Origin of the sequence: Streptomyces sp. NBC_01217, from assembly GCF_035994185.1 — a bacterium.
In the GTDB taxonomy this organism is placed as follows: domain Bacteria; phylum Actinomycetota; class Actinomycetes; order Streptomycetales; family Streptomycetaceae; genus Streptomyces.
This window is the reverse complement of record NZ_CP108538.1, coordinates 2125263-2182933: the sequence shown is the minus strand read 5'-3', so window position 1 is coordinate 2182933 and position 57671 is coordinate 2125263. Positions and strand designations below refer to the sequence as shown.

The 57671-nt window shown below is 70.5% G+C and carries 46 protein-coding genes and 1 pseudogene (2 of these 47 cut by a window edge); 37 read left to right on the top strand and 10 right to left on the bottom strand.

The features are described from left to right. The 9 genes from OG507_RS09490 to OG507_RS09450 all read left to right on the top strand — a co-directional run. Positions 1-1823: the 3' portion of an alpha-galactosidase gene (locus OG507_RS09490; RefSeq protein WP_327366713.1), read on the top strand. The gene continues 292 nt to the left of window position 1, outside the view; the window shows 1823 of its 2115 coding nt (coding positions 293-2115); its start codon lies off the left edge, out of view; its stop codon occupies positions 1821-1823. Positions 1824-1897: 74 nt separating this feature from the next. After that, complete coding sequence (locus OG507_RS09485) at positions 1898-2656, top strand: SDR family NAD(P)-dependent oxidoreductase (RefSeq protein WP_327366712.1); 759 nt, start codon at positions 1898-1900, stop codon at positions 2654-2656. Positions 2657-2696: 40 nt separating this feature from the next. Further along, a complete protein-coding gene (locus OG507_RS09480; RefSeq protein WP_327366711.1) occupies positions 2697-3440 on the top strand; it encodes a FadR/GntR family transcriptional regulator in 744 nt (247 codons plus the stop codon). Beyond that, complete coding sequence (gene dgoD / locus OG507_RS09475) at positions 3437-4582, top strand: galactonate dehydratase (RefSeq protein ID WP_327366710.1); 1146 nt, start codon at positions 3437-3439, stop codon at positions 4580-4582. Before OG507_RS09480 ends, dgoD begins: the two co-directional genes overlap by 4 nt. A gap of 5 nt (positions 4583-4587) precedes the next feature. Next, entirely contained in the window at positions 4588-5436 is an 849-nt protein-coding gene (locus OG507_RS09470; RefSeq protein WP_327366709.1) for a hypothetical protein, read from the top strand. Further along, entirely contained in the window at positions 5424-6065 is a 642-nt protein-coding gene (locus OG507_RS09465; protein WP_327366708.1) for a bifunctional 4-hydroxy-2-oxoglutarate aldolase/2-dehydro-3-deoxy-phosphogluconate aldolase, read from the top strand. The genes OG507_RS09470 and OG507_RS09465 overlap by 13 nt, the downstream gene beginning before the upstream one ends. Continuing rightward, positions 6062-6931 (top strand): SMP-30/gluconolactonase/LRE family protein, encoded by an 870-nt coding sequence (locus OG507_RS09460; protein ID WP_327366707.1) that lies wholly within the window; start codon positions 6062-6064, stop codon positions 6929-6931. The genes OG507_RS09465 and OG507_RS09460 overlap by 4 nt, the downstream gene beginning before the upstream one ends. Beyond that, positions 6928-7923, top strand: a complete 996-nt coding sequence (locus tag OG507_RS09455; RefSeq protein ID WP_327366706.1) for a sugar kinase — start codon at positions 6928-6930, stop codon at positions 7921-7923. The genes OG507_RS09460 and OG507_RS09455 overlap by 4 nt, the downstream gene beginning before the upstream one ends. Before the next feature lie 356 nt (positions 7924-8279). Next, on the top strand, positions 8280-11960 hold the full coding sequence (locus tag OG507_RS09450) for a discoidin domain-containing protein (protein ID WP_442811094.1): 3681 nt from the start codon (positions 8280-8282) through the stop codon (positions 11958-11960). A 62-nt stretch (positions 11961-12022) separates the two neighbouring features. Here OG507_RS09450 and OG507_RS09445 read toward each other — a convergent pair whose 3' ends face one another. The 3 genes from OG507_RS09445 to OG507_RS09435 all read right to left on the bottom strand — a co-directional run bounded on the left by OG507_RS09445 (position 12023) and on the right by OG507_RS09435 (position 14803). Next, on the bottom strand, positions 12023-13036 hold the full coding sequence (locus tag OG507_RS09445) for a COX15/CtaA family protein (RefSeq protein ID WP_327366704.1): 1014 nt from the start codon (positions 13034-13036) through the stop codon (positions 12023-12025). 76 nt (positions 13037-13112) lie between these two features. Then, on the bottom strand, positions 13113-13880 hold the full coding sequence (locus OG507_RS09440; protein ID WP_327366703.1) for an ABC transporter permease: 768 nt from the start codon (positions 13878-13880) through the stop codon (positions 13113-13115). Continuing rightward, positions 13877-14803 (bottom strand): ABC transporter ATP-binding protein, encoded by a 927-nt coding sequence (locus tag OG507_RS09435; RefSeq protein ID WP_327366702.1) that lies wholly within the window; start codon positions 14801-14803, stop codon positions 13877-13879. The genes OG507_RS09440 and OG507_RS09435 overlap by 4 nt, the downstream gene beginning before the upstream one ends. 136 nt (positions 14804-14939) lie before the next feature. Here OG507_RS09435 and OG507_RS09430 point away from each other — a divergent pair, with 136 nt between their 5' ends. The 9 genes from OG507_RS09430 to OG507_RS09390 all read left to right on the top strand — a co-directional run bounded on the left by OG507_RS09430 (position 14940) and on the right by OG507_RS09390 (position 23117). Further along, positions 14940-15680: a helix-turn-helix transcriptional regulator gene (locus tag OG507_RS09430; RefSeq protein ID WP_327366701.1), complete on the top strand. Its 741-nt coding sequence runs from the start codon at positions 14940-14942 to the stop codon at positions 15678-15680. Then, entirely contained in the window at positions 15677-17098 is a 1422-nt protein-coding gene (gene sufB / locus OG507_RS09425; RefSeq protein WP_093899511.1) for a Fe-S cluster assembly protein SufB, read from the top strand. The genes OG507_RS09430 and sufB overlap by 4 nt, the downstream gene beginning before the upstream one ends. A gap of 68 nt (positions 17099-17166) precedes the next feature. Next, positions 17167-18384, top strand: coding sequence for a Fe-S cluster assembly protein SufD (gene sufD / locus OG507_RS09420; protein WP_327366700.1), 1218 nt, complete (start codon positions 17167-17169; stop codon positions 18382-18384). Then, the gene (locus OG507_RS09415; RefSeq protein ID WP_327366699.1) at positions 18384-18701 is read left to right on the top strand and encodes a bifunctional 3-phenylpropionate/cinnamic acid dioxygenase ferredoxin subunit; all 318 of its coding nucleotides are present in this window, start codon (positions 18384-18386) and stop codon (positions 18699-18701) included. Before sufD ends, OG507_RS09415 begins: the two co-directional genes overlap by 1 nt. 7 nt (positions 18702-18708) lie before the next feature. Then, positions 18709-19500: a Fe-S cluster assembly ATPase SufC gene (gene sufC / locus OG507_RS09410; RefSeq protein ID WP_327366698.1), complete on the top strand. Its 792-nt coding sequence runs from the start codon at positions 18709-18711 to the stop codon at positions 19498-19500. Next, positions 19497-20753: a cysteine desulfurase gene (locus OG507_RS09405; protein ID WP_327366697.1), complete on the top strand. Its 1257-nt coding sequence runs from the start codon at positions 19497-19499 to the stop codon at positions 20751-20753. Before sufC ends, OG507_RS09405 begins: the two co-directional genes overlap by 4 nt. Before the next feature lie 26 nt (positions 20754-20779). Continuing rightward, positions 20780-21235, top strand: coding sequence for a Fe-S cluster assembly sulfur transfer protein SufU (gene sufU, locus OG507_RS09400; RefSeq protein ID WP_327366696.1), 456 nt, complete (start codon positions 20780-20782; stop codon positions 21233-21235). Continuing rightward, positions 21232-21567: a metal-sulfur cluster assembly factor gene (locus tag OG507_RS09395; protein ID WP_327366695.1), complete on the top strand. Its 336-nt coding sequence runs from the start codon at positions 21232-21234 to the stop codon at positions 21565-21567. Before sufU ends, OG507_RS09395 begins: the two co-directional genes overlap by 4 nt. Positions 21568-21722: 155 nt before the next feature. After that, entirely contained in the window at positions 21723-23117 is a 1395-nt protein-coding gene (locus tag OG507_RS09390) for a DUF3616 domain-containing protein (RefSeq protein ID WP_327366694.1), read from the top strand. 141 nt (positions 23118-23258) lie between these two features. Here the strand turns inward: OG507_RS09390 and OG507_RS09385 are convergent, their stop codons facing one another. Further along, positions 23259-24371, bottom strand: coding sequence for a DUF7847 domain-containing protein (locus OG507_RS09385; protein ID WP_327366693.1), 1113 nt, complete (start codon positions 24369-24371; stop codon positions 23259-23261). Positions 24372-24484: 113 nt separating this feature from the next. Here OG507_RS09385 and OG507_RS09380 point away from each other — a divergent pair, with 113 nt between their 5' ends. Both OG507_RS09380 and OG507_RS09375 read left to right on the top strand, forming a co-directional pair. Beyond that, positions 24485-24805, top strand: coding sequence for a DMT family transporter (locus OG507_RS09380; RefSeq protein ID WP_327366692.1), 321 nt, complete (start codon positions 24485-24487; stop codon positions 24803-24805). Next, entirely contained in the window at positions 24805-25341 is a 537-nt protein-coding gene (locus OG507_RS09375; RefSeq protein ID WP_327366691.1) for a TetR/AcrR family transcriptional regulator, read from the top strand. The genes OG507_RS09380 and OG507_RS09375 overlap by 1 nt, the downstream gene beginning before the upstream one ends. Before the next feature lie 19 nt (positions 25342-25360). Here OG507_RS09375 and OG507_RS09370 read toward each other — a convergent pair whose 3' ends face one another. Continuing rightward, complete coding sequence (locus tag OG507_RS09370; RefSeq protein ID WP_327366690.1) at positions 25361-26248, bottom strand: winged helix-turn-helix transcriptional regulator; 888 nt, start codon at positions 26246-26248, stop codon at positions 25361-25363. Between the two features lie 118 nt (positions 26249-26366). On the opposite strand from OG507_RS09370, the gene OG507_RS09365 reads away from it, so the two are divergent. After that, positions 26367-27596, top strand: a complete 1230-nt coding sequence (locus OG507_RS09365) for an MFS transporter (protein ID WP_327371914.1) — start codon at positions 26367-26369, stop codon at positions 27594-27596. Between the two features lie 92 nt (positions 27597-27688). Beyond that, on the top strand, positions 27689-28678 hold the full coding sequence (gene dapD / locus OG507_RS09360) for a 2,3,4,5-tetrahydropyridine-2,6-dicarboxylate N-succinyltransferase (RefSeq protein ID WP_327366689.1): 990 nt from the start codon (positions 27689-27691) through the stop codon (positions 28676-28678). On the opposite strand, the pseudogene OG507_RS09355 reads toward dapD, so the two are convergent. Next, positions 28675-28995 (bottom strand): annotated as a pseudogene (locus OG507_RS09355) (dihydrodipicolinate synthase family protein); the annotation flags it as partial. The gene dapD and the pseudogene OG507_RS09355 overlap by 4 nt on opposite strands. 510 nt (positions 28996-29505) lie before the next feature. Here OG507_RS09355 and OG507_RS09350 point away from each other — a divergent pair. From OG507_RS09350 to OG507_RS09310, 9 genes are all read left to right on the top strand, one after another. Continuing rightward, complete coding sequence (locus OG507_RS09350; protein WP_327366688.1) at positions 29506-30516, top strand: LacI family DNA-binding transcriptional regulator; 1011 nt, start codon at positions 29506-29508, stop codon at positions 30514-30516. Between the two features lie 339 nt (positions 30517-30855). After that, a complete protein-coding gene (locus OG507_RS09345; RefSeq protein WP_327366687.1) occupies positions 30856-34230 on the top strand; it encodes a CARDB domain-containing protein in 3375 nt (1124 codons plus the stop codon). A gap of 110 nt (positions 34231-34340) precedes the next feature. Continuing rightward, positions 34341-38627 (top strand): discoidin domain-containing protein, encoded by a 4287-nt coding sequence (locus OG507_RS09340; protein ID WP_327366686.1) that lies wholly within the window; start codon positions 34341-34343, stop codon positions 38625-38627. Between the two features lie 260 nt (positions 38628-38887). After that, positions 38888-40303 carry an extracellular solute-binding protein gene (locus OG507_RS09335; protein WP_327366685.1) on the top strand — a complete coding sequence of 472 codons (1416 nt, stop codon included), beginning with the start codon at positions 38888-38890 and terminating at the stop codon, positions 40301-40303. Positions 40304-40408: 105 nt separating this feature from the next. Next, positions 40409-41368 (top strand): carbohydrate ABC transporter permease, encoded by a 960-nt coding sequence (locus OG507_RS09330; RefSeq protein ID WP_327366684.1) that lies wholly within the window; start codon positions 40409-40411, stop codon positions 41366-41368. Positions 41369-41384: 16 nt separating this feature from the next. Next, positions 41385-42260, top strand: a complete 876-nt coding sequence (locus OG507_RS09325) for a carbohydrate ABC transporter permease (protein WP_327366683.1) — start codon at positions 41385-41387, stop codon at positions 42258-42260. Between the two features lie 112 nt (positions 42261-42372). Beyond that, complete coding sequence (locus tag OG507_RS09320; protein WP_327366682.1) at positions 42373-43977, top strand: glycoside hydrolase family 13 protein; 1605 nt, start codon at positions 42373-42375, stop codon at positions 43975-43977. 200 nt (positions 43978-44177) lie between these two features. Then, entirely contained in the window at positions 44178-46217 is a 2040-nt protein-coding gene (locus OG507_RS09315; RefSeq protein WP_327366681.1) for a glycosyl hydrolase family 28-related protein, read from the top strand. Positions 46218-46492: 275 nt separating this feature from the next. Then, complete coding sequence (locus OG507_RS09310; RefSeq protein ID WP_327371913.1) at positions 46493-47122, top strand: DUF4232 domain-containing protein; 630 nt, start codon at positions 46493-46495, stop codon at positions 47120-47122. Between the two features lie 15 nt (positions 47123-47137). On the opposite strand, the gene OG507_RS09305 is transcribed toward OG507_RS09310, so the two are convergent. Then, a complete protein-coding gene (locus tag OG507_RS09305) occupies positions 47138-47581 on the bottom strand; it encodes a GNAT family N-acetyltransferase (protein WP_327366680.1) in 444 nt (147 codons plus the stop codon). 45 nt (positions 47582-47626) lie between these two features. Then, positions 47627-48763, bottom strand: coding sequence for a lipid II:glycine glycyltransferase FemX (locus OG507_RS09300; RefSeq protein ID WP_327366679.1), 1137 nt, complete (start codon positions 48761-48763; stop codon positions 47627-47629). A gap of 136 nt (positions 48764-48899) precedes the next feature. Between OG507_RS09300 and OG507_RS09295 the strand changes: the two genes are divergently transcribed. The 4 genes from OG507_RS09295 to OG507_RS09280 all read left to right on the top strand — a co-directional run bounded on the left by OG507_RS09295 (position 48900) and on the right by OG507_RS09280 (position 53526). Next, positions 48900-49613 (top strand): antibiotic biosynthesis monooxygenase, encoded by a 714-nt coding sequence (locus OG507_RS09295; protein WP_327366678.1) that lies wholly within the window; start codon positions 48900-48902, stop codon positions 49611-49613. A 225-nt stretch (positions 49614-49838) separates the two neighbouring features. Beyond that, positions 49839-51293: a hypothetical protein gene (locus OG507_RS09290; RefSeq protein WP_327366677.1), complete on the top strand. Its 1455-nt coding sequence runs from the start codon at positions 49839-49841 to the stop codon at positions 51291-51293. 235 nt (positions 51294-51528) lie between these two features. Then, positions 51529-53001, top strand: a complete 1473-nt coding sequence (locus OG507_RS09285) for an alkaline phosphatase PhoX (protein ID WP_327366676.1) — start codon at positions 51529-51531, stop codon at positions 52999-53001. 300 nt (positions 53002-53301) lie between these two features. Then, the gene (locus OG507_RS09280; RefSeq protein ID WP_327275883.1) at positions 53302-53526 is read left to right on the top strand and encodes a hypothetical protein; all 225 of its coding nucleotides are present in this window, start codon (positions 53302-53304) and stop codon (positions 53524-53526) included. Positions 53527-53635: 109 nt separating this feature from the next. On the opposite strand, the gene OG507_RS09275 is transcribed toward OG507_RS09280, so the two are convergent. Beyond that, a complete protein-coding gene (locus OG507_RS09275; RefSeq protein ID WP_327366675.1) occupies positions 53636-54856 on the bottom strand; it encodes a TerD family protein in 1221 nt (406 codons plus the stop codon). Positions 54857-54953: 97 nt separating this feature from the next. Continuing rightward, positions 54954-55763: an NAD-dependent epimerase/dehydratase family protein gene (locus OG507_RS09270; RefSeq protein WP_327366674.1), complete on the bottom strand. Its 810-nt coding sequence runs from the start codon at positions 55761-55763 to the stop codon at positions 54954-54956. Between the two features lie 330 nt (positions 55764-56093). On the opposite strand from OG507_RS09270, the gene OG507_RS09265 reads away from it, so the two are divergent. Beyond that, complete coding sequence (locus OG507_RS09265) at positions 56094-57053, top strand: 5-dehydro-4-deoxyglucarate dehydratase (RefSeq protein ID WP_327366673.1); 960 nt, start codon at positions 56094-56096, stop codon at positions 57051-57053. Next, on the top strand, positions 57050-57671 hold the 5' portion of the coding sequence (locus tag OG507_RS09260; protein WP_327366672.1) for a hypothetical protein. 557 nt of this gene lie beyond the right edge of the window; the window shows 622 of its 1179 coding nt (coding positions 1-622); the start codon lies at positions 57050-57052; the stop codon falls past the right edge of the window. The genes OG507_RS09265 and OG507_RS09260 overlap by 4 nt, the downstream gene beginning before the upstream one ends.

Below are 57671 nucleotides of genomic sequence, written 5' to 3'. Positions count from 1 at the left end.
GCGACCGGGCGCTCCGCCTCGGCTTCACCGACGAGTTGCAAGGGCTGCGCGCGGTCCTCTGCTACGAGACCGTGCCCGGCACCGACGTGATCCTGCGCTGGACGGAGCTGAGCTGCACCGGCGATGAGGAACTGCGGCTGGAACGCATCGACTCCGCGGCCGTCACCGTCCCCGTCACGGACGGAGCCCGGCTCACCTACCTCACCGGCCAGTGGTCCCAGGAGTTCACCCGCACCCAGCTCGAACTCGCCCGCGGCCGCTTCGAGATGGCCTCCACGCAGGGCGTCCCCGGCCACGCGTACGCGCCCTGGCTCGCCGTCCAGGACGCCGCAGCCCCGGACGGGGGCGACACCCCGACGTACGGCGTCGCACTGGAGTGGTCCGGCAACTGGCACCTGACAGCCGACGCCGAACCCGGCGGCGCGGTACGGGTCGCGGCCGGACGGGTGCCCCACGAGGGCGCCGTCCGGCTCGCCCCCGGCACCACCCTCACCACCCCCCGCCTGGCCTGCGCGTTCAGCCCGGAGGGCCTGGACGGCCTGGCCCGGGTCTGGCACCGGTACGAACGCCGGCTCAGCGGCGGTCGGATGGACCGGACCCGCAAGGTCCTCTACAACTCCTGGGAGGCGACCGGCTTCGACGTCGACGCCGAAGGCCAGCTCCAACTCGCCCGGATCGCCGCTGACATGGGCGCCGAACTCTTCGTCGTCGACGACGGCTGGTTCACCGGACGGCACGACGAGACCGGCGGCCTGGGCGACTGGCACCCCGACCCGGCGAACTTCCCCGACGGCTTCGACCACTTCATCGACGAAGTCCGCGCCACCGGCATGGACTTCGGCCTCTGGGTCGAACCCGAGGCGATCAGCCCGGCGTCCCGGCTGTACGCCGAACACCCGGAGTGGGTCTACCGGATCGACGGCCGCCCCGCCACGCTGGTGCGCGAGCAACTGCTCCTCGACCTCGGCCGCGCGGACGTCCAGGACTTCGTCATCGCCACCCTCGACCGGCTCCTCGGCGACCACGCCGTCAGCTACCTCAAGTGGGACATGAACCGCCCGCCCACCGAGCGCGGCCGGCCGGGCGGCGGCCCCGTCGATGAACAGGACCTGGACGCCGCCCACGTCGCCGGATACCTGCGCGTGCTCGACCATCTGCGCGAGCACCACCCGCACGTCACCGTCGAGGGCTGCGCCGGGGGCGGCGGCCGCATCGAGCACGCCACCCTCGCCCGTACCGACGTGGTGTGGCCCAGCGACAACACCGCCCCGCTGGACCGCCTCGCCATCCAGTACGGCTATCTGCACGCACACGCCCCGCACACCATGAGCTCCTGGGTCACCGACTCGCCCGGCGTCTTCGACCCGCGACCCCGCTCCCTGGGCTTCCGCTTCGTCACCGCCATGGCCGGGGTCCTGGGCATCGGCGCCGACATCCGCACCTGGTCCACCGGACAGCGCACCGAAGCGGCCGCATGGGTGAGCCGCTACAAGGAGATCCGCGACCTCCTCCACCACGGCGAGGTCCGGCTGCTCGGCACCCCGGCCGATGCCACCTGCGGCATCCAGTACGAGGAGGAGGGCGGCGCACGCATCGCCGTCACCGCCTGGAACACCGGACGCCTGGACGGGGCGCCGCTCGTCCCCGGCCGCGCCGCCCGGCTGCGGCTGCGCGGGCTGGACCCGGCCGCCCGCTACACCGATCAGCAGACCAAGGCCGTCCACAGCGGCGCCCATCTGCTGCACTACGGGCTGCCGTTCATCTGGACCGCGCAGTACGACGCGGAACTCGTCGTACTGATAAGGCAGCAGCCACCTGCCTGACGCGCCGTCACTAGAGTCACCGACGAGCCGACAGGCCCACAACACGTAGGAACCCCGAGGAGTCGACCCGCCCCATGAACCAGCACCCCCGCTTCGCCGACAAGGTGGCCGTGGTCACCGGAGCCGCCTCGGGCATCGGCGCGGCCACCGCCGAACGGCTCGCCGCGGAGGGCGCCGCGGTGATCCTCGCGGACATCGCGGAAGGCCCCGGCGAGAGCGTCGCCGAGGGCATCCGCGCCCGGGGCGGCCGGGCCCTCTTCGTCCGTACGGACGTCTCCGACGAGGCCGACTGGCAGCGGGCCGTGGCCGCGGCGCACACCTTCGGACCCGTCGGCGTCCTGGTGAGCAACGCCTATACGGTCGACGTCACCCCCGCCCACGAGATGACCGTCGCCTCCTGGGAGCGCCAGCTCGCGGTGAACCTCACCGGAAGCTTCCTCGGCTTCCGGGCGGTCCTGCCCGACCTGCGCGAACACCGCGGCGCCGCGGTGCTGACCTCCTCGGTCCACGCCCACAAGGGCATCCCCGGACACCCCGCCTACGCGGCGTCCAAGGGCGCGCTGCTCTCCCTGTGCGGACAGCTCGCGGTGGAGTACGGACCCGAGGTGCGGGTCAACGCCGTACTGCCAGGACCCATCCTCACCGCGGCCTGGGACCGGGTCGCGGAGGAGGACCGCCGAAAGAGCGTCACCGAGACCGCCGCGGGCCGGTTCGGCACCCCGCAGGAAGCGGCGGCGGCCATCGCGTTCCTCGCCGCCGACGAAGCGTCCTACATCACCGGAACGAGCCTGGTCGTGGACGGCGGCTGGTCCGTCGTCAAGGCTTCGGCCTGAGCGCCGCCGTACCCATCGCACAGCAGAAAGGCACACAGACATGACGCCATACGCGCGCCGCGGAGTGCACGGCCAGACCGTGGAGACTCTTGCGCGCCGGGTCCTGAGCGGCGAGATCCCCGAAGGGGCGACACTCGACCTCGTGGCGCTCCAGGGCGAACTTGACGTCAGCCTGACCGCCCTGCGGGAGTCCCTGAAGGTCCTCGCGGCCAAGGGGATGGTCGACGCGCGCCAGAAGCGCGGCACCTTCGTAAGAGCCCGCTCCGACTGGAATCTGCTCGATGCGGACGTGCTGCGCTGGCAGTTCGCGGGCGGCCCCGGATCCGGCGCCGACCTGGCGCTGCTGCGCAACCTCGGCGAGGTCCGCGGCATCATCGAACCGGCCGCCGTCCGGCTGGCCGCCGAACGCCGCACCGACACCGACCTCGACGCACTCGAAGCGGCCCTCACCGCGATGGGCGAGCAGGAGGGCGGCGCGGCCCACGCGGTCGAGGCGGACCTCGCCTTCCACCGCGCGCTCCTCGCCGCCACCCACAACGAACTGCTGGAACGCATGGAGATGGTCATCGAGTCCGGCCTCGCGCACCGCGACGAGATCGTGCACAGCTCGCTGCACGGCGAGGACCCCGTGCCCAGCCACCGTGCCGTCCTGGACGCCGTGCGCGCACAGGACCCGGCCGCCGCCGAACGCGCCATGCGCGCCCTGCTCGACCAGGCCGTACGCGACCTCGACCGGGTCCACGGCACCGCGGCGGCCACCGACGAGGGGACCGGGAGCCGGTGAAGATCACTCGCATCGAGACCTTTCTCGTCCCGCCCCGCTGGCTGTTCTGCCGGATCGAGACCGACGAAGGAGTCGTCGGCTGGGGCGAACCCGTGGTCGAGGGCCGGGCCGAGGTGGTCCGGGCCGCCGTCGACGTCCTCGCCGAATATCTGATCGGACAGGACCCGCTGCGCATCCAGGACCACTGGCAGGTGCTCACCAAGGGAGGCTTCTACCGGGGCGGCCCGATACTCTCCAGCGCCGTCGCCGGAATCGACCAGGCCCTGTGGGACATCGCGGGAAAGACCTACGGCGCCCCCGTGCACGCACTGCTCGGCGGTCCCGTGCGCGACCTGGTCCGGGTCTACGCCTGGGTGGGCGGCGACGAACCCGCCAGTCTCGCCGAGGAGATCACCGCCCAGGTCGAGGCCGGCTTCACCGCTGTCAAGATGAACGCGGCGGGCCGCACCTCACCGCTGGCCACCCCCGCCGAGACCGCCGCCGTCGTCGAACGGGTGGCCGCCGCCCGCGAGGTGCTCGGTCCCGGCCGCGATGTCGCCATCGACATGCACGGAAGATTCGGTCCCGCCGGGGCCCGCCGGGTGCTGCACGCCATCGAGCCGCTGCACCCGCTGTTCGTGGAGGAACCCCTCCTGCCCGAGCAGGGGCATCTGCTGCCCGCCCTCGTCGGAGCCACCTCCGTCCCCATAGCCACTGGCGAACGGCTCTACGGACGCGCCGGGTTCCTGCCCGCCCTGACGGCCGGGATCGCGGTCGCCCAGCCGGACCTCTCGCACGCCGGGGGCATCTCCGAGGTCCACCGCATCGGCTCGCTCGCCGAGACCTACGGGGTGCAGCTCGCCCCGCACTGTCCGCTCGGCCCCATCGCCCTCGCGGCCAGCCTCCAGATCGCCTTCGCCACCCCGAACTTCCTCATCCAGGAGCAGAGCCGGGGCATTCACTACAACAAGGACGCCGATCTGCTCTCGTACGTCGTCGACACCGAACCGTTCCGCTTCGACGACGGACAGGCCCGGCGGACGGACCTGCCGGGGCTCGGCGTCACCGTCGACGAGAACGCCGTCCGAGCGGCCGACCGCGCCGGACACGCCTGGCGCAATCCGGTGTGGCGGCACGACGACGGCGCCTTCGCCGAGTGGTGAGCGCCGTGACCCCGCCGCGGATCGGGACCGACCCGGCGCACGGCGGACGGTGGACGTCCCTGCGGGCGGCCGGACGCGAATGGCTCTGGCACCGCGAGGAGCCGCGCCGCCCCGGCGTCCGTCCGGGCGACGCCTTCGCCGACGCCGGTGGACTGGAGGAGTGCGTACCGACGGTGCGCGGCACTCCCGACCACGGCGACGCCTGGGCCCGGCCCTGGCAACGGGCCGCCGACGGCACCGAGTCCGTCGACTGCCCCGACTTCGGACTCAGCCGTCTGATCCACGCCGACGGGGACGGGGTGGTGGTCGACTACCGGCTCACGGCGGACCCCGGCTACCGCTTCCTGTGGGCCGCCCACGCCCTGCTCGATCTCTCGGAGGAGGCCCGCATCGGGATCGGGGACGGCGCACCGACCCGCCTCTACCCGGACGGCGGCGCGCGGTGGACCCCCTGCTCCTGGCCCTCGCAGCCCGGCCGGGACGGCGGCCTCGACCGGCTCGGTCCGGACGACGGGACGGCCGTCGGCGCGATCGTCGACACCCCGCACGTGCACGTCCACGACGGTTCGGCCACCCTGCGCCTGGCCGTCGAGGCCGAGGGCCAGCCGGTGTCCGTCGCACTGTGGCGCAACCTCGGGGGCTTCCCCGAGCAGGAACCGTACCGCTCCGTCGGGGTCGAGCCGATGCTCGGCCGGGTCTTCGACCTGGCGGCCGCCGGGGACGGGGACGCCGCCCGCGTGCCGGACAGCGGCGAGGTCCGCTGGCGCCTCACCGTGACGGCACAGGCGGCGACGCGGACAGAGAGAGCAACAGCAGTACAGAAAGGAAAGGGAACCCGCACATGGATCTGCTGACCGCGCTGCGCACCCACCGGATCGTCGCCATCGTGCGCGGCGCCGACGCGGATGCCGCACTCAGGACCGTACTCACCCTCGCCGATGAGGGCCTTGCCCTCATCGAGGTCTCCCTCAGCGGAAAGGGCACGCTCGACGTCATCCGCCGGGCCCGCGCCGCCCTCGGCCCGGCCGCACCGCTCGGCGCGGGCACCGTCCTGACCGCCGAGGACGCGCGGGCGGTACGCGACGCGGGAGCCGACTTCGTCGTCACCCCGGCCGTCTGCGAGGGCGTCACCGAGGCGAAGCGCCTCGGGCTGCCCGTGCTGGCCGGAGTGATGACCCCGGCCGACGTCGTCGCGGCGCAGCGCCTCGGCGCCGACGCGTACAAGATCTTCCCCGCCGAACAGGCCGGAGGCCCCGGCTATCTGAAGGCGCTGCGCGGGCCGTTCCCGGACGCGCCGTTCGTGCCGGTCGGGGGAGTGGACGCCGAACTGGCCCGTAGCTATCTCGCCCGGGGCGCGGTCGCCGTGGGCGTCGGCTCCCCGCTGGTCGGCGACGCGGCCGACGGAGGCAGCCCCGACGCGCTGCGCGAACGCACCCGCGCCTTCCTCGATGCCGTACGCCTTCCCGCGGACGCCGGGCGATGAGCGCCGGCGCACCGGCCGTCCAGTGGCAGGACCGGCTCGGGCTCGGCGAGGGGATCCGCGCGGTCGGCGGCCGCGTCGTCCTCGTCGACATCCTCACCGGACGGCTGCTGAGCGGCCCCGCCGACCGCACGGCCCCGCTGACCGAACTGGCCCGGCTCACCGAGCCGTTGGGCGCGGTCGCCCCCGTCCACGGGCGCCCCGGCCACTGGATCGCGGCCGCCGGGACCGGTATCTGCCTGATCGGCCCGGACGGACGTCCCGAGTGGCTCGACCGCCCCGAGGACGGGGCTGCCACGCCGATGCGGATGAACGACGCCACCGCCGATCCACTCGGCCGGTTCTGGGCGGGCAGCATGGCGTACGACGCAGAGGAGGGCGCGGGCTCCCTCTACCGGGTCGGCCACGACGGCACGGTGATCCGGGTGCTGGACGGCCTCACCGTGCCCAACGGCCCGGCGTTCGGGGCGGACGGCACCGTGATGTACCTCGCCGACAGCGCGAAGGGCGTCATCCGCCGCTACCCGGTCGACCCGGACAGCGGGCTGCCGGGCGCGCCGGACACCTTCGCCGTGCTCGACCGGGGCAGCCCGGACGGCATGACGGTCGACGCCGAGGGCGCCCTGTGGACCGCGGTCTGGGGCACCGGCACCGTCCGCCGCTACCGCGCCGACGGCACCCTGGACCGGCAGATCCGGCTCCCCGCGGTGCAGCCCGCCGGGCTGTGCCTCGACGGGGACACCCTGTACGTCACCAGCGCCCGGCACGGCCTCGCCGCACCCGGACCGCTGGACGGCGCGGTCTTCGCCGTGCGGGTCGGGGTTCCGGGCCTGCCCACCGCCCCCTACCGGCCGGAGAGTTCCGCATGACCGCGGCATCCCGTCCGGGGACGCGATGGCCCGCCCGGCCCCCGGTGACCTGCATCGGGGAGACCATGGCCGCGCTGGTCCCGGAACCCGCGGCCCCGCTGGACGGCGCCGGTCTGCTCGGGGTACGGATCGCGGGCGCCGAATCCAATGTGGCGATGTACCTCGCCGACCACGCTGTGCCCGCCCGCTGGGTCTCCGCCCTCGGCGACGACCCGTTCGGCCGCCGGATCCGTACCGAAGTGGCCGCGTCCGGCGTCGACATCAGCGGTGTGCGCACCGATCCGCACCGCCCGACCGGACTCCTCGTCAAGGACCCCGGCACCGACGGCACCCGGGTGCACTACTACCGCCGCGGCTCCGCAGCCTCGGCCCTGACCCCGGAGCTGCTGGACGACGACGCCGTGCGCACCGCCGGGCTCATCCACCTCAGCGGCATCACCCCGGCGCTCTCCGATGGCTGCCGGGACCTGGTCACCGCGCTGCTGGAACCCCCGGCCGACGAACGCCCCTGCCCCGTCAGCTTCGACGTCAACCACCGGCCCGCCCTGTGGACGGACGGCACGGCGGCCGCCGTACTGTTCGACCTCGCCCGGCGGGCGGACATCGTCTTCGTCGGCCTCGACGAGGCGCAGACCCTGTGGGGGGACGGACTGGTTGACGCGGCCGCCGTGCGGGAGCTGCTGCCCCGGCCGCGCATCCTCGTCGTCAAGGACGGCGGGCGGGCCGCCACCGCCTTCGACGGCGCCGAGGTCCACACCGTGGCCGCGCCCGGGGTCGAGGTCGTCGAACCGGTGGGCGCCGGCGACGCGTTCGCGGCCGGGTTCCTGGCCGGACTGCTGCGCGGCGAGGACACCGTAAGGGCGCTGCGGCTCGGGCATATCACCGCGGGCGCCGCGCTGCGCGTCACCGGTGACCACGGGCCGCTGCCGGACCGTGCCCGGATCGCCGGACTGCTGGACGCGGCGCCGCAGGAATGGGCGCGAGGACGGTGACCCGGCCACGGGCGGGGAGCCGCCATGTTTCGGACTCTTTACAAGCGTCGGTGGAGCGATCTTTAATGGGGCGCACGGCGCGGCCGGTACCGGGCAGTCCGTCAGGATCCCGGTCCCCACCCGCAAATCGCCGTGGCACAGCTTCTTCGTCCGGCAGTCGGCGGTCCCTTCCCGGGGCCCGGCCGACGTCGGCCGGGCCGACGGGCCCACCTCCTCCATCCATTGACTTCAGGCCTCACTCCTGACGTCTGACAACGTTGTCATCTCCTCTCTAGTCGTCCCTTTTCCTCAGCCAGGAGGCCGGAGTGCCGGAACAACCCGCTGACACACCTCTGGACAGCGACGTCAGGACAGCAGTGGACACCGCCGGAGCGCAGGCAGCCGACACCGCGGGCCCGGCAGGCGTCCCCCCGGTCTCCAGGCGCCGGTTCCTGGCCGCCAACACCACGCTGCTGGCCGCCTTCGGCATCAGTGCCGCGCTGCCCGCCTCCATGGCCGCGGCCGAAAGCAGGGGCGGTCCGGGCGGGGCGGTGGTCGAACTCGCGGCCGCCCGCCCGGTCAAGGTCTCCTCCACCGCGTACGCGGCCACCGTGCCGGAGTTCGCCGTCGACGGGCTCGCCGTCCCGGGCGTCCGGGGGACCGGCTGGCGGGCCGGGCCCGGTGACCCGCAGTGGATCGCCGTGGACCTCCAGGCCCGGTGCACCGTGGAGTCGGTGGAGCTGGTCTTCGAGGCCGAGATCTCCGACCCGCCCTTCGTCCCCGGCACGGGCGGCAACCCCCGCGACGGCACGACCGGCAAGGAGATCCTGTCCAGCTGCGCGGTCGCGTTCACCCTGGAGGTGTCCGAGGACGAGCGGAACTGGACCACCGTGCACCGCGCCACCGACGGCCGCGGCGGCGCCATGACCATCGCGCTCGACAAGCCGGCCACCGGCCGGTGGGTGCGGCTGACCGTGGCCGAGCGCTCCAACGAGAACCCGCTCGGCCTCAACGGCCTGCGGATCCACGGCCGTGCCTCGGCCGGGCGCCCGGCCGCCGAGAGCTGGACCGACTGGTCCATGCCCCGCACCCCCGCGCCCGCCCTGGTGGTCGCGGCCGACGGCACCGTCCCGCTCGAATCCGGCTGGGCGCTGACCATGGACGACTTCGCACCGGCCGACGACGGCGCGGTGGTCTCCGGCTCCGGGGTGGACATCGCCGACTGGCTCCCGGCCACCGTCCCCGGCACGGTCCTGGCCTCCCTGGTCGAGCAGGGACATCTGCCCGACCCGGTGACCGGTCTCAACAACCTCAAGGTCCCCGAGGCGCTGTCCCGGCACTCCTGGTGGTACCGGCGGGAGTTCGGGCTGCCGCACGGCCTCGACACCGGCCGCGGCCGCCGGATCCGGCTGGAGTTCGACGGAATCAACCACGCGGCGGAGATCTGGCTCAACGGCACCCGGGTCGGCGCGATGAGCCACCCCTTCGCCCGGGAGTCCTTCGACATCACCGACGCGCTGCATGACGACGGCAGGAAGAACAACGTACTGGCCGTACGGATCAGCCCCATGCCCCTGCCGGGCAGCCCCGCGGACAAGGGCCCCGGCGGCGAGTCCTGGCTGGACGCGGGCGCCACCATGATGATGCGCAACGGGCCGACCTATCTCTCCGTCTCCGGCTGGGACTGGATGCCGCCGGTGCGCGACCGGGCCGCCGGTATCTGGAACCACGTACGGCTGCGCTCCACCGGCGGCGCCGTCCTGGAAGATCCGCAGATCACCACCACACTGCCGGACCTGCCCGCGCTTGACGTCGCCGAGGTCACCCTCACCGTCCCGGTCCGCAACACCGGCTCCGAGGCGCGGCGGATCACCGTGCGCGCCGCGTTCGGCGATGTGCGTGTCGCCAAGTCGGTGACCGTACCGGCCGGGGAGTTTGCCGATGTCGTCCTGGCGCCGAAGGAGTTCCCCGCCCTGCGCGTGCGGCGGCCGAAGCTCTGGTGGCCCAACGGCTACGGCAGCCCCGATCTGTACGACCTCACGCTGAAGGCCGAGACCGGCGGAGCGGCGACCGACCGACGCGAACTGCGCTTCGGCATCAGGGAGTTCGGCTACGTCTACGGCATGCCGGTCGACTTCGTCGCCGGGCACGGCAGCCAGAGCGTGGAGTTCGAGGCGCGGCAGGCCCGCTACGTGCGGCTCGTCGGGACGAAGCGGGCGACCGACTGGGGCATCTCCCTGTGGTCGCTCTCGGTGTACGGCGACGCCGCTCCGGACAAGGACCTGGCCCGGGGAGCGACCGCAGATGCCTCCTCGTCGGACGGCACCGGACCCGCCTCCAACGTGGTGGACGGGGACCGCACGACCCGCTGGTCCTCCGCGTTCGCCGACGGGGAGTGGATCCAGGTCGACCTCGGCTCGGCCGTCTCCGTGAACCGGCTGGTGCTCGACTGGGAGACCGCCTACGCGAAGAAATTCCTCGTACAGGTCTCGCCGGACGGACAGGAGTGGACCGAGGCCAAGAGCGTCGAACAGCCGCCGGTCCGGCAGCTGCAGATCTCGGTCAACGGCACCCGGGTGTTCTGCCGCGGCGGCAACTGGGGCTATGACGAGCTGCTGCGCCGCGCCCTGGACGGCCGGACCGAGGACACCGTACGGATGCACCGTGACATGAACTTCACGATGATCCGCAACTGGGTGGGCAGCAGCAACCGCGAGGAGTTCTTCGCGGCCTGCGACGAGAACGGCCTGCTGGTCTGGAACGACTTCTGGAACGGCTGGTCCATGAACCCGCCGGACCACGCGGAGTACCTGCGCAACGCGCTGGACACCGTCCGCGCCTACCGCCACCACCCCAGCATCGTGGTGTGGTGCGGTTCCAACGAGGGCACCCCGCCCGCCGACATCGACACCGGCGTACGGGAACTGGTGACCGCCGAAGCACCGGGCATCCTCTACATGGGCAGCTCCGCCGACGGCGTCGTCAAGGGACGCGGACCGTACAACTGGGTCGACCCCACCTCGTACTTCAACACCGGGGACTTCGGCTTCCACACCGAGATCGGGATGCCCGTCCTGCCCGTCGAGGAGTCGATGAAGAACCTCGTCGGCGACGAACCGGCCTGGCCCATCGGCGATGTGTGGGGCGCCCACGACTGGGCGCGCAAGGGCAATCAGCAGCCGCAGAGCTACCAGGCGGCGATCGAGGAGCGCCTGGGCGCGGCGACGGGCCTGGCGGACTTCACCCGCAAGGCACAGCTGATCAACTACGAGAACGGCCGGGCGATGTTCGAGGCGTGGAACACCCGCCTCTGGGACAACGCCTCCGGGCTGCTGCTGTGGATGTCGCACCCGGCCTGGCACAGCACCGTCTGGCAGACCTACGACTACGACCTGGACGTCAACGGCTTCTACCACGGCGTCCGCAAGGGCACCGAGCCCGTGCACGTACAGGTGAACCCGGTCGACTGGCGTACCGGCGCGGTCAACCACACCACCCGCGCCATCAAGGGGGCGACCGTCACCGCGACCCTGTACGACCTGCGGGGACAGCGCCTGGGCGAGCCGACGCGCAGCGCCGTGGACCTCGCCCCGTCGGCCGCCGCGACCGGTGACGTGGTGGGCTGGAGCGACTCGCTGCCCGCGCTGCACCTGCTGCGCCTGGAACTCGTGGACGCGCACGGCACCGTACTGTCGCGCAACACCTACTGGCGCTACCGTGCCCCGGCAGATCTGGGCGCGCTGAACAAGCTGGCCGACACCCGGGTCACGGTGCGTTCGGTGTCGGACGTCTCCGGTCACGGCAGGGGTCCGGGCGGAAAGGTGAAGGCGGTCGTGCGCAACGACGGCGCCACCGTCGCCGCCATGGTGCGGCTCTCGCTGCGCGACCGGCGCACCGCCCGGCGCGTGCTGCCGGCCTGCTTCAGCGACAACTATCTGTGGCTGCTGCCCGGCGAGCAGCGCGAGATAGAGGCCGACTGGAGCCACGACACCGAGGGCCGGGCCCGTCCCAGGCTCGTGGTGGAGGGATACAACGTGTCGCGCTCGGTCACCGGGTAGCGACCGCCCGCCGGTTCACGGGCAGGTCAGGCTGCCCGTGAACCGGCTCGAACGCAGAGGGCTCAGCCCGCCGCGGCGGGCTCGGGCTGCGCGGCGGCGGGGACGGGCACCGGGGCGCCGGCCACCGGGCGCTCGCGCAGCGACAGCAGCACCCGCACGACCGCGATCCACACCAGGCACGAGCCGAACATGTGCAGGCCGACGAGGACCTCCGGGGTGTCCGTGAAGTACTGGACATAACCGATCACGCCCTGCCCCAGCAGCACCAAAAAGAGATCACGGGCGCGGTGGAGCGGGCCCGCGGGCGCGTCCACGGCCCTGAGGACGAACCAGAGAGCCACGGTCAGCGCCACCACGGCCCAGGCCAGATCGGCGTGCAGCTGCGTGATCATCTTCCAGTCGATCGGGATGCGGTGGACGTCGCTGGAGTCACCCGCGTGCCGTCCGGCGCCCGTGACGACCGTGCCGACCGCGATCAGCAGCCCGGCCGCGACCACGAGCAGCCAGGTCAGCTGGGACACCGCCCTGCCCACCAGCGGGCGGGGCGCCCCGTCGCCCTCGCGGGTGCGCTGCCAGGTCAGCATCGCGACGGTGAGCAGCGCCGTGGAGAGCAGGAAGTGCGCGGCGACGGTGTACGGGTTGAGGCCGACCAGCACCACGATGCCGCCGAGCACCGCGTTGCCCATGACCACCCAGAACTGCGCCCAGCCGAGCCGGGTGAGGCTGCGCCGCCAGGGCTTCGCGGACCGGGCGGCGATGATCGCCCACCCGACGGCCGCGCACAGTACGTACGTCAGCATCCGGTTGCCGAACTCGATGGCGCCGTGGAAGCCCATCGCGCTGGTCGCCGTCAGGGACTCGTCGGTGCACTTGGGCCAGGTCGGGCAGCCGAGGCCGGAGCCGGTCAGCCGCACCGCGCCGCCGGTCACGACGATGAGCACGGCCATGACGACGGCCGACATGGCCGCACGGCGGACCGTGCGGGGGGAGGGATTCCATCGCCCGGCGATGAAGAGGAGCGGGTTCCGCGCGGCTTGAGCGACTTCGGCTCGGGTCAGCTTGGGCACGCGCACCATCGTAGGCGGCGGCTTGTGCAAGCTTTCACGAGGGGGACGAGTTACCCCGAACCGTCGGCGGAGCGCGCCCGACGGCTCACTCCCAGCGGAAGAACCTCGCCGCCGCGCCCAGCCCGAGCACCGCCCACACCGTGAGGATGCCGAGGTCGCCCCACGGCATCGACGCGCCGTGCTGGAGCACGTCCCGCAGCCCGTCCGACAGGGCCGCGATCGGCAGCAGCCCCAGCACCGACTGCACCGCGTCCGGGAACTTCTCCAGCGGCACGATGACCCCGCCGCCGACCAGCAGCAGCAGGAAGACCAGATTGGCAGCGGCGAGCGTCGCCTCCGCCTTCAGCGTCCCGGCCATCAGCAGCCCGAGCCCGGAGAAGGCCGCGGTGCCGAGCACGAGCAGGACCAGGACGGCGAACGGGTTGCCGTCCGGCGACCAGCCCAGCGCGAACGCGATCACAGTGAGGAGCACCACCTGCAGCACCTCGGTGACCAGCACGGCGAGCGTCTTGGCGGCCATCAGCGCCCAGCGGGGCAGCGGTGAGGCACCGAGCCGCTTGAGCACCCCGTACCGCCGCTCGAAGCCGGTGGAGATGGCCTGGCCGGTGAAGGCCGTCGACATCACGGCGAGCGCGAGAACGCCGGGCGTCAGGAAGTCGACGGATTCACCCGCGCCCGTGTCCACGATGTCGACCGCGCTGAACAGCACCAGCAGCAGCGTCGGGATGATCACGGTCAGCAGCAGCTGCTCGCCGTTGCGCAGCAGCATCCGCGTCTCCAGCGCGGCCTGCGCGGTGATCATGCGGGACAGCGGGGCGGCGCCCGCCTGCGGGGTGTACGTACCGGCGCTCATGCGCGCAGCTCCTTGCCGGTCAGTTCCAGGAAGACGTCCTCCAGGGTGTGGCGCTCCACGGAGATGCCGGACGGCATCACTCCGTGCTGCGCGCACCAGGAGGTGACGGTGGCCAGCAGCTGCGGGTCGACATCACCGGTGATGCGGTACGTGCCCGAGGTGAGTTCGGCCGCCTGAGTGCCGTCGGGCAGCGCCTTCAGGAGGGAGCCGAGGTCGAGGCCGGGGCGGCCGGTGAAGCGCAGGGTGTTCTCGGCCCCGCCGCGGCAGAGCGCCTCGGGGCTGCCCTGGGCGATGACCCGGCCCGCGTCGATGACGGCGACGTCGTCGGCGAGCTCCTCGGCCTCGTCCATGAAGTGTGTGGTGAGGACGACCGATACGCCGTCGGAGCGCAGCTCCCGCAGGAGATCCCAGGTGGAGCGGCGGGCCTGCGGGTCGAGGCCGGCGGTCGGTTCGTCCAGGAAGACCAGTTCGGGGCGGCCGACGACGGCCATCGCCAGGGCGAGCCGCTGCTGCTGGCCGCCGGAGAGCCGACGGTAGGTGGTGCGACCGCAGCCGCCCAGGCCCAGGCGTTCGATCAGGGCGTCGACGTCCAGAGGGTGGGCGTGGAGCTTCGCCATGTGGCGGAGCATCTCGTCGGCGCGTGCCCCGGAGTAGACGCCACCCGACTGGAGCATCACGCCGATCCGGGGGCGGAGCTTCGCGGCGTCGGTGACCGGGTCGAGGCCGAGGACGCGGACCGTCCCGTCATCCGGGCGGCGGTAGCCCTCGCAGGTTTCTATGGTGGTGGTCTTTCCGGCGCCGTTGGGGCCGAGGACGGCGGTGACCGCGCCGGTGCGGACGCACAGGTCGAGGCCGTCCACAGCGGTCTTGGTCCCGTACCGCTTCACCAGGTTTCTGACCTGTACGACGGACTCGCTCTTCATGGCCGGTAAGTCTAGGCAAGGGCGGAAAGAAGCCGTGTCCCGGGGCCGAATTAGGTAACCCTAAGTGATGAACGGCACCGTAGATCGTTCCGGACCGTGGTTGTCAGGGCCGGATGAATTACGCAACAATGGCGTTGTGAAAAACGTTGGCGAGGCTCCGCAGGAGGAACTCGCGACCGGGGAGCGCTCGACGCGCAACCGGGTCGTGCGCTCCATCCTGGACCACGGCCCGTCCACGGTCGCCGAGCTGGCGAAGCGCCTCGGCCTCACCCAGGCCGCGGTCCGCCGCCATCTCGACGCCCTCGTGTCCGACGGCGTCGTCGAGGCCCGTGAGCAGCGGGTGTACGGGGCGCGGACCCGTGGCCGCCCGGCCAAGGCGTTCGTCCTCACCGACTGCGGGCGCGACGCCTTCGACCAGTCCTACGACAAGCTCGCCGCGGACGCCCTGCGCTGGATCGCCGAGACCTCGGGCGACGAGGCGGTCGTCGCTTTCGCCCGGGCCAGGATCGCGGCCCAGTACGAGGCCTACCGCGCGGCGATCGAGGCCGCGGACCCCGAGGAGCGCGCCGAGGTGCTGGCCAAGGCCTTGTCCGCCGACGGGTACGCTGCTACGGCGCGTAGCGCGCCCGGCCCGCAGCAGGGCGAGCAGTTGTGCCAGCACCACTGCCCGGTCGCCCATGTCGCCGAGCAGTATCCGCAGCTGTGCGAGGCGGAGACGGAGTTCTTCTCCAGCCTCCTCGGGACGCACGTCCAGCGTCTGGCCACCATCGCCCACGGCGACGGCGTGTGCACGACGTACATCCCGCGCAGCGGCCACTCAGCACCACAGACCACCAATTCAGCATCTGCAAGCACGGCCGGGAGGAACCCCGCATGACGCTCCCCACGGAGACTGCCCACCCTGAGCTCGAGGGTCTGGGTACGTACGAATTCGGCTGGGCCGACTCCGACGCGGCAGGCGCGGCGGCCAAGCGCGGGCTCTCCGAGGATGTCGTCCGCGACATCTCGGCGAAGAAGAACGAGCCCGAGTGGATGCTGAAGCTACGTCTCAAGGGCCTCAGGCTCTTCGACAAGAAGCCCATGCCGAACTGGGGCTCCGATCTGTCGGGCATCGACTTCGACAACATCAAGTACTTCGTGCGGTCCACGGAGAAGCAGGCCGAGTCCTGGGAGGACCTGCCCGAGGACATCAAGAACACCTACGACAAGCTCGGTATCCCGGAGGCGGAGAAGCAGCGCCTGGTCGCCGGTGTCGCCGCGCAGTACGAGTCGGAGGTCGTCTACCACCAGATCCGTGAGGATCTGGAGGAGCAGGGCGTCATCTTCCTCGACACCGACACCGCGCTGAAGGAGCACCCGGAGCTCTTCAAGGAGTACTTCGGCACCGTCATCCCGGTCGGCGACAACAAGTTCGCCTCGCTGAACTCGGCCGTGTGGTCCGGCGGCTCGTTCATCTACGTGCCCAAGGGTGTCCGCGTCGACATCCCGCTGCAGGCCTACTTCCGTATCAACACGGAGAACATGGGCCAGTTCGAGCGGACGCTGATCATCGTCGACGAGGACGCCTACGTCCACTACGTCGAGGGCTGCACCGCGCCGATCTACTCCTCCGACTCGCTGCACTCCGCGGTGGTCGAGATCATCGTGAAGAAGGGCGGCCGCTGCCGCTACACGACGATCCAGAACTGGTCGAACAACGTCTACAACCTGGTCACCAAGCGCGCCGTGGCCTACGAGGGCGCGACCATGGAGTGGGTCGACGGCAACATCGGCTCCAAGGTCACCATGAAGTACCCGGCCGTCTACCTGATGGGCGAGCACGCCAAGGGCGAGACCCTGTCCATCGCCTTCGCGGGCGAGGGCCAGCACCAGGACGCCGGCGCGAAGATGGTCCACATGGCGCCGAACACCTCCTCCAACATCGTCTCCAAGTCGGTGGCCCGGGGCGGCGGCCGCACCTCCTACCGCGGTCTGATCGAGATCGGCGAGGGCGCGCCGGGCGCGAAGTCCAACGTGCTCTGTGACGCGCTGCTGGTCGACACGATCTCGCGCTCCGACACCTACCCCTACGTCGACGTCCGCGAGGACGACGTGTCGATGGGCCACGAGGCGACCGTCTCCAAGGTCTCCGAGGACCAGCTCTTCTACCTGATGAGCCGCGGTCTGACGGAGTTCGAGGCGATGGCGATGATCGTGCGCGGCTTTGTCGAGCCGATCGCGAAGGAGCTGCCGATGGAGTACGCCCTTGAGCTCAACCGGCTGATCGAGCTGCAGATGGAGGGCTCGGTCGGCTAACAGGGCTGGCACAGCCTGACGACCGAATCCCCCGACTTTTGACAGAGAAAGCGAGCACTACGACAGCCATGGCTGAGGCTCAGAACTCCCCCACTCTCGGCTCCGCTCGAGCGGGGGGGCCCCCTCCGGCGGGGTCCACCACCACCGGATCCATCGCGGTGGCCGCCGAGTCGACCGTCGCCACGCGCATGAGCGCGCCCCCGTCCTTCGACGTCGCGGACTTCCCGGTCCCGCGCGGTCGCGAGGAGGAATGGCGGTTCACCCCGCTGGAGCGGCTGCGCGGGCTGCACGACGGCACGGCCGTCGCCACCGGCGGCGCCGTGAAGGTCGCGATCGAGGCCCCCGAGGGCGTCACGGTCGAGACCGTCGGCCGCGACGACGCCCGGCTCGGCAAGGCCGGCACCCCGGTGGACCGCGTCGCCGCCCAGGCGTACTCCTCCTTCGAGCAGGCGTCCGTCGTCACGGTCGCCAAGGAGGCCGTGCTCACCGAGCCGATCCGCATCGCGGTGCACGGCGAGGGCGGCGTGGCCTACGGCCACCAGGTCGTCGAACTGGGTGCCTTCGCCGAGGCCGTCGTCGTCATCGACCACACCGGTGACGCGGTGCTCGCCGCCAACGTGGACTACGTCCTCGGCGACGGCGCGAAGCTCACCGTCGTCTCCGTGCAGGACTGGGACGAGTCCGCGGTCCACGTCGGCCAGCACAACGCGCTGGTCGGGCGGGACGCCTCGTTCAAGTCGATCGTCGTCACCTTCGGCGGTGACCTCGTCCGTCTCCACCCGCGCGTCAGCTACGCGGGCCCCGGCGGCGAGGCCGAGCTCTTCGGCCTGTACTTCACCGACAGGGGCCAGCACCAGGAGCACCGCCTCCTGGTCGACCACAACACCCCGCACTGCAAGTCCAACGCCGCATACAAGGGCGCGCTCCAGGGCGAGGGCGCACACGCGGTGTGGATCGGCGACGTCCTCATCCAGGCCAGGGCCGAGGGCACCGACACCTACGAGATGAACCGCAACCTCGTCCTCACGGACGGTGCGCGGGTCGACTCCGTGCCGAACCTGGAGATCGAGACCGGTGAGATCGTCGGCGCCGGCCACGCCTCCGCGACCGGCCGCTTCGACGACGAGCAGCTCTTCTACCTGATGTCCCGCGGCATCCCGGCCGAGGAGGCCCGCCGGCTCGTCGTGCGCGGCTTCTTCGCCGAGCTCGTCCAGCAGATCGGTCTGCCCGACGTCGAGGCACGGCTGCTCGACAAGATCGAGACCGAGCTGAAGGCTTCCGTCTGATGGCCTTCGTCAAAGTCTGTGCGCTGAGTGAGCTGGAGGACGACACCCCGAAGCGGGTGGAGCTCGACGGCATCCCGGTGTCCGTCGTCCGCACCGAGGGCGAGGTGTTCGCGATCAACGACATCTGCTCGCACGCGAACGTCTCACTGTCCGAGGGAGAGGTCGAGGACTGCATGATCGAGTGCTGGCTGCACGGCTCCAGCTTCGACCTGCGCACCGGCAAGCCGTCCGGCCTTCCCGCGACGCGCCCCGTCCCCGTATACCCCGTCAAGATCGAAGGGGACGATGTGCTCGTCTCCGTCACCCAGGAGTCCTGAGTCACCCATGGCAACGCTTGAAATCCGCGACCTGCACGTCTCCGTCGAGGCCGACAACGCCACTAAGGAGATCCTCAAGGGCGTCGACCTGATCGTGAAGCAGGGCGAGACCCACGCCATCATGGGCCCCAACGGGTCCGGCAAGTCCACCCTCGCGTACTCCCTCGCGGGTCACCCCAAGTACACGATCACCAGCGGCTCGGTGACCCTGGACGGCGAGGACGTCCTGGAGATGACCGTCGACGAGCGCGCCCGCGCCGGTCTGTTCCTCGCGATGCAGTACCCGGTCGAGATCCCCGGTGTCTCGGTCTCCAACTTCCTGCGTACCTCCGCCACCGCCGTGCGCGGCGAGGCGCCCAAGCTGCGTACCTGGGTGAAGGAGGTCAAGGAGACGATGGGCCGGCTCCAGATGGACCCGGCGTTCGCCGAGCGCAATGTCAACGAGGGCTTCTCCGGCGGTGAGAAGAAGCGTCACGAGATCCTTCAGCTGGAGCTCCTCAAGCCCAAGGTCGCGATCCTCGACGAGACGGACTCCGGTCTGGACGTCGACGCCCTGCGCATCGTCTCCGAGGGCGTCAACCGGGTCCGCGAGACCGGCGAGGTCGGCACCCTGCTGATCACGCACTACACGCGGATCCTCCGCTACATCAAGCCCGACTTCGTGCACGTCTTCGCCAACGGCCGCATTGCCGAGTCCGGCGGCGCCGAGCTCGCCGACAAGCTGGAGAACGAGGGCTACGAGGCATATGTGAAGGGTGGCCCCGTGAGCGGAGCGAACTCAAAGGAGGAAGTCGCGTGACACAGCTGCCGGGCCTCCTCGACACCGAGGCGATCCGCAAGGACTTCCCCCTGCTGGATCGTACGGTCCACGACGGAAAGAAGATCGTTTACCTGGACAGTGCGGCGACCTCGCAGAAGCCGCGCCAGGTGCTCGACGCACTCAACGAGTACTACGAGCGGCACAACGCCAATGTGCACCGCGGTGTGTACACGATTGCGGAGGAGGCCACGGCGCTGTACGAGGGCGCCCGTGACAAGATCGCCGCGTTCATCAACGCGCCCAGCCGCAACGAGGTGATCTTCACCAAGAACGCCTCCGAGTCGCTCAACCTCGTGGCCAACATGCTCGGCTGGGCCGATGAGCCCTACCGGGTCGACCACGACACCGAGATCGTCACCACGGAGATGGAGCACCACTCCAACATCGTGCCGTGGCAGCTGCTCTCGCAGCGCACCGGCGCGAAGCTGAAGTGGTTCGGCATCACCGACGACGGCCGCCTCGACCTGTCCAACATCGACGAGATCATCACGGAGAAGACGAAGATCGTCTCCTTCACCCTGGTCTCCAACATCATGGGCACGATCAACCCGGTCGAGAAGATCATCCGCCGTGCCCAGCAGGTCGGCGCGCTGGTCTGCATCGACGCCTCGCAGGCCGCCCCGCACATGGTGCTCGACGTGCAGGCGCTGCAGGCAGACTTCGTGGCCTTCACCGGCCACAAGATGGTCGGCCCGACCGGCATCGGCGTGCTCTGGGGCCGACAGGAGCTCCTGGAGGACCTGCCGCCGTTCCTCGGTGGCGGCGAGATGATCGAGACCGTGTCGATGCACTCGTCGACGTACGCCCCCGCGCCGCACAAGTTCGAGGCCGGTACGCCCCCGATCGCCCAGGCCGTCGGCCTCGGCGCGGCCGTGGACTACCTCTCGGCGATCGGCATGGAGAACATCTACCGGCACGAGCACGCGATCACCGAGTACGCGGTGAAGCGGCTCCTGGAGGTCCCGGACCTCAGGATCATCGGTCCTGCGACGGCCGAGGACCGCGGCGCCACGATCTCCTTCACGCTCGGCGACATCCACCCCCACGACGTGGGCCAGGTACTCGACGAGCAGGGCATAGCGGTCCGGGTCGGACACCACTGCGCACGGCCGGTCTGCCTGCGGTACGGAATTCCTGCGACGACGCGAGCGTCGTTCTATCTGTACTCCACGCCCGCCGAGGTCGACGCCCTGGTGGACGGTCTGGAACACGTACGGAACTTTTTCGGTTAATAGGCACAGCGGCTGAGGGTTGACTGGTGAAGCTTGATTCCATGTACCAGGAAGTGATCCTGGACCACTACAAGCACCCCCACGGGCGCGGCCTGCGGGACGGCGACGCCGAGGTGCACCACGTCAACCCGACGTGCGGCGACGAGATCACTCTCCGGGTCAGGTACGACGGCGAGACCATCGCCGATGTGTCGTACGAAGGTCAGGGCTGCTCCATCAGCCAGGCCAGCGCATCCGTGCTGAACGATCTGTTGGTCGGCAAGGAGCTGGGCGAGGCGCAGAAGATCCAGGAGACCTTCCTGGAGCTGATGCAGTCGAAGGGCCAGCTGGAGCCGGACGACGCGATGGAGGAGGTGCTGGAGGACGCGGTCGCGTTCGCCGGTGTCTCGAAGTACCCGGCCCGGGTCAAGTGCGCGCTGCTGAGCTGGATGGCGTGGAAGGACGCGACGGCGAAAGCGCTGTCCGAAGGGAAGACGGCATGAGCGAGAACGAGACCCTGAGCAAGCCGGCCTCCGAGGAGGAGGTCCGCGAGGCCCTGTACGACGTCGTCGACCCCGAGCTGGGCATCGACGTCGTCAATCTGGGGCTGATCTACGGCATCCACATCGATGACGCCAACATCGCCACCCTCGACATGACCCTGACGTCCGCGGCCTGCCCGCTGACCGATGTCATCGAGGACCAGGCGAAGTCCGCGACCGACGGCATCGTCAGCGAGCTGCGGATCAACTGGGTCTGGATGCCGCCGTGGGGCCCGGACAAGATCACGGACGACGGCCGCGAGCAGCTGCGCGCGCTGGGCTTCAACGTCTGAGACCGGCCGGCGGAATTCATCGCACCGTGTGACGGCCCCCGGTTCCTGCCGGGGGCCGTTCGGCGTTGTTCGTCTGCCGTACGCAAGATGTGTGTCCGCCGTTGGCGCGGGAACCGGAACCTACTCGTCGACATCACGTCGACGAGAGGCACGCTGTGCTGCATCAGCTTTCGCTCCAGAACCGCCGGGTGGCCGCCGCCACGACCGGCGTTCTTGTGCTGGCCGCCCTGGGGGCCAACACCCCCGCGCACGCCGCGAGTTACGGAACCCCGACGATCACCCTGTCGGCCGCCTACCTCTCCGGCGCCGTCGGAGCGAGCGGCGACCCCGTGGTCGGCGTCACCGTCGCGCAGAGCGGCGCCGATGTCACCGCGCTCGGCGTGGCCTCCTCCGCCAGCTCCAAGTCGTCCGTCGCGGGCACGGGCGATGTGACCGTGACGGGGACCGGGGCCACCCGGCAGCTCGCGGTCGCCGCGCACGGGCGCGGCTACACCGACCTCACGATCAAGGTCACCGGGCTCGGCGGCAAGACCGCCACCAAGACGCTGCACTACGCCGCTTCCGCCGCCGTGCAGAACGCCGCCGACACCCGTTACCTCACCGGTTCCTCGGACGCCTCGGCCGCCGTCGACGCCGGTGGCGGATACGTCGTAGTGGCCGATGACGAGTCCAACACGCTGCGCCTGTACGACCGTTCCGCCTCCGGCGCGCCGGTGAAGAGCTGGGACGTCGGCTCGAAGCTCGGGGCGGACAAGGAGATCGACATCGAGGGCGCGACCCGGGTCGGCAACACCATCTACTGGACCGGTTCGCTCGGCAACAACAAGGACGGCGAGTACAAGTCCGACCGCAACACCGTCTTCACCACGACGGTGAGCGGGTCGGGCGCCGCCACCCAGCTGACGGTCGGCGGCTCGTACAAGAAGCTCCGTGACGACCTCGTCGCCTGGGACAAGGCGAACGGCAACCGCTTCGGCTTCGCCGCGGGGACGGCGGACGGTGAAGTGCCCAAGCAGATCGACGGGTTCAACATCGAGGGCCTGGAGTTCGCGCCCGGCTCGACGACCACCGCGTACCTCGGCTTCCGGGCGCCGCTCGTGCCGCCGAAGGAGGGCGGCAAGGCCCTGATCGTGCCCGTCACCAACTTCGACAAGGTGGCCGGCAGCGGGGCGAAGGCGGTCATGGGTACGCCGATCGAGCTGGACCTCGGCGGGCTCAGCATCCGGGACATCCGCAAGAACGCCGCCGACCAGTATCTGATCGTGGCCGGTTCCTGGGCGGCCGACGACAACTCCGACCCGTACGCCCTCTACACCTGGGACGGTGTCGCCGCGCACGCCCCGGTCAAGCGGGCCGATCTGCCGACCGCCGACCCGGGCGGCTGGGAGGCCGTCGTCGACGTACCGGACCTGACGGTTCCGGGCGCGCGGGCACAGCTGATCACGGACGCCGGATCGGCCGACCTGTACGGGGACGGCACGGAGGCGAAGGACCTCGACCACGCCGAATGGAAGAAGTCCAGGGCCGTCTGGTTCACCGTCGGCGGCTGACGGCAACGGGAGCATTCGCCCCCACACAACGCGAAAGCCCCGCCGCATCCCGGGCCGGGATGCGGCGGGGCTTGTCGGTCACGCTGCCCGTCGGAAGGACTCGGGGCGCGCGAGAGGGCCTAGGCCGGGCACGGCGCGGGGCTAGGGGCCGTACTGCGGTGGTACGGGTACGGCCGCTGCCTCGGCGAGGGCCGGGCCCAGGTTCTCCGTGCGCATTCGCCGGTCGACGTAGAGCAGGCCGGTCACCAGCTGCGGGAACGTCGCCGAGACCAGCTGGCCGATCAGCTGCCCCAGCGCGAAGGTCACCAGATAGCCGCTCATCGCGAGGAGGACCGCGGCCGGGTTCGGGTCGTCGTCCAGGGTCGAGCCGCCGATGATGCCGGAGAACATGCCGAGGAACGAGAACGGGATCTGGATGATGTAGCTCGCCGTGGCCGCGATCACGAACGCCAGCAAGCTGATGCCGAAGACCCGCCACCAGTCGCCGCGCACCAGCTGCGACGAGCGGCGCAGGGCAGCCACCGGGCGCTGCCCCTCGAAGACCACGGAGGAGGGGGCCAGGCTGAACTTTACCCAGAGCCAGGTCGCCAGGGGTGCGGTGGCCAGGGCGCCCAGGAGGCCGAGCGAGGTCCACACCGCGGCCCCGGCGCCGTCCGACAGAGTGGTCGCGCCGATCATCAGGGCGATGAAGCCGACCATCGCGAGCACTATCGGAACCATCACGATCAGGGCGGTCAGGAACACCGTCCCGATCACCGCGGGCACCCGGGCCCAGGCCCGGCGCCAGACGGCGGAGAAGGTGGTCGGTCTGCCCAGTACCGCCTCCTGGAGGACCGTGGGAACGGTCGCGTACATCATGGCCGTACCGATCATGAACGCGACCACGGCGACCAGCCAGATGGAGCCCAGGGCGATCAGTATCGGCACGATGTCCTTCGAGGACGGGTCCTCGTCGGCGCTGAGCGAGATCACCCGGTCCAGATGGTCGCTGACCGCGGAGTACGCGATCACCGCGGCCGCCCCCACGACGACCAGCGCCCCGCCGTACACGGCCGCGCCGATGCCGAACAGCTGCTTCCAGTAGCGCCCCAGTGTGCTGAAGGCGCCGCCGAGTATGTCCCCGAGCTTCAGGGGCACCAGCGGTATCACTCCGGGCTTCGGCGGTGGCATCCAGCCGCCCCCGCCCCATCCCGGTGCTCCGCCGTACGGTGCGCCGCCGTAGGCACCGCCGCCCCACCCTGCGTCCTGCGCCACTGCTGCTCCGTTGTGTGTTGTCGTCATGTGTGCTGGTCGGGACACCGTAGCGCCCCGGATGACGCAAAGCCGCCGTACTTTCGGCACGGGCAGCGATGCGTACACTCGTACACATGGGATATGGACTGCTCGCCGTCGCGATAGCGGCGGAGGTGGCCGGTACGACGGCCATGAAGTACAGCGAGGGCTTCACCCGCCTGTGGCCCTCGCTCATCACCGTCGCGGGCTATCTCATCGCCTTCGCGCTGCTCGCCCAGACACTGAAGACACTGTCGATGGGCACCGCCTATGCCATCTGGGCCGGGATCGGCACCGCCGCCGTCGCCGCCATCGGCATCCTCTTCATGGGGGAGTCCGGCAGCGCGGTCAAACTGGCGGGCATAGCGCTGGTCATCGCGGGTGTGGTGGTGCTGAATCTGGGAGGGGCCCACTGATGGCGCGCCGTTACGACCCCGAGCGGCGCGAGCGCATCATCGACGCCGCTATCCGGGTGGTCGGCGCGAAGGGCATCGCGGGGCTCAGCCACCGCTCCGTCGCGGCCGAGGCCGATGTGCCGCTCGGCTCGACGACGTATCACTTCGCCTCGCTGGACGAGCTGTTGATCGCGGCGCTGCGCCGGTCGAACGAGCACTTCACCGAGGTCGTGCGGGCGAGCGGGGCGTTGACCGGCCCGGCGGCCGACCTCGCAGGGGAACTGGCCGGGCTGCTGGGGGAGTACTTCTCCGGCGGGCGCGGGCGTCCCGAGCTGGAGTACGAGCTTTACCTCTCCGCACTCCGCAGGCCCGCGCTGCGGCCCGTCGCCGCCGAGTGGACCGACGGCACGGCCGAACTGCTGTCCCGGCGGACCGATCCGGCCACGGCGCGGGCGCTGATCGCGCTCATGGACGGGATCTGTCTGCAGGTGCTGCTGACCGGCGGGGAGTACGACGAGGCGTACGCGCGGGAGATGCTGCGTCGCGTCGCGGGCTGACGTCTCCGGCCGATGCCGCTCACTCGTCCGGCGTGCTCGCCCTTCGGATCGCCGTCAGCGCTGCCTGCACGCTCGCCTCGATGTCCGTGATCGGATACAGCGCCTCGCGGACCGTCCGGTCCCGGTCCACCACCAGGGTCAGCCGCTTCAGCCGGCTGGTTCCCGCAGCGCGGAACGTCGGCAGCCGCAGGGCCGCCGTCAGCTCAAGCTCCGCGTCCGACAGCAGCGGGAAGCGCAGCCGCTCCGCGTCCGCGAACGCCCGCTGCTCGTCCGGGCGTTGGGTGGACACCCCGTGCACGGTCGCGCCCGCCGCCGTGAATTGGGCCAACTGGTCGCGGTACGTGCAGGATTCGAGGGTGCAGCCGCTCGCGCCCGGGATCCCGGCCCAGCCCGGCGGGTACGCGTCCCGGCGGGCGTAGGCGCTGGGGAAGCAGTACAGGACGGTGTACGGGGTGTCGGCGACCGGATCGCGCAACGCGCCGTCGTAGTCCAGCAGTCGAAGCTCGGGCAGGCGCGTGCCCACCAGGGCGTGCACCCGGGCCGCCTCCCTCGACGCCTCCGTGGCCGTTGCCGTCATCTCTCCGTCTCCCATCACCCAGGCGTCGCCCCAGTCCTGGAGCGCGATCAGTACGGGCAGCAGTGCGTGGCCGCGCCGGGTGAGCCGGTACTCGTACCGGGGTGGCCGGTCCTGATACGGCTCCCGGGACAGCACCCCCGCGTCGACCAGCAGCCGCAGCCGCTCGGTCAGCACCTTGCGGGACACACCCAGCTCTTCCTGGAGCGCGTCGAAGCGGTGCACCCCGCGCGCCGTGTCCCGCACGATCAGCAGGGTCCACCAGTCGCCGACGACATCGAGTGCCTGGGCGATCGCGCAGTCGGCGTCGGCCAGGCTGGTGCGCTGGGGCATGGGCTCCTCCTTCTTCTCCCGCGGCCGTCCACTGCCTGATTGACCTGCGGGAAAACATGATGCCATAGTCAGTTCCCAAGAGAGACCCACTGGGGCTCGTCGGGGGAGGGTGCTGATGATGAGGTTCTTCGGGGTCGTGCGGGACGTACCGCGCACGGTACGGCCGCTGGCCTTCGGCGCCTTCCTCAACGGGGTCGTCAGCTTCACCTTCGTCTACCTCTTCGTCTATCTGACCGGACCGCGCGAGCTGACCGTCCCGCAGGCCGGAGTGATCGCGGGCATCGGCGGCGTCGGCCTCGTCGCGGGAAACTTCACCGGCGGCTGGTTCGGCGACCACTACGGCCACCGCCGGATGCTCCTGACCGGTGCGCTGGTGGGCGGGACGGCGCTCGCCACCCTGCCGGTGCTGCCGGTCGCGGCGATGTACGGGGTGCTGCCGCTCGCGCAGTACGCGGCAGGTGTCGTACGCGTCGCGAACTCCGCCCTCGTCGCCGTCTCCGTCCCCGAGGGCGGCCGGCGCCAGAGCTTCGCCCTCGTGCGCGCCGCGGGCAACGCCGCGTTCGCCATCGGCCCGCCGCTCGGCGCGCTGATCGCCGCCCGCTTCTCGTACGACTGGCTGTTCGTCGCCGACGGCCTCGGGACGCTGCTCTTCGCCGGGTACGCGGCGATGGTGCTCCCGGCGCGCGGCACCGCGCACAACCGGCCGGTGCGCGCGCCCGGCGCACCGGGGCTGTGGCGTGAGCTGCGGGCCAGGCCCGCGGTGCTGATCCTGCTCGCCGCGATCCTCTGCGTCGACCTCGTCTACCGGCAGCAGTACTCGACCCTGCCCGTCTTCCTCACCGAGCACGGCCGCAGCGCCCAGTTCTACGGCTGGCTGCTGTCCATCAACGGCGGCCTCATCCTCCTGCTGGAACTCCCGGCGGCCCACGCGCTGCGCCGACGCGCGTCGCTGAGCATCGTGGGCACCGGGCTGCTGCTGGTGGGGCTGGGCTATGCGGTGCTGATCCCGGGGGCCGGGGCGCTGTTCGCCGTCACCATGATGGCCTCGCTGACCGCGGGCGAGATCCTCTACAAGACCACCGCGACGGCATACGTCGCCGACCAGGCACCCGGCCATGCGCAGGGCCGCTTCCAGAGCCTGTACGCGGGCGCCTCCATCAGCGGCCAGGTGCTGGCACCACCCCTCGGCGGCGCCCTCTACGCCGCCGCGCCGGGGCTGCTCTGGCCGGTCTGCGCAGTGCTGGCGGGCGGCGCCGGGGCGGCGGTGCTCGCGGCGCGGCGGCTGCGCGGGCCGGTGCGCGAGAAGGCGCCCGCACCCGCCCCTGAGCGGCAGGCGCAGCCCGGCTGAGCAGGTGGTAGCGGGCTCCCGGGGGGCCGTGCGGCGACCATCGGGCGAGACCGGTTGGCTGAGGCGGTGCCTGGCCGGTTAGGTTTCCTGTCATGACCGACACGACTCCTGCTCGCACCACCGGCGCCGTCGCCGCCGGCCTCGCCACCATCGCCGGCGACGGTTCCGTTCTCGACACCTGGTTCCCCGCCCCCGAGCTCTTTGCCGAGCCCGGCCCGGCCGGAACCGAACGGCTCACCCCCGACCAGGCCGTCAATTTCCTCGGTGAGGGCGCGGCCAAGGCCATCGGCGTGGACGCCCGCCGCGGTGTCGAGATCGTCGCCGTACGTACGGTCATCGCCTCGCTCGACGACAAGCCGCTCGACGCGCACGACGCGTACCTGCGTCTGCACCTCCTCTCGCACCGCCTCGTCCGGCCGCACGGCCAGAACCTGGACGGCGTCTTCGGCCTCCTCTCCAACGTCGCCTGGACCTCGCTCGGTCCGGTCGCCGTCGACGACCTGGAGAAGGTGCGGCTGAACGCCCGCGCCGAGGGCCTGCACCTCCAGGTCACCTCGGTCGACAAGTTCCCCCGGATGACGGACTACGTCGCGCCGAAGGGCGTCCGGATCGCCGACGCCGACCGGGTCAGGCTCGGTGCGCACCTCGCCTCCGGCACCACCGTCATGCACGAGGGCTTCGTCAACTTCAACGCGGGCACCCTCGGTACGTCGATGGTCGAGGGCCGGATCTCCGCCGGTGTCGTCGTCGGCGACGGCTCAGACATCGGCGGCGGCGCCTCCACCATGGGCACCCTCTCCGGGGGCGGCAAGGAACGCATCGTCATCGGCGAGCGCTGCCTGATCGGTGCCGAGGCGGGTGTCGGGATCGCGCTCGGCGACGAGTGCGTCGTCGAGGCCGGGCTCTACGTCACCGCCGGTACGCGCGTCACGCTGCCGGACGGCCAGATCGTCAAGGCCCGTGAGCTCTCCGGCGCCTCGAACATCCTCTTCCGCCGCAACTCGGTCACCGGCGCCGTCGAGGCCCGCCCGAACAACGCGGTCTGGGACGGCCTCAACGACGTCCTGCACAGCCACAACTAACGTGTGGCGGCGAGGAGTTCCTCGTACGCCTTCTGCAGCCCGTCGGTCGCCCCGCGCCCGGCGGGCTGCAGCGGTTCGCGGACCGGTCCGGCGTCGAGCAGCGCCTTCGCCGTGACCGTGCCCGGCAGCCCGGACGCCATCATCAGCTCGGCGAGCGGGAGCGTCAGCCGGTTGAGCCGGGCGGCCCCGGCGGTGTCCCCGGCGTCGAAGGCGTCCAGGACCGCCCGCAGCTGCCGGGGCGCCACATTGGCGACCGTGCTGACATAGCCCGCCGCGCCCACCGCGTACAACGGCAGGTTCAGCTCCTCGCACGCCGAAAGGGGCTGTGGGTGCTGTCATACCCGAAGTGTCGGCCGACCGGACCGTGAAGGTCCACTTAGTTCTTCTCGGGGTGAAGGGAACGCGGCTTTCGCGGCGAAAGCCGAGGTGGTGACCGGGCGTCTCCAGGAACGCGGATGCCGGTCCACGGCGGCGTGCGGCAGGTGCCCGCATGTCCAACGGCGTCTCTCATCCCGTCTTGCGCACGTCAGGTCCGGCAGCGGCCCTCGCCGCAGTGCGTTGGCTCCTCGCGCCGGGCGAGCGGGGACGCCTGGTTCCGCACGGAGAACGAGGAGCTCTGGGCCAGGCAGCCCGACAGGGCAGGTCGGCCGGTCGAGGACGTGGCTGCTCGGCGCGGGCTGCTCGGCGTGCCCCGCTTCGGCTGCGCTGCTCGTCGGCCGCCGCTGAGTGCGCGCTGCTGACCGTGAACAGCTGAGCGTGCGTGCCGGGCGTGATCCGCTGACGGGGGCACGCAACATTTTTGCGGTGCTTGCGATAGTCTTGCGTTCATGACGCGACGACTTGCTCATGTGGCCAAGAAGGTGGGAGTCAGCGAGGCGACGGTCAGCCGTGTGCTCAACGGCAAGCCCGGTGTCTCCGAGGCGACGCGGCGGTCCGTCCTCACGGCGCTGGACGTGCTCGGATACGAGCGGCCCACGCAGCTGCGCGGAGAGCGCGCGCGTCTCGTCGGCCTCGTCCTGCCGGAGCTGCAGAACCCCATCTTCCCCGCTTTCGCGGAAGTGATCGGCGGCGCGCTCGCGCAGCAGGGGCTGACCCCCGTCCTCTGTACGCAGACCAAGGGCGGCGTCTCCGAGGCCGACTACGTGGAGCTTCTCCTCCAGCAGCAGGTGTCCGGCGTGGTCTTCGCCGGCGGACTGTTCGCGCAGGCGGACGCGCCGCACGACCACTACCGCCAGCTGGCGGAGCGCAACATCCCGGTGGTCCTCGTCAACGCCTCCATCGAGGGGCTCAACTTCCCCTGCGTCTCCTGCGACGACGCCGTCGCCATCGAGCAGGCATGGCGCCACCTCGCCTCGCTCGGGCACGAGCGGATCGGACTCGTCCTCGGCCCCAGCGACCACGTCCCGTCGCGGCGCAAGCTCGAAGCCGCCCGAGCGATGGCGGAGGCCGCGGGCGCGAAGCTGCCCGACGAGCATGTCGTCCGGTCGATCTTCTCGCTCGAAGGAGGCCAGGCAGCCGCCAACCGCCTCCTGGAGCGGGGTGTCACCGGCATAGTGTGCGCCAGCGACCCGCTCGCCCTGGGTGCCATAAGGGCCGCGCGCAGGCGCGGGCTCTCGGTTCCTTCGCAGGTTTCGGTCATCGGTTTCGACGACTCCGCCTTCATGAACTGCACGGAGCCGCCGCTCTCCACCGTCCGCCAGCCCATCGAGTCGATGGGACGCGCGGCGGTCGAGCTGCTCAGTGCCCAGATCCAGGGCACGCAGACGGACCCCGGTGAGCTGCTCTTCGAGCCCGAGCTCGTCGTGCGGGGCTCGACGGCGCCGCCGCCGCTCGGCTGACCCTTCACCCACCCATTCACCCCTTCACCCCTTCGTTCCTCGGCTCCGGGGCCGGGGAGGCACCCGCCTCCTCGGCCCCGGAGCCGTTTGTCGTCAAGGGGCCTCCAGGGCTTCGACGCTGACCTGCGGGGATGTCGCGCCCCAACTGGAGGTCGTGTCACGGCTGTTGACAAAGCGGTGACCTGATAGAAACCTGACACCCCGACGGTGCAAAAGATTAACGAAAAAGCTCAATAAGTCTGTAGGTAGCCGTTATTCATTGTCAGAGTTCCGCTGGGTTCCTGGCGAGAGTCACTGTTTTCAGCGCGGCGCCGGGGCCCAGCAGGCGGAGAGGCCCATATGAGAGGCAAAATCCTGAGCTGGCGGTTGACGGTCGGCATGCTGATAGCCGCACTGGTCGCTGTCGGACTCCTGCCGGTCACCGCATACGCAGCAGCTGACGGGCCCAACCTGGCGCTCGGCAGAACGGCCACGGCCGGCGGCGCCCATGGCGCGTACCCGGCCGGCAACGTCACCGACGGAAGCCAGGCGTCCTACTGGGAGGGCCCGGCCGGGTCGTTCCCCCAGTGGGTGCAGGTCGACCTCGGCACCGGAACCCGGGTCGACAGCGTCGCCCTGAAGCTCCCCACCACCTGGGAGGCCCGGTCACAGACCGTCGCGGTGCTCGGCAGCACCGACGGCAGCGCCTTCACCACCCTCGCGGCCGCCCAGTCCCGCGCGTTCAGCCCCTCCCAGGCGAACACCGTGACCATCGGCCTCACCTCCGTCACCACCCGGTACCTCCGGATCCAGGTGACGTCGAACTCCGGCTGGAACGCAGCCCAGCTCTCCGAGCTGGAGGTCTACGGCGAAGGCGGCCCGGTCGACCCTCCCCCCGTCCAGGGGACCAACCTGGCGCGCAACAAGCCGATCGAGGCGACCTCGACCACGCAGACGTACGTCGCCGCCAACGCCAACGACGACAGCGCCACCACCTACTGGGAGTCCGCCGGCTTCCCGTCCAGCCTGACGGTGAAGCTCGGCGCCAACGCCGACGTGGAAGCCGTGGTCGTCAAGCTCAACCCCGACCAGGCGTGGGGCCCCAGGACCCAGTCGATCGAGGTCCTCGGACGTGAGCAGGCGGCCTCCGGCTTCACCTCGCTCAAGGCGCGGGCCGACTACGCCTTCAGCCCGTCCTCCGGACAGAACACCGTCACGATCCCGGTGACCGGCCGGTACGCCGACCTGCGCCTGACCTTCTTCTCCAACACCGGCGCCCCCGGCGGCCAGGTCGCGGAGTTCCAGGTCGTCGGCACAGCGGCGCCGAACCCCGACCTCACCGTCACCGACCTGACCTGGACCCCGTCCTCGCCGTCCGAGACGGACAGCGTGACCGTCAACGCCACGGTGCGCAACGCCGGTACGGCCGCCGCGCCCGCCACCACCGTCCAGGTCAGCCTGGAGGGCGCCGTGGCCGGTTCAGCCCCGGTCCCCGCGCTCGCCGCCGGAGCCTCGGCGACCGTCCCGGTCGCGGTGGGCAAGCGCCCCATGGGCTCCTACACCGTCTCGGCCGTGGTCGACCCGACCGACACCGTCGCGGAGCAGGACAACAGCAACAACAGCCGGACGGCCTCGGTGAAACTCGTCGTCGGCCAGAGCCCCGGTCCCGACCTGCGGGTCACGGGGATCACCACCAACCCGGCCAGCCCCGCCGTCGGCTCCGCCGTCAGCTTCACCGTCGCGGTCGAGAACCGCGGCACCACCGGCGTCTCGGCCGGCACGGTCACCCGGCTGACAGCCGGAACGACCACGCTCAACGGCGCCGCGGGCGCGATCGCCGCCGGCCAGACGGCCACCGTCGCCATCTCGGGCACCTGGACGGCCACCAGCGGTGGGGCCACGCTCACCGCGACCGCCGACGCCACCGGGACCGTCAGCGAGACCGACGAGAACAACAACGTCTTCACCCGCTCCCTCGTCGTCGGACGCGGCGCGGCCGTGCCGTACACCGAGTACGAGGCGGAGGACGCCCACTACGACGGCACCCTGCTCACCTCCGACCAGAAGCGGACCTTCGGCCACACCAACTTCGCCACCGAGTCCTCAGGCCGCAAGTCGGTGCGCCTCAACTCGCAAGGTCAGTACGTCGAGTTCACCGCGACGAACCCCTCCAACTCGATCGTCGTACGCAACTCGGTTCCCGACTCCGCCGCCGGCGGCGGAGCCGAGGCCACGATCAGCCTCTACGCGGACGGCGCCTTCGTCCGCAAGCTGACCCTGTCGTCCAAGCACAGCTGGCTCTACGGCACCACCGACGACCCCGAGGGCCTCACCAACCAGCCCGGCGGTGACGCACGGCGGCTCTTCGACGAGTCCCACGCGCTGCTGACGCAGACCTACCCGGTGGGCACGAAGTTCCGGCTCCAGCGCGATTCGGGCGACTCGGCCCCCTTCTACATCATCGACCTGATCGACCTGGAGCAGGTGGCGCCCCCGGCCGCCAAGCCGGCCAACTGCACCTCCATCACCGAGTACGGCGCCGTCCCCAACGACGGCATCGACGACACCGACGCCCTCCAGCGCGCCGTGACCGCCGACCAGAACGGCCAGATCTCCTGCGTCTGGATCCCCGCCGGTCAGTGGCGCCAGGAGCAGAAGATCCTGACCGACGACCCGCTCAACCGCGGCCAGTTCAACCAGGTCGGCATCCGGGACGTCACGATCCGCGGCGCGGGCATGTGGCACTCCCAGCTGTACACGCTGACCCCGCCGCACCAGGCGGGCGGCATCAACCACCCGCACGAGGGCAACTTCGGCTTCGACATCGACCACAACACGCAGATCTCCGACATCGCCATCTTCGGATCGGGCCAGATCCGCGGCGGTGACGGCAACGCCGAGGGCGGAGTCGGCCTCAACGGCCGCTTCGGTAAGGGCACCAAGATCAGCAACGTCTGGATCGAGCACGCCAACGTCGGCGTCTGGGCCGGCCGCGACTACTCCAACATCCCCGAGCTCTGGGGCCCCGGCGACGGGCTGGAGTTCACCGGCATGCGGATCCGCAACACCTACGCCGACGGCATCAACTTCGCCAACGGCACCCGCAACTCCACCGTCTTCGACTCGTCCTTCCGTAACACCGGCGACGACGCGCTGGCCGTCTGGGCCAGCAAGTACGTCAAGGACACCTCGGTGGACATCGGATCCAACAACCACTTCCGCAACAACACCATCCAGCTTCCGTGGCGTGCCAACGGCATCGCGGTCTACGGCGGCTTCGGGAACACCATCGAGAACAACATCATCTCGGACACCATGAACTACCCGGGCATCATGCTCGCGACCGACCACGACCCGCTGCCCTTCTCCGGGCAGACGCTGATCGCCAACAACGCCCTGCACCGCACCGGCGGCGCGTTCTGGAACGAGGACCAGGAGTTCGGCGCCATCACGCTCTTCGCACAGGGGCAGCCCATCCCGGGCGTCACCATCCGGGACTCCGAGATCCTCGACTCGACGTACGACGGCATCCAGTTCAAGACGGGTGGCGGCGAGATGCCGGACGTGAAGATCACGAACGTCCGGATCGACAAGTCGAACAACGGTTCCGGAGTCCTCGCGATGAGCGGTGCGCGCGGCAGCGCGACGCTGACGGGCGTGACCATCACCAACTCGGCCGAGGGCGACGTCCTCATCGAGCCCGGTTCGCAGTTCGTCGTCAACAGGACCGGCTGATCCTCACGCCACACCCCCATGCGGCGGCCCCCTCCGACGGGGGCCGCCGCCACTGAGCCGTGCCTCTCGCCGGTCGGGCGCGAGGCCGAGATCGAGGACTGAGAGGACAGATGAGCATCTCCAACTGGAGACTACGGTTCCTGAGCACCGTGGTCGCGACCAGCCTCCTGGCACTGGGCGGTCCGCTGATGACCGCGCAGGCCGCGGGTGGCCCCAACATCGCCCTCGGCGACGCGACGGCGGCGAGCAGTTCCGTGGCCGAGTACGGCGCCGGGAACATCACCGACGGCAACCAGGGCTCGTACTGGCAGAGCGCCGGCAGCAGCCTGCCCCAGTGGGTCCAGGCCGACCTCGGCACCACGACCCGTGTGGACGAGGTGGTCCTGAAACTGCCCGCAGGCTGGGAGAGCCGTAACCAGACACTCTCCGTCCAGGGCAGCGCCGACGGCACGAGCTTCGCCACGATCAAGAACTCCGCCACCTACACCTTCAGCCCGGGCGCGGCCAACACCGTGACGGTGACCTTCCCCGCCACCCAGGCGCGGTTCGTCCGGATCAACATCACCGCCAACACCGGCTGGCAGGCCGCCCAGCTCTCCGAGCTGGAGGTGCACGACGCCGACGGCTCCTCCGTCAACCTCGCGAGCGGACGCACCCTGACCGCGAGCAGTCATACCGAGGTGTACGCGGCGGGCAACGCCAACGACGGCAACCAGGCCACCTACTGGGAGAGCGCCAACAACGCCCTGCCCCAGTGGATCCAGGCCGACCTCGGCGCCGCCGTACGCGTCGACCGGGTCGTCCTGCGGCTGCCCTCCGGCTGGGAGACGCGCAGCCAGACCCTGAAGATCCAGGGCAGCACCAACGGCACCACCTTCACCGACCTGAACGCCTCCCGGGCGTACACCTTCGACGCGGCCGGCGGACACACCGCGACGATCACCTTCGACGCGGCCACCACCCGGTACGTCCGCGTCCTGGTCACGGCGAACAGCGTCCAGCCCGCGGCCCAGCTCTCCGAGTTGGAGGTCTACGGCCCGCAGACCGGCGACACGCAGGCCCCGTCCGTGCCCGCGAACCTCGCCTTCACCCAGCCGGCCACCGATCAGATCAGGCTCACCTGGAACGCCGCCACCGACAACGTCGCAGTGACGGGCTACGACATCTACGCCAACGGCTCCCTGCTGACCAGCGTCGCCGGGGGCGTCACCACGTTCACCGACACCCGGCCGGCGAACCAGACGGTCACCTACCTCGTCCGCGCGAAGGATGCCGCCGGCAACCAGTCGGCCGACAGCAACACAGTGACGCGTACCGCCGAGACCGGGGACACCCAGGCGCCGACCGCGCCCGCGAACCTCGCGCTCACCGAACCCGGTGCCGGACAGATCAAGCTGACCTGGGACGCCTCCTCGGACAACACCGGCGTCACCGGCTACGACGTCTACGCCAACAACACCCTCCGGGGCAGCGTGGCAGGCAACGTCACCACGTACACCGACACCCAGCCGGCCTCCGCCACCGTCACGTACCACGTCCGCGCCAAGGACGCCGCCGGCAACCAGTCGGCGAACAGCAACGCCGTGACCCGCTCCGGCACCGGCGGTACGGGCTCCAACCTCGCGGTCGGCAAGGAGATCGCCGCCTCCTCCACGGTGCACACCTACGCCGCGGTGAACGCCAACGACAACAACGTCACGACCTACTGGGAGGGCGCTGGCGGTAGCTACCCCCAGACCCTCACCGTGAAGCTGGGCTCCAACGCCGACCTCGACCGGCTCGTCCTCAAGCTCAACCCGGACTCGGCCTGGGCCACCCGCAGCCAGACCGTCGAGGTTCTCGGCCGCGAGCAGAGCGCCTCCGGCTTCGGCGGCCTTGTCGCGGCGAAGAGCTACACCTTCGACCCGGCGAGCGGCAACACCGTCACGATCCCGGTCTCGGCCCGGGTCGCGGACGTCCAGCTGAGGTTCACCGCCAACTCCGGCTCCTCGGCGGGCCAGCTCGCCGAGTTCCAGATCATCGGCGTACCGGCGCCCAACCCGGACCTGGAGGTCACCGCTCTGACCGCCTCGCCCGCATCCCCGGTCGAGTCGGACCCGATCACGGTGAGCGCCACCGTCCGCAACAGCGGTCCGGCCGCCGCACCGGCCAGCGCCGTCGCGCTGCGGCTGGGCGGCACCAAGGTCGCCACCGCCCAGGTCGGCGCTCTGGCCGCCGGCGCCCAGACCACGGTCAGCGCCTCCATCGGCGCGCGGGACGCCGGTTCGTACCAGCTGAGCGCGGTCGCCGACGAGGCGAACGCGGTCATCGAACAGAACGAGTCCAACAACACCTTCACCAGCTCCAACGACCTGGTGGTCAGGCCGGTCTCCAGCTCCGACCTGGTCGCGTCCTCCGTGACGACCTCACCGTCCAGCCCCGCGGCCGGTGACGCCGTCACCTTCAAGGTGGCCGTGAAGAACCAGGGCACCGTGGCGAGCGCGTCGGGCAGCCACGGCGTCACGCTCACCCTGGTCGACTCGACGGGCGCCACGGTCAAGACGCTGACCGGGGCGCACTCCGGAGCCATCGCGGCCGGAGCCACGGCCGAGGTGAGCTTCGGCTCCTGGACCGCCGTCAACGGCTCGTACACCGTGAAGGTCGTCATCGCCGACGACGCCAACGAACTGCCGGTCAAGCGCGCCAACAACACCTCCACCCAGCCGCTGTTCGTCGGCCGCGGCGCCAACATGCCGTACGACATGTACGAGGCGGAGGACGGCACCGCTGGGGGAGGCGCGCAGGTCATCGGCCCGAACCGGACCGTCGGAGACATCGCGGGCGAGGCGTCGGGCCGCAAGGCCGTGAACCTGGACGCGACGGGCGAGTACGTCGAGTTCACCACCCGCGCCGACACGAACACCCTGGTCGCCCGCGTCTCGCTGCCCGACGCCCCGGGCGGCGGCGGCATCGACTCCACGATCAACGTGTACGTCGACGGGGTGTTCAAGAAGGCGCTCCCGGTGACGTCGAAGTACGCCTGGCTGTACGGCGCCGAGACCGCGCCCGGCAACTCCCCGGGTGCCGGCGCCCCGCGCCACATCTATGACGAGGCGAACGTCATGCTCGGCGAGACCGTGCGGGCGGGCAGCAGGATCCGGCTCCAGAAGGACGCCGCCAACAGCCAGCCGTACGCGATCGACTTCGTGAACCTGGAGCAGGTCGCGCCGGTCGCCAACCCGGACCCGGCCACGTACACGGTGCCCGCCGGATTCGGTCACCAGGACGTCCAGAACGCGCTCGACAAGGTACGGATGGACACCACGGGCACCCTCGTGGGCGTCTATCTGCCGCCGGGCGACTACCAGACGTCGAGCAAGTTCCAGGTGTACGGCAAGGCGGTGAAGGTCGTCGGTGCCGGGCCCTGGTACACGAAGTTCCACGCGCCCTCCGCGCAGGACAACACCGACGTCGGCTTCCGGGCCGAGGCGGCGGCGAAGGGCTCGCTCTTCAAGGGCTTCGCGTACTTCGGCAACTACACCTCGCGGATCGACGGCCCGGGAAAGGTCTTCGACTTCGCCAACGTCACGGACATCGTGATCGACGACATCTGGAACGAGCACATGGTGTGCCTCTACTGGGGCGCCAACACCGACCGGATCACGATCAAGAACTCGCGGATCCGGAACATGTTCGCCGACGGCATCAACATGACCAACGGCTCCACGGACAACCTCGTGACCAACAACGACGCGCGGGCCACCGGTGACGACAGCTTCGCGCTCTTCTCCGCGATCGACGCGGGCGGGGCGGACATGAAGGACAACGTCTACGAGAACCTGACGTCGACGCTCACGTGGCGGGCCGCGGGTGTCGCCGTCTACGGCGGCTACAACAACACCTTCCGCAACATCCACATTGCGGACACACTCGTCTACTCCGGCATCACGATCTCCTCGCTGGACTTCGGCTACCCGATGAACGGCTTCGGCACCGATCCCACGACCTTCGAGAACATCTCGATCGTCCGGGCCGGCGGGCACTTCTGGGGCTCGCAGACCTTCCCGGGCATTTGGGTGTTCTCCGCCTCCAAGGTCTTCCAGGGGATCAGGGTCAACCACGTCGACATCGTCGATCCGACGTACAGCGGCGTGATGTTCCAGACGAACTACGTCGGCGGGCAGCCGCAGTTCCCGATCAAGGACACCGTGTTCACGGACATCTCGATCACGGGCGCGCGCAAGAGCGGGGACGCGTACGACGCGAAGTCGGGCTTCGGCCTGTGGGCCAACGAGATGCCCGAGTCGGGGCAGGGCCCCGCCGTCGGGGAGGTGACCTTCAACGGCCTGGAGCTGAGCAACAACGCGGTGGACATCCGCAACACCACGTCCACCTTCAAGATCAACGCAAACCCCTAGCGGGTACGGCGACACCACGGGCGCAGGCCCGGCGAGGTCGGCGCAGGCGGCTTGCGGCTGCTTGCGCCGGCCTTGCGTGCGTGGGGGCCGATCGGCCTTTCGTGCGCCCCATTCCCCGGCCTCCTTCCTCTTCCTGTCAGGCAATTACGAAATCAGCGCGATATCTTGCGTTCACTTGTCGGGAGTGGTTGAGTGTGGCGCGCCCCACAACGCACCGGCGGTGGGGCGAACCTCCACGTTCATGCCCGAAGGGGACCACCATGAGAAGTGCCCGGTTCCGCCGTACGCGCCGCGCCAGCGCGGTCACCCTCGTCTCCGCGCTCACGCTGACCGCGCTCGCCGCCTGCGGCACCAGCAGCAGCAACAACGGCAGCGGTGGTTCCGAGGGCGGCGGGTCGTCCGACCCCGCCGCTCCGCTGGATCCGAAGACCAAGGTGACGCTCACCATCGACTGCATGCCCCCGGCGGCGAAGGCGGCCGAGCTCAAGGAGTGGAAGGAGGACGTCGCCGCCTTCAACAAGACGTACCCCAACGTCACGATCGAGGGCCGCTCCACCGCAGGCCAGTGCCTCGAACCGCCCCGCTTCACCGCGATGCTCAAGGCCAAGTCCCAGCCGGACGTCTTCTACACGTACTTCACCGACCTGCCACAGGTCCTGGACAACGACGGCGTCGCCGACATCACCGCGTACGTCAACGACAAGTCGGTCCCCGCCCTGAAGGACATCGACCCGAACGTCCTCGGCTCGCTGAAGCAGGACGGCAAGCTGTACGGCCTGCCCACCAGCAACTACACGATGGGCCTGCTCGTCAACCGCAAGCTCTTCCAGCAGGCCGGCCTCGACCCCGACGCCCCGCCGCGCACCTGGGAGGAGGTCCGCGCCGCCGCGAAGAAGATCGCCGGACTGGGCAACGGAGTCGCGGGCTTCGGGGAGTACAGCGCGGGCAACACCGGCGGCTGGCACTTCACCGCGCAGATGTACAGCGTGGGCGGGGAGGTCGTCGACGCGAGCGGCAAGAAGGCCGCCTTCAACAACGAGCTCGGCAAGCAGGTCGCGAATAACCTCCACGCCATGCGCTGGGAGGACGACAGCATGGGCAAGACCCAGCTGCTCAAGTGGGGCGACCTTCAGAAGCAGATCGCCACCGACAAGCTCGGCATGTTCCTCGCCGCGCCCGACGACATCGCGTACATGGTCCAGCAACTCGGCGCGAAATACGAGAACTTCGGCATGGGACCGATCCCCGGTGAGAAGGCCACGCTGGCCGGCGGCAACAACTACATGATCAAGAAGGGGATCTCCTCCGACAAGATCAAGGCCGCGGTCGCCTGGCTGAACTTCAAGAACCTCACCGTCGGCAAGGGCCAGTTCGACTGGGCGCGCACCAAGCAGGACGGCCTGCCCGTGGGCGTCCCGCAGCCCAACTTCTGGCTGAACGAGTCCAAGGCCACGGACGACGCCGCCCGCGTGGAGCACGCCACCATGCCGGTCGCGAACTTCAAGGCCTTCATGGACAACCCCGTCGCGGGCAAGGCGGAGCCGGCGAAGGCCCAGGAGGTCTACAAGGTCCTCGACAACGTGATGTCCGGCATCCTCACCAACAAGAACGCCGACATAGACAAGCTGCTCTCCACCGCCGAGTCGCAGGTGAACCAGGTCCTCGCCACCGGATGACCGGATCCGGGCAGGGGCGGACCGATGTGCCGCCCCCGCCCGGGACCTCGACCATCCGGAGGACGACGACCCGACAACCCGGCAGACCAGCACCAAGGAGCGACGATGTCGGCCCCCAGCCTGACCCCGAGCAAGGCGGGTTCCCCCCGCCACCGCGTGCCGCACGAGACGGAACCCGCGCCCCCCGGTGGCCGGTTCGCGAAGAGCCTGCGGCGCAATCTCACCGCCCACGGGTTCCTCATCGGGGCGGTCGTCTGCTTCGCGGTGTTCTCCTGGTATCCGATGGTCAGGGAGTTCTTCCTGGCCTTCCAGAAGACCGAGAGCGGGCAGACCACCTGGGTCGGTCTCGACAACCTCGTCACGGTCTACAACGACCCGGCCTTCTGGCAGGCGTGGAGCAACACGCTCCTGTTCACCGTGCTCGCGCTGATCCTCGGATTCGCCGTCCCGTTCGTCGTCGCCCTCGTCATCAACGAGTTCCACCACGGACAGGGCTACCTCCGGCTGCTCGTCTACCTGCCCGTGATGCTGCCGCCGGTCGCTTCGGTCCTCCTCTTCAAGTACCTCTACGACCCCGGCTACGGCCTGCTCAACGGGCTGTTCACCTCGATCGGCCTGCCCGAGCAGCAGTGGCTCCAGGACCCCGACCTCTCCATGCTCTCCGTCGTCATCGCCTCGACCTGGATGAACATGGGCGGCGCTGCCCTCATCTACCTCGCCGCGCTCCAGTCCATCCCCGGCGAGCTGTACGAGGCGGCCGAGCTGGACGGCGCCGGACTGTTCCGCAAGATCTGGCACGTCACCATCCCGCAGACGCGCCTCATCCTGTCGCTGATGCTGCTCATGCAGATCATCGCGACCATGCAGGTCTTCGTCGAACCCTTCCTGCTCACCGGCGGCGCCGGCCCCGAGGGGTCCACCACGACGGTCGTCTACCTCATCTACCAGTACGCCTTCAACTTCAACAACTACGGTGCCGCGGCGGCGCTCGGTCTGCTCCTGCTCGTACTCCTGGCCGGATTCTCGGCCGCGTACGTGAAGCTCAGCCGCGCCGAGGACGAGTAGGACCGGGGAGACCAGCATGTCCACACGCACACTCATCTCGCCGGCGCAGCTCGCCCGCCCCCGAGGCAAGGTCGTCTACTGGACCGTCTTCGCCGTGGTCATCGGCGGGTTCACCCTGGCGTTCCTGGGCCCCCTCTACTGGATGGTGTCCAGCGGCTTCAAGGATGCCCAGGAAGTGATCCAGACACCGCCGACCCTGGTGCCCGGCTCGTTCACGCCGGACAACTACACCCGGGCCTGGGAGGTCATGGACCTCGCCACCCTGCTGTTCAACACCCTCTACTACGCGTTCGGCGCACTCGCCTTCCAGCTCGTCCTCGATGTCGCGGCCGCCTACTCGCTCTCCAAGCTGCGGCCCGTGCTCGGCAAGGCGATCCTCGGCATGATGCTGGCGACCCTGATGATCCCCGCGACCGTCCTCGTCGTGCCGCAGTACCTCACGGTCCTGGACGTGCCCGTCGTGGAGCGCAACCTGCTGAACACGCCCTGGGTGATCTGGCTCCCGTCCGTCACCAACGCCTTCAACATCTTCCTGCTCAAGCGGTTCTTCGACTCGATCCCGAGGGAGCTCCTCGACGCCGCGTCGATGGACGGGGCCTCCCCCATGCGGATCCTGTGGTCGATCGTGCTGCCCATCTCCCGGCCGATCCTGGGCGTCGTGTCGATCTTCGCCATCGTGGGGGTCTGGAAGGACTTCCTCTGGCCGATGCTCACGCTCCCCGACCCCGCGATGCAGACGCTCAACGTCGGGATCTACTCGCTGTCCAACGGCGTGCCGGTGAACGTGCTGATCGCCGCGCTGACCATCGCCTCCGTGCCGACCCTGCTCATCTTCCTGGTCTTCCAGCGCAACATCATGAGCGGTCTCACCGCCGGCGGACTCAAGGGCTGACCGGGCCCGTTCCCACCTCCGCACCCAAGACCTTCGTCGCCGGCCCGTCCACACGCCCCGCAGCAATCGGGACGGCGACGAAGAACCCCGACCTGCCCGAAAGGACCGTCACGTGGCAGCCCCTCACTCGCACCGCACCGACGACTGGTGGCGCGACGCCGTCATCTACCAGGTGTACCCACGCAGCTTCGCCGACGGCGACGGCGACGGCACGGGGGATCTCGCGGGCGTCCGGGCGAGACTGCCCTACCTTGCCGAACTGGGCGTCGACGCCGTCTGGTTCACCCCGTGGTACCTCTCGCCGCTGGTGGACGGCGGGTACGACGTCGCCGACTACCGGACCATCGACCCCGCCTTCGGCACCCTCGCCGAGGCCGAGAAGCTGATCACCGAAGCCCGGGAACTCGGCATCCGAGTGATCGTCGACATCGTCCCCAACCACGTCTCCGACCAGCACGCCTGGTTCCGCGCGGCCCTGGCGGCCGGCCCCGGGAGCCCCGAGCGCGAGCTGTTCCACTTCCGTCCCGGCCGGGGGGAGAACGGTGAACTCCCGCCCAACAACTGGCCCTCGCAGTTCTCGGGACGAACCTGGACCCGGGTCGAGGACGGCGAGTGGTACCTCCACCTCTTCACCCCCGAGCAGCCGGATCTCAACTGGGCCCACCCGTCGGTCCGCCAGGAGCACGAGGACGTCCTGCGCTTCTGGTTCGAGCGCGGTGTCGCCGGCGTACGGATCGACTCCGCCGCGCTGCTGGCCAAGGACCCGGCGCTCGCCGACTTCGTCGAGGGCGTCGACCCGCACCCGTACATCGACCAGGACGAACTCCACGACATCTACCGGTCCTGGCGCGCGATAGCCGACGTCTACCAGGGGGTCTTCGTCGGCGAGGTCTGGCTGCCGGACTCCGAGCGCTTCGCCCGCTACCTGCGCCCCGACGAGCTGCACACCGCCTTCAACTTCAACTTCCTCTCCTGCCCATGGGAGCCGGACCGGCTGCGCCGCACCATCGACGACACCCTGGCCGAGCACGCCCCGGTCGGAGCCCCCGCGACCTGGGTCCTGTGCAACCACGACGTCACCCGGACCGCCACCCGCTACGGGCGCACGGACACCGGCTTCGACTTCGCGAAGAAGGCCTTCGGAACCCCCAGCGACCTCGGCCTCGGCACCCGGCGCGCCCGCGCCGCCGCGCTGCTCACCCTCGCGCTGCCCGGATCGGTCTATGTGTACCAGGGCGAGGAACTCGGGCTGCCCGAGGCCGACATCCCGCTCGACCGCATCCAGGACCCCATGCACGCCCGCTCCGAGGGCGTCGACCCCGGACGCGACGGCTGCCGCGTCCCGCTGCCCTGGACCGCCGAAGCGCCCTGGTACGGCTTCGGTTCGGCATCCGAACCGTGGCTGCCCCAGCCCAGGGACTGGGCGCGCTACGCGGTGGACCGCCAGCAGACCGACCCGGAGTCGATGCTCGCGCTGTACCGGACGGCCTTGGCGCTGCGCCGGACCGACGAGGGCTTCGGCGACGGGCCCATGACCTGGCTGCCCGCCGATGAGGGGGTGCTCGCCTTCGCCCGTACGGAGGGCCTGGTGTGCGTCGTCAACCTCGCGCGCACGCCCGCCGCCCTCCCGCCGTACGAGCGGATCCTTCTCGCCAGCGGACCGCTCGACGCCGAGGGGCGGCTGCCTCAGGACACGGGGGTGTGGCTGCGCGTCTGACGGCTCGACCGGGGGCCTGTCGATCCACAGCCAATCGCAATGGTGATGCACTGTGCCGCAGAATTCTGCGCAGGATGCGCAATTCAGCGACTGAATCTCGATCGAAGTCTTGTGGAGGCGCAAGGGTGCGCCTGATGTCCCCGCTCCGCCGGTGTTCCGCCGACCGAGCGATCCTCCCCATCCGACAGAAGTGAGGCCCGATGCTCCCGAGCCGCCGCCGATGCCGAGCGCGCACCGGCAGGAGAACCACCGCCGTCGTCTGCGCCCTTCTCGCCCTCGGCGTGAGCTATGACGGCTCCGCCGCCTCAGCTGCCCCCCGGCCGCCTGCCTCCGCCGACAGCCGACCGGTCATCACCCGCGCGGCCCTCGACCCGGAGCTCGTCGCGGGACGCGGCGCCGACGTGGCCTTCGACGAGCAGGAGGCGGAGAACGCCCGTACCGACGGCGTCGTCATCGGACCGGACCGGACGCCGTACACGTTGCCCTCCGAGGCGTCCGGACGCCGAGCCGTCCGACTGACCCCTGGACAGTACGTCGAGTTCGTCCTCCCCCGTGCCGCCAACGCCCTGACCGTGCGCTACAGCGTCCCCGACGCGCCGGAAGGCGGCGGCATCACCGCGCCCCTGCACGTCACCGTCAACGGCGGCCACCGCACGTCCATGACGCTCACCTCGCAGTACGCCTGGCTCTACAACCAGTATCCCTTCACCAACGACCCCCGGGCGGACCTCCTCCACCCCGACTGGTGGACCACCGAGTGTTCCTGCGTCCCGGCGGCAACCACGCCGGCACCCCGGTTCGACAAGCCGTTTCGCCCCACGCACTTCTACGACGAGCAGCGCCTGCGCCTGGACAGGACCTACCGCGCAGGTGACCGTGTACGCCTCACCCTTCCAGAGGGCAGCCGTGCCGCCTGGGCCGTCGTCGACCTGCTCGACTCGGAACTCGTCGGACGCCCGCATGTCGACCACCACGCCGTCAACGTCCTCGCCTTCGGCGCCGATCCGACCGGCCGACGGGACGCGGCGCCCGCCATCGAGCGCGCCATCGCCTTCGCGCGGCGCGCCCACCGGAGCGTCCATCTGCCGCCCGGCACCTACCAGGTCAACCGCCACATCGTCGTGGACGACATCACGCTCACAGGCGCGGGCAGCTGGTACACGATCATCAAGGGCCGCCAGGTCACCCTCGACGAGCCCGCGCCCGACGGCTCGACCCACACCGGCGTCGGCTTCCACGGCAAGAACGCTGCGGACGGAGGCAGCCGCAACGTGCACCTCTCCGGCTTCGCGATCGAGGGCGACGTCCGCGAGCGCGTCGACACCGACCAGGTGAACGCCATCGGCGGCGCGATGAGCGCGTCGACCATCGACGGCCTCTACCTCCACCACACCAAGGTGGGCCTCTGGTTCGACGGTCCGATGTCGGACGTGAAGGTCACGAACAACGTCATCGTGGACCAGATCGCCGACGCCCTCAACTTCCACACCGGCGTCACCGACTCGGAGGTACGCGACAACTTCGTCCGCAACACGGGGGACGATGGCCTCGCCATGTGGTCGGACGGGACCGCGAACGCGAGCAACACCATCTCCCACAACACCGTCCAGTCCCCGACCCTCGCCAATGGCATCGCGATCTACGGCGGCGGGAACAACACCGTCGCGGGCAACCTGGTCGCCGACCCGGTCCGCGAGGGCAGCGGTCTCCACGCGGGCTCCCGTTTCGGAGCCGAACCGTTCACCGGTGCGCTCCGCTTCACCGACAACACGACCGTGCGCGCCGGCACCCTCGACCTGAACTGGAACATCGGGCTCGGCGCCATCTGGTTCTACGCCCTCGACAAGAGCATCGACGCCGACATCCGCGTGAGCGGCGACCACTACCTCGACAGCGCCTACAACGCGATCATGCTGGTCAGTGAGTACGCCGTGAAGGACCGGTACGACATCCCGGGCGTCCAATTCAAGGACATCCGCGTCGACGGCACCGGCACCTCCGTCGTCAGCGCCCGCGTGAAGGGCTCCGCGACCTTCGAGAACGTGGACGCACGCGGCGTGGGAGCGGTCGGCGTCAACAACTGCGGTTCGTTCAACTTCCCCGCAACCGGCTCGGAGTTCACCCTGGAGGACCGAGGCGGCAACGACGGCGGCTGGCTCGCGGACTGGCTGCTGCCCAACACCATCACCTGCGACGACCGCCCCACGGTCGTGGTGCCTCCACCGCCGTCACGATGGTGACGCTCTCGACTTTCGCAGTGCCGGGTGCTTTGCGCGGCAGCTTCACCCCCGCTGACGGTGGCGGTGGACGACCCACTGTTCGAACGGCGCGGGAAGAAGGGCTGCCGAGAGGGAAAGAGATGCTCAACAATTGTGGGAGGACCGGGCTCCGCGCTCTGGCATGATCGAACTCCTATGCGGCAGACCGGGGCGGGTGCATGAGCATGCGGGAACGGACAGGAGCGGCCGGGACGGGGACCGGGGCCGGGAGACGGCGGCCGGTGGCGGTCGCGCTCATGGCCGGGGCGCTGGGCCTGTCGCTCTCGGGATGTGCCGGGTTTCTCGTGCCGGCGGGCGAGGGCGAGCCGGAGCCGACACCGACCGCGTCGTACCGGGTGCACGCGGACAAGCTGCCGTCGCCGTTTCCGAGCGCCTCCGTGCCGCTCCCCGACCGGCCACCGCCGCCGTCGGCGCAGGGCCCCGGCCCCACGCCCACCGCGCGCGCCGGCTGTCCGTCCTCCGGGGTCGTCGTCGACATGGGCGAGGTGCAGGCGGCGCTGGGCCACCGGGCCGTCGGCCTCACCCTCACCAACTGCGGCGACAAGCCGTACCGCGTCGACGGCTACCCGTCCGTCCGCGCCCTGGACGACGCCGGTGACCCGCTGGCGGTCCCGGTGAATCCGGGCTCCTCCTACATGGGGAGCGATCCGGGCCCCGAGGAGGTCATGCTGAAGCCGGGAGAGGCGGTGCAGTCGCTGCTCGCCTGGGTCTCCACCCCGACCGGCGGCGACCTCATCGAGGGCGACGCGCTGGAGGTCGCACCGGCCCCCGGCCTGGAGGCGCGCACCTTCCCGCTGAAGGGCAGCGACGTACGGCTGCTCGACGAGCTGAACATGACCGCCTGGCGGACCCAGCCGTCCCAGTAGTGCGGAATCAGGGAATCAGAGAGCGAGCTTGAAGCCTTCGTGGCTGCGGGCGAAGCCCAGCGACTCGTAGAACCGGTGCGCGTCCGTACGCCGCTTGCCGCTGGTGAGCTGCATCAGCCCGCACCCCCGCAGCCGGGCCCGGTCGACGGCCTGCTTCATCAGTTCCCGCCCCAGCCCGCCGCCCCGCCGGTCGGCCCTGATCCGTACCGCCTCGATCAGCGCCCGCTCCTCGCCGTGCTTGCCGAGCCCCGGTATGTACGTCACCTGCAGACATCCCACGACGGTGTCGCCGTCGACCAGTACGAGCATCTCGTTGCGCGGGTCCGTCTCGATGGCGGCGAAAGCCCGCTCGTACGCGTCGTCGACCACGACCGAAGCCGGATCGACGACCCGCTCCTCGTCCGCGAGGAGGGCGAGGACGGCGGGCAGGTCGGTGCGGGTGGCGGTACGAAGGATCACGGCCCGGAGTCTGGCACGGACGCCGGAGCGCTCAGTACCCGGACGTCAGCGGCGTGCCATGTAGAGGGCGAAGGCCCTGTGGAGCGTCTTGTTGATCGGGCGGTCCCACTCGCCGACGTACTCGGCGGCCCGGCCGCCGGTGCCGACCTTGAAGCGCAGCAGGCCCAGGAGGTGGTTGCTCTCGTCCAGGGTGTCGGTGATGCCGCGCAGGTCGTACACGGCCGCGCCCCTCTCGTAGGCGTCGCTCATCATGCGCCACTGGATCGCGTTGTTGGGCTGGACCTCGCGCTTGCGGCCGGTCGAGGCGCCGTAGGAGTACCAGACGTGGTTCCCGACGGTCAGCATCGTCGCGGCGGCGAGGACCTCGCCCTCGTGGTGGGCGAGATAGAGCCGCATCCGGTCGGGGTCCTCGGTCCGCAGGGCTGTCCACATGCGCTGGAAGTAGACGAGCGGGCGAGGGGCGAAGCGGTCGCGCAGGGCCGTCTCGCGGTACAGCTCGTAGAAGGCCGGAAGATCCTCGTAACCGCCCTCGACGACCTTGACGCCCGCCTTCTCCGCCTTCTTGATGTTGCGCCGCCACTGCTGGTTCAGATTGCCCCGGATCTCCTCCAGCGACTGACCGGTGAACGGCACCTGGAAGACGTGCCGGGGCTGTCCGGCGCTGAAACCCTCCTCGCCACCCTCCTCGTCCTGCTGCCAGCCCAGTTTGCGCAGCTGCTCCATGAGCGCGGCGGCCTGCGGGTCGTCCATGTCCGGCGGTACGTCGCGCAGCCGTCCGGCGGCCGGGTCGGCGATGGCGTCCTTGACGGTGGAGGCGTCCCACCGCCGGGCGACCACCGGTGGGCCCATGCGCACCGAGAACGCACGCTGCGCCTTCAGGTGCGCCAGCATCGGATCGAGCCACGGACCCAGTCCCGCGGCGTCGTGCCAGTCGATGACGGGGCCCTCCGGCAGATAGGCCAGATAGCGCTTCACCACGGGGATCGGCCGGTAGAGGACGAGCCCGGCTCCGACGAGCCGTTCCGGGCCGCCGACCTCCCGGTGGAACCAGCCGATGCTCTCCGACTGCCAGTCGGGCTTCACATCGCCCCACGACGGAACCTGCATGTGGCTCACTGCGGGCCGGTTCGCCACGAACGCCAGATGTTCCTCGCGGCTGATCGCCTTGAGACGCAGCTTCATGCGGTACTCCGTTCGTTGTCCTGTCGGTGGGCCCGAGGGTGTCAACGGGGGGTGGCGTTGACCTCAAGCGCACTTGACGTACCAGGGTGGTCGGCAGCGGCGCACCGCGTGGGTGCACCATTCAGGAGGACCCGCCATGAGTGTGCAATTCGAATCCCGTCCTGATCTTGCCCGTAACGACGCCGGTCCCGTCGGAGCGAGCACCTGGGATGTCGGCACTCCCGAGCGGCAGCGACAGGCGGTCGAGGCCATCCGCAAGGCATGGGAGAGCCGGGAGTGGCCGCATCCGGGGCTGCTCTCGTACACCGTTCATGCCGGTGAGGACGGGAAAACCTTGTTCCACTACAGCCAGTGGAGTGACGAGCATGCCTGTCAGGACTTCTTCCGGCACGGCAGGGACGCGCGCAACGCGGACATCGACGCCACCGTGCCGGGCATCCGCCGCCTCGGGCTGCACACCCTTGAGCTGTACCGCTCCGTGCCGCCGCGGGAGGGGGACGGGCGGGAGCCCGGGTGCGTCGTGATCGTCGACGTCGAGTTCGACGGGCCGGACAAGGCGCGGCAGCGGGACTGGGTGGACACCGTGTTCGAGGCGCTCGGGACCGATCCGGCGCCCGCCCCCGGTGGCATCTCCGGACACTTCCATGTGAGCACCGACGGAACGCGCGTACTCAATTACGCCGAATGGGAGAGCGCACAGGCCCATGTCGACGCGCTGGCCGGGCCCGGTGACGGGATCGGGTCGAGGACGCCGCAGTGGGAGCGGGTGCAGTCGTACCCGGGGGTGACCGGCGGAGGCGTGCACCGCTACACGCCCGCGCTCGGCATGAGGCCGGGGGCGGGCGCTTGACGGTGCTGCGCATGTATGGGCTGAGGGCGGAAGCGGAGCACGGGGAGGCGGACACCGAGTGGAGGCCCGTGCACGTCAATCCCGGGTGAGGGCACGGCAGTTGTCAAGGTCCTGTGGGTGTACCGCCGCTGTCCGTCGGATGCACCGGGTGGCAAGGGATGAAATGCGTCTACGCTTGGGCCGCCTGACCCCGTAGGCCCCGTACGCCCCGAGGAGAACCACCTGATGTCCGCAGAGCGCCCCACCCTGCCGCCCGTCCGGCTGCACACCGAGGCCGAGCTGGCACGGGACGCGCTCGCCGCGCCGCTGCTCGCCCGCGCCGTCCGGCTCGCCCGCTGGGCGGGGCCCGGGACCCGGGTCGGCGCCGGTGGCGAGCTCGTCGAGGAACAGCTGCCCGCGGCGGCCGAGCACCTCGGCCTCACGGCGGACGAGGACGGTGCCGCGGAGGCGAGCGAGGCATGGCGGCTCGCGGTCGACGCGGGGCTCGTCGACGTCGAGGACCCGCAGGAGGCCGAGGGGGACGACGCGGAGGGGACCGCCGTCGCGGGCGAGAACCTGGCGCTGATCACCGGCGGTTCACCGCAGGACGTCCTCTCGATCTGGCTCGACGGCCTGGAGGCCGTCCACGCCGATGCCACCGCGCCCGTCTTCGAGGACCTCGCCGATCTCGTCGCCGAGGACGGCTCGGTCGACTTCGAATCCCTGGACTGGGACCCGGAGGTCGAGGCGGAGTTCCTCGACGGGGTCCTCGGCAATCTGTATCTGCTCACCGCGGGCGACGGCGGCACGGACGCGGCGCCCGTACCGCTGCCCGCGCTCGCCGCGTCGATGATCGTGCCCGACGACATGAGCGAGCCCACCGACGACATTCTTGAGCAGGTGTCCGAGGCGATGCTGCGCCTCGACGACCAGTTCCGGGTCCTCGAACCCATCGGGATCGTCGAATACCGGCCGGTGGACGAGGCGTTGCTGGCCGAGGAGGGCGAGGGCGCCACCCCGCCGGCCGACGACGAGGACGTCACCCGGTACGGAATGGTGAAGCTGACCCCCCTCGGCGTGTACGGCATCCGGGCCCGGATGCTGGAGGCCGGGGTGGACGCCCCGGCGATCGGCGACCTCGTGGACAAGGGCGCCGACGCACTCCTCGGCGGCATCGCGTACTACCCCGAGACGGCGGCGAGCGGCGAGGTCCGGCTGTGGCTCGACCGGCGCGGCGCGGACGGGGCGGCGGCCGAACTCCTCGCGGCGGCCCGGGGCGTGGACCAGCAGGCGCCGCTGCGCCGCCTCCACTGCCAGCAGGCGCTCGCCCTGGTCGGCGCGGAGGCGGAGCCCGCGGTGCGCGCGGTGCTGGACGACCCCGAGCTGGGCGGGCTCGCGCGGGTCTGGCTCGCGGAGCTGGGCGCGGCGGACGTACCCGCACCGCCGGAGTCGATGATCTTCTGGCTCGCCATCGACACGATCGCGGCCCAGCTGGAGGCCGAGGGCGATCTGGACGAGCTCCAGGACCTGGTCGAGGGCCTGGCGGGCCGGCACAGCGGCTTCTTCGAGGAGGCGTGGCGGGTGGAGCACCCGGCGACGGCGGATGTCCTCGAAGCGATGGGGCGGCTGCACAGCGACAAGAAGAAGGCCAAGGAGGCCCGCAAGGCGGCGTTCAAGGCGCGGTCGCGGTCGGGGGCCTGAGAAGCGGCGGCGGTACGCGGGGGACTGCGGGGACCGGGCTCGGTATCGGCATCGGCCCGGTATCGGCTCGGTTCGGCATGGGCATTCGATCCGGCCGGGCCCTTCCGGTCAGGTGCATCCGGCCAACTCCACAGGAAGGATGCCCCTCGACGTCGTCCGTAGTTCAACTGGTGTTGGCGCAAGGGCGCAAATGTGGGCGCGCCAACAACACGCCCAGTCGCTCCAGGAGTACGTGATGGCCCTCACGCGCAGGGATTTCACCAGGCAGTCCGCCCTCACCGGTGCCGGCATCGCCCTGACCGGCACGGTCGCCGCGCTGGCCACCGCGCCCGGCGCCCTGGCCGCCGAGGACTCGAAGCACGGCCACGACGGCCACGGACATGACCACGACCACGACCACGGGCACAGCCACGAGCCCGGTTACGGGCCGCTGATCGACGACGCCGAGGGGCTCCTCGCGCTGCCCGCCGGCTTCTCCTACAAGGTCATCACCCACAGCGGTGTCACCAAGCTGGAGTCCGGCGAGTTCACCCCCTCCAACCACGACGGCACGGCCGCCTTCGAGGGCCCGCGCGGCGTCACCCTGCTCGTCAACAACCACGAGCTGAGCGGCACCCGCACCGGCTGGGCGTACCCCGTTCCGCTCACCGAGGGCCTCGTCTACGACCCGATCGCCGCCGGTGGCTGCACGGTCGTGGAGACCCGCCGCGACGGCCGTACCGCAGAGTGGGTCGGCATCGCCGGCACGTCCACCAACTGCGCCGGTGGCTCCACCCCGTGGGACACCTGGCTCACCTGCGAGGAGACCGAGGACAAGGCCGGCAAGAACGGCCTGCTCAAGGACCACGGCTACGTCTTCGAGGTCGACCCGTACGACAAGCGCGCCAACCGCGACCCGCGCCCGATCAAGGCGCTCGGCCGGTACGCCCACGAGGCCGTCGTCATCGACCCCAAGCTCGGCCACGCCTACCTGACCGAGGACGCCGCGGGCCCCAACGGCCTGCTCTACCGCTGGGTCCCGCCGCACGGCTTCCGGCACGGCCGCGGCAAGCTGCGCACCCTCGCCGACGACGCCGGTGTCCTCCAGGCCGCCAAGTGCTTCGACCGCACCGGCAAGTTCGTCGACGACCTGTCCCGCGCCACGAAGATCGGCACGGTGTACGGCGTGGACTGGGCCGAGGTGCCCGACCGTGACGCGAAGACCGTCTCGGTGCGCAAGCAGTTCACGGACAGCGAGGTCACCCGCGCCCGCAAGCTCGAAGGCATGTGGTGGGGCGACGGCGGCGCGTACATCGTCTCCTCGTACGCCCGTGAGGAGAGCCCCGTCGCGCACGACGGCCAGGTCTGGTTCTACGACCCGAAGCGCCGCACGCTGACGCTGAAGGTGCTCCTCGGTGTGAACACCGACCCGTCGAAGGACGGTGCCTTCGACAGCCCGGACAACATCACCGTCTCGCCGTACGGCGGTCTGGTCATCGCCGAGGACGGCAACGGCATTCAGCACCTCTTCGGGGCGACCGAGAGCGGCCGCACGTACCCGATCGCCCGCAACGAGCTGAACATCGGCAGCGTGGAGGAGCCGGAGTACAGCGAGTTCACCGGTGTCACGTTCTCGCCCGACGGCAAGACGCTGTACGCCAACATCCAGACGCCGGGCATCATGCTCGCCATCACCGGCCCGTGGAAGCGCCAGCCGAACCGCCACTGACGGCCGTACCGCCAAAGGCACCTCTCCACTCCCGATGAGGGCGCCGCGGCTTTGGATCCCGCCACCGGGGCGGGCCGGCCGTCGGCGCCCGGTCCCCCGGTCGGGCGCGCCCCGGCGGGGGGAGGGAAACGCCACACCTTCGAGGGTCTTTCGGACGCTGCGTTTCGCGCAACGCCGCTGCTGGAAGCGGGCAGGGACGCCTGTCGGCCCTGGAATCGCTCATTACGAATCCGGCATCAGTGTGCTCCCAGGAGCGGCCGGGCATGGCGTCGGGCCTTCCCAGGGCGCATACTCAAGGTAATGAAACAGTCAGCCCGGCGATACCTGCCTTCCAGTCCCTTCAACCGCCCGGCCCAGGCGGCCCCACCGGTCGAATTGTTCGATGTGGGCGACAGGGTGTCGCACGACCAGTTCGGACTCGGTCGAGTCCTCGCTGTCGAGGGCGACAACGACGCAGTGCTCATCGACTTCTCGGGGCGGCAGGGGAGGATCCTGAGCCCGTACTCCAAGCTGACCAAGCTCTGAGAGAGGCGGCGAGCACGCGCAGCGTCCCCGTCACGCTCACCGGCTTCGGCTTCAGGGGCACCTGTTAATCGCAGGTGCCCCTGAAGCCGTTTCGGAGACTTCTAAGGGGTCACAGCGCCTGGGCGGCGGGCTTCACCATGCCGCGGACGGTGCGCGACTTCACGAAGTCGCCCAGGGCCGTCATCTCCCACTCGCCGGAGAACTGCTTGATCAGCTTGGCCATCATCACGCCGGTCTGCGGCTCGGCGCCCGTCAGGTCGAAGCGGACCAGCTCCTCGCCCGTGGCGGCGTCGAGCAGCCGGCAGTAGGCCTTGGCGACCTCGGTGAACTTCTGGCCGGTGAACGAGTTGACCGTGAAGACCAGTCCCGTCGCCTCCGGGGGGATCCGGCCCAGGTCCACGACGATCACCTCGTCGTCACCCGCGCCCTCGCCCGTGAGGTTGTCGCCGGAGTGCTTGATCGCGCCGTTCAGGATGGAGAGCTTGCCGAAGTAGCAGCTGTCCAGGTGGTTCCGGTTGGGGCCGTAGGCGATCACCGAGGCGTCGAGGTCGATGTCCTTGCCGCGGAAGGCGGGCTCCCAGCCGAGGCCCATCTTGACCTGGGAGAGCAGCGGGCGGCCGCCCTTGACCAGGGAGACCGTCTGGTTCTTCTGGAGGCTGACCCGGCCCTTGTCGAGGTTGATCTTGCCGGAGGCGGCGGGCGCGGGAGCGGCGGGCGGGGCAGGCGGGGCGGGCGGGGCTGCGGGGGTCACCGGCGCGGCGATCCGCGGGTCCACCGGGGGCGCCGTGGGCATCGGGGGCGCGACGGGAGCGGGCGCGGCGGCGGGCTCCTCCTCGACCGAGACACCGAAGTCCGTGGCGATGCCGGCCAGGCCGTTCGCATAGCCCTGGCCGACCGCGCGGGCCTTCCAGGCGCCGTTGCGGAGATAGACCTCGATGACCACGAGCGCCGTCTCGGCGCCCAGCCGGGGCGGGGTGAACGTGGCGAGCACGCTGCTGTCGTCGGCGTTGCGCACGGTGGCGGTGGGCTCGATGCCCTGGAAGGTCTGACCCGCCGCGTCCGGGCTCGCCGTGACGACGATCTTCTCGATGCCGGGCGGGACCGCGGTGGTGTCCACCACGATCGCGTCCGGCGCGGTGCCGCCGCCGGAGCGGTAGGTCACGCCGGGGCCGGTGGGCTGGTTGTAGAAGATGAAGTCGTCGTCGGAGCGCACCTTGCCGTCGGCGGTGAGCAGCAGGCCCGAAACGTCGAGCCGCACCGGTGCGGAGACGTCCACTGCCACGCGGGCGGCGGAGAGAGGGATGTTCGAGCCGGGGGTCATAGCGGTCATGCACGGGGTAACGAACGACCGGGCTTTGCCGTTCCCTTACCTTCACCCGCCTTGTCGCACCCTCGTCGCGGCCGGATCCACGCGCGACCCGGACCGGCTAGTACGGCCAGATCGGTGGGTTGGTGCAGAAATGCCCGCCGAGGTGGGCGTGGTCGGGATTGTCCGGGTCCAGCTCGCCCTGTTCGGCGATGAGCTCGGCCGCGTACGGCTCCGAGTCGTCCTGCGGCTCGTATCCGAGCGCACGGGCCGTCGTCAGGTCCCACCACAGCCGGGTGTTGTCGGATGAGCCGTGCACGACGGTGTGGCGCACGTCCTCGGCGGTGAGCGCGGCGTGGAAGAGCCGGGCGCCGTCCCCGGGGCTCATCCAGACCGAGAGCATCCGTACGGATGTGGGCTCGGGGAAGCAGGAGCCGATGCGTACGGAGACGGTCTCCAGGCCGTGCCGGTCCCAGTACAGCTGGGCCAGGTCCTCGCCGAAGGACTTGGACAGGCCGTAGAAGGTGTCCGGGCGGCGCGGTGCGGAGACGGGGATCAGCGGGTCGCCGGGGAGCGGGCGCGGGGTGTAGCCGACGACATGGTTGGAGGAGGCGAACACGATGCGCCCCACGCCTTCTTCCCGCGCGGCCTCGTAGAGGTTGTACGTCCCCTCGATGTTCGCCTTCAGAATCTTGTCGAACGAGGCTTCCAGGGAGATGCCCGCGAGGTGGATGATCGCGTCGACGCCCCGCACGGCCTCGCGCAGCGCCTCCTTGTCGCCGAGGTCGGCCGCGATCGCGTCCGGCTCGCCCTCGACGGGGGCGAGGTCGAAGAGGCGGAGCTCGTAGCCGTATGCGGGCAGCAGCCCGCGCATCAGGGTGCCGAGGCCGCCTGCGGCGCCGGTGAGCAGGACGGTGCGGGGAGCGGGCATGCGCGGGTCTCCTCGGTGCATAGGTGCACGCGCGCGGCCTGCGCGCGTGGCACGGCCCCTTCGGTACGTGCGAGATGTACCCGAGGGACGTCAAATCCATGGACAGCATTCATATGCATGGACAAACTAAGAAGCGGTGACGTACCGCGTCAAGTGCCGGGCACCTCTCGCGCGGAGTCTCCCGCGGAGTCGGTAACTCCGTCTTCAGGGTCGGGCGGGTTGGGTGCTCCCGCCTTGACCTGTGCCGGGCGGCTGCCTTAGCGTGAGTGCGTTCATGAATATGGACATCGATCAGAATTGTGCACGCCTGAACCTGCTCAGGGAGCGCCCGTGACCTCAGCCCCTCTTGCCGCCCGACTCACCCGTGTCGCCGGGCCGCTCTTCTTCCCCGTCACCGCGTACGGACCGGACGGCGGCGTCGACCTCGACGCCTTCCGCGCGCATGTGCGAGCGGGCATCGACGCCGGTGCGGCGGCCGTGTTCGCCTGCTGCGGCACCGGTGAGTTCCACGCCCTGACGCCTCAGGAGTTCCGCCTCGTCGTCGCCGCGGCCGTCGAGGAGACCGCCGGAGAGGTGCCCGTCGTCGCGGGGGCCGGTTACGGCACGGCGCTCGCCGTCCAGTACGCCGAGCTCGCCGAGGAGGCGGGCGCGGACGGGCTCCTCGCCATGCCGCCGTACCTCGTCGTCGCCGACCAGGCGGGTCTGCTGGGCCACTACACGGCGCTCGCCGCGGCCACCGGTCTGGAGACGATCGTCTACCAGCGCGACAACGCCGTCTTCACCCCGGAGACCGTCATCGCACTGGCCGGGACGCCCGGCATCATCGGCCTCAAGGACGGCTACGGCGACCTCGACCTGATGCAGCGCATCGTCAGCGCCGTCCGCACCGCACTGCCCGGCCAGGACTTCCTGTACTTCAACGGGCTGCCCACCGCCGAACTCACCGGCCTCGCCTACCGCGGCATCGGCGTCACGCTCTACTCCTCCGCCGTCTTCGCCTTCGCGCCCGACATCGCGCTCGCCTTCTACCGGGCGCTGGACTGCGGCGACGACGATCTGGCCAACGCGCTCCTCGACCACTTCTACCGGCCGCTCGTCGAACTGCGCGCCAAGGGCCGCGGTTACGCCGTCTCGCTCGTCAAGGCGGCCGTCCGGCTGGGCGGTCTGGACGTCGGCGAGGTCCGCACCCCGCTCAGCGAGCCGCCCGCCGCCCACATCGAGGAGCTCACCGAGATCATCGCGCGCGGCCGCGCCCTGCTGGAGAAGTACGGGCAGGAGCAGCGCGGATGAAGACCTCCGCCTTCCTCTACCCGTGGGACGTCGTCGGCGACCCGGACGCGGCAGCCCGCGTCGCGGACCTGGGCGTCCAGCAGGTGACGCTCGCTTCCGCCTACCACTCCACCCGGGCGCTGACCCCGCGCCACCCCGGCCGCCGCATCGTCACCGCCGGGCATGCCGCGGTGCTCTACCCGCCGGACGCCGCCCGGTGGGCGCAGCGCGAGCTGCGTCCGTACGAGCAGTCCTGGGTGGCCTCGGACGATCCGTACGCCGAGGCCGCCGAGGCTCTGACCGCCGCCGGTCTCGACGTGCACACCTGGGTGGTCCTCGCGCACAACTCCCGGCTGGGCGCGGAGCATCCGCAGACCTCCGTGGTCAACGCCTACGGCGACCGCTACCCCTGGGCGCCGTGCATCGCGCAGCCCGCGGTCCGCGCGTATCTGGTCGCGCTGGCGGCGGAGGCGGCGGTGCGAGGCGGCGCGCGCGGCACCGAGCTGGAGTCCTGCGGCTGGTACGGCTTCGCGCATCTGCACGCCCACGACAAGATCGCGGGCGTCGGTCTCGGGGACGCGGCCCAGTATCTGATGTCGCTCTGCTTCTGCCCCGACTGCCGAACCGGATACGCCGGAT

What these genes read in the sequence shown, in the direction of transcription:
- OG507_RS09330 (WP_327366684.1), top strand. Translation starts at nt 40,409, where the DNA reads ATGTCGGCCCCCAGCCTGACCCCGAGCAAGGCGGGTTCCCCCCGCCAC.
- OG507_RS09375 (WP_327366691.1), top strand. Translation starts at nt 24,805, where the DNA reads ATGGCGCGCCGTTACGACCCCGAGCGGCGCGAGCGCATCATCGACGCC.
- OG507_RS09350 (WP_327366688.1), top strand. Translation starts at nt 29,506, where the DNA reads ATGACGCGACGACTTGCTCATGTGGCCAAGAAGGTGGGAGTCAGCGAG.
- sufD (WP_327366700.1), top strand. Translation starts at nt 17,167, where the DNA reads ATGGCTGAGGCTCAGAACTCCCCCACTCTCGGCTCCGCTCGAGCGGGG.
- OG507_RS09435 (WP_327366702.1), bottom strand. Translation starts at nt 14,803, where the DNA reads ATGAAGAGCGAGTCCGTCGTACAGGTCAGAAACCTGGTGAAGCGGTAC.
- sufB (WP_093899511.1), top strand. Translation starts at nt 15,677, where the DNA reads ATGACGCTCCCCACGGAGACTGCCCACCCTGAGCTCGAGGGTCTGGGT.
- OG507_RS09415 (WP_327366699.1), top strand. Translation starts at nt 18,384, where the DNA reads ATGGCCTTCGTCAAAGTCTGTGCGCTGAGTGAGCTGGAGGACGACACC.
- OG507_RS09340 (WP_327366686.1), top strand. Translation starts at nt 34,341, where the DNA reads ATGAGCATCTCCAACTGGAGACTACGGTTCCTGAGCACCGTGGTCGCG.
- OG507_RS09310 (WP_327371913.1), top strand. Translation starts at nt 46,493, where the DNA reads ATGGCCGGGGCGCTGGGCCTGTCGCTCTCGGGATGTGCCGGGTTTCTC.
- OG507_RS09445 (WP_327366704.1), bottom strand. Translation starts at nt 13,036, where the DNA reads ATGGTGCGCGTGCCCAAGCTGACCCGAGCCGAAGTCGCTCAAGCCGCG.
- OG507_RS09485 (WP_327366712.1), top strand. Translation starts at nt 1,898, where the DNA reads ATGAACCAGCACCCCCGCTTCGCCGACAAGGTGGCCGTGGTCACCGGA.
- OG507_RS09290 (WP_327366677.1), top strand. Translation starts at nt 49,839, where the DNA reads ATGTCCGCAGAGCGCCCCACCCTGCCGCCCGTCCGGCTGCACACCGAG.
- OG507_RS09335 (WP_327366685.1), top strand. Translation starts at nt 38,888, where the DNA reads ATGAGAAGTGCCCGGTTCCGCCGTACGCGCCGCGCCAGCGCGGTCACC.
- OG507_RS09345 (WP_327366687.1), top strand. Translation starts at nt 30,856, where the DNA reads ATGAGAGGCAAAATCCTGAGCTGGCGGTTGACGGTCGGCATGCTGATA.
- sufC (WP_327366698.1), top strand. Translation starts at nt 18,709, where the DNA reads ATGGCAACGCTTGAAATCCGCGACCTGCACGTCTCCGTCGAGGCCGAC.
- OG507_RS09270 (WP_327366674.1), bottom strand. Translation starts at nt 55,763, where the DNA reads ATGCCCGCTCCCCGCACCGTCCTGCTCACCGGCGCCGCAGGCGGCCTC.
- OG507_RS09315 (WP_327366681.1), top strand. Translation starts at nt 44,178, where the DNA reads ATGCTCCCGAGCCGCCGCCGATGCCGAGCGCGCACCGGCAGGAGAACC.
- OG507_RS09285 (WP_327366676.1), top strand. Translation starts at nt 51,529, where the DNA reads ATGGCCCTCACGCGCAGGGATTTCACCAGGCAGTCCGCCCTCACCGGT.
- OG507_RS09365 (WP_327371914.1), top strand. Translation starts at nt 26,367, where the DNA reads ATGAGGTTCTTCGGGGTCGTGCGGGACGTACCGCGCACGGTACGGCCG.
- OG507_RS09380 (WP_327366692.1), top strand. Translation starts at nt 24,485, where the DNA reads ATGGGATATGGACTGCTCGCCGTCGCGATAGCGGCGGAGGTGGCCGGT.
- OG507_RS09440 (WP_327366703.1), bottom strand. Translation starts at nt 13,880, where the DNA reads ATGAGCGCCGGTACGTACACCCCGCAGGCGGGCGCCGCCCCGCTGTCC.
- OG507_RS09395 (WP_327366695.1), top strand. Translation starts at nt 21,232, where the DNA reads ATGAGCGAGAACGAGACCCTGAGCAAGCCGGCCTCCGAGGAGGAGGTC.
- OG507_RS09455 (WP_327366706.1), top strand. Translation starts at nt 6,928, where the DNA reads ATGACCGCGGCATCCCGTCCGGGGACGCGATGGCCCGCCCGGCCCCCG.
- OG507_RS09325 (WP_327366683.1), top strand. Translation starts at nt 41,385, where the DNA reads ATGTCCACACGCACACTCATCTCGCCGGCGCAGCTCGCCCGCCCCCGA.
- OG507_RS09370 (WP_327366690.1), bottom strand. Translation starts at nt 26,248, where the DNA reads ATGCCCCAGCGCACCAGCCTGGCCGACGCCGACTGCGCGATCGCCCAG.
- OG507_RS09295 (WP_327366678.1), top strand. Translation starts at nt 48,900, where the DNA reads ATGAGTGTGCAATTCGAATCCCGTCCTGATCTTGCCCGTAACGACGCC.
- OG507_RS09275 (WP_327366675.1), bottom strand. Translation starts at nt 54,856, where the DNA reads ATGACCGCTATGACCCCCGGCTCGAACATCCCTCTCTCCGCCGCCCGC.
- OG507_RS09300 (WP_327366679.1), bottom strand. Translation starts at nt 48,763, where the DNA reads ATGAAGCTGCGTCTCAAGGCGATCAGCCGCGAGGAACATCTGGCGTTC.
- OG507_RS09460 (WP_327366707.1), top strand. Translation starts at nt 6,062, where the DNA reads ATGAGCGCCGGCGCACCGGCCGTCCAGTGGCAGGACCGGCTCGGGCTC.
- OG507_RS09280 (WP_327275883.1), top strand. Translation starts at nt 53,302, where the DNA reads ATGAAACAGTCAGCCCGGCGATACCTGCCTTCCAGTCCCTTCAACCGC.
- OG507_RS09480 (WP_327366711.1), top strand. Translation starts at nt 2,697, where the DNA reads ATGACGCCATACGCGCGCCGCGGAGTGCACGGCCAGACCGTGGAGACT.
- OG507_RS09465 (WP_327366708.1), top strand. Translation starts at nt 5,424, where the DNA reads ATGGATCTGCTGACCGCGCTGCGCACCCACCGGATCGTCGCCATCGTG.
- dapD (WP_327366689.1), top strand. Translation starts at nt 27,689, where the DNA reads ATGACCGACACGACTCCTGCTCGCACCACCGGCGCCGTCGCCGCCGGC.